Below are 57671 nucleotides of genomic sequence, written 5' to 3'. Positions count from 1 at the left end.
GCGGCGAACTGCGTCCGCTCGAACTCCAGCCCCGTGTCGAGGTCGGCCTCCAGGCCCCGGTCGATGGCCTGCTTGGCGGCGCGCAGCGCGATCGCGGGGCCGCCGACGAACGTCGCCGCCCACTCCCTGGCGGCCTTGTAGACGTCCTCGTCCGGGACGACCCGGTCGAGCAGGCCGATCGCGAGCGCCTCGGCGGCCTCCACGTGCCGCCCGGAGAAGATCAGGTCCTTGGCCCGGGACGGCCCGATCAGCCGGGAGAGCCGCTGCGTGCCGCCCGCGCCGGGGATGATGCCGAGCTGGATCTCCGGCTGCCCCACCTTCGCGCCCTCGCCGGCGACGCGGAAGTCGGCGGTCAGCGCCACCTCCAGCCCGCCGCCGAGCGCGTACCCGGTGATCGCCGCGATGACCGGCTTCGGGATGGCGGCGAGCGCCTTGGCGAAGTCCTGCAGCAGCCGCGAGTGCCCCGCCGACATCTCGGCGTACGACATCGGGGCCATCTCCTTGATGTCGGCGCCCGCCGCGAACACCCGCTCGCCCCCGTACAGCACGACCGCGGAGACGGCGTCGTCCTGGGTGACCTGCCGGGCCGCGTCGATCAGCTCCAGCTGCATCCGCGCGTTCAGGGCGTTCATCTTCGGACGGTCCAGCCTGATCGTCGCGATCCCGTCCTCGACCTCGACCCGTACGAACTCGCCCACGGCGACCCTCCTGCGCTGACTCGGTGGCGGACGTCCCGAGCCTAACCAGCGGCTCTTCCGGGGGGTGTGGGGGGTCGTCCCCCCACAGGAGACCGGGCCGCCGGGCGCCCGCCGCCGTGGCGGCGCCCTCCGGCGGCGGGCCGTTCCTCAGACGGCGGCGGGGGTGGCGGACGGGTCCACGCCGACCGTGATCGCGGCGATCAGGCCGCGCTCGATGCGCCCCCGGTGGACCGGGCGGATGGTCAGCAGGCCCGACCCGGCCTGCCGGTAGATCCCGTCCTCCTCCAGCTTCACCCGCGTGACGGTGTTGTTCTTGTACGGCTCGATGGCGGCGACCTTCTCGGCGAGTTCCTCGGCGAAGAAGAACTGCCCAGTGTGGCTGACGTGCCCGCCGGTGTAGGTCTTCTCCTCGGCGTCCACCTTGCCGCCGACGTGCACCTTGACGTGGATGTGCAGGGCCCGCCCCTGGTACCAGCCCGGGTAGATCGTCCGGAGCTCGGCGATCCCGTGCCCGTTGCTGAGCTGGACCCCGCGCAGGAACGTCAGGTCGTTGACCGGGTCGGCGTGCCCGCCGCCGCCACCGGGCGGCGGGCCGGTGGGCGTCCCGGTCGGCGTGCCCGTCGGCGCGTCCGTGGGGGTCCCGGACGGCGGCCCGCCCGGCAGCGTGTTGCCCTCGTAGCCGGAGTACACGCCGCCCGCGTCGCAGTGCCAGATGTCCACGGCGGCGCGCTTGACCGGACGGCAGCCGGCGGTCGTGTCGACGACGGTGACGCGCAGGATCATCGGGATGCCGGGACGGTCCTCGGTGACGTCCCGGCGGACCATCTCGTAGTCCAGGTAGTACGGGCCCTCGGTCGTCTCCGGCGACAGCACGCAGGCGGGGGTGGTCACGTTCGACACGGGCGTGCCGGTCTTGGTCTCCGAGCCGTCCGCCAGCGCGACACCGCCGGCGACCACGCCGACCGCGCCGAGCCCTGCGCCGCCCATCGCGGTGAGCGCCGCGCGGCGGCTCACCCCGCCTTCTCCGTTCGCTGCCATCGGGAGCCTCCTCATCACGTGGACAGTGCGATGGAGGGAGCCTGCAGGCGCCGCGTTAGAGGGGAATTTGACCACTATGAGAATTGTCTGAGTGACCGCTGTCAGAAATGTGACCGGTGATGATGTCCGAGGCTGCTGGTAGCTTCGGGGACCATGCTCGTCGCCCACGCCACCTGGCATGGCGGTGCGCTCTGCCTCTGGGCCGAACGCACCGGCCCGTACGAGCCTTCTCCCGACACTCACCCCTTCGCGACCTGCGACTTCACCGGGACGTCCTACGAGCCGCTCGTCCGCACCGCGTTCCGCGTCGAGCTGACGATGTCGCTGCCGACCCTCGGCGACCACCCGCTGCCCTCGGCCGAGCTGGGTCCCGAGCCGGTGCGGGACGAGCCCGAGCTGCGTCCGTGGCGCGTCCCGGCGCTCGTCCTCGAACCGTTCCCGGCGATGGCGCTGCTCCAGGCCGCCGAGGACGGCGCGGACGTGATCCCGGGCACCGACCTGCGCTTCCTGTGCATGCTCGCGGACGAGGCGGTGCACCTCGCGGAGCGCGGCCACGTCCTGCCCGCGCTGCTGCGCGAGGACGGCGACCTCGTGGCCCGCTGGCGCCCGGTGATCGACGACCCGGCGCGGTTCCGCGCGCTGGCCCGCGCGATGCCCGCCGCCTGCCGCGCCGCCGACGGCGGGCGCCCCGCCGCCGAGGTCCTGCGCGAGGCGCTGTCGGGCCTGGCCGACACCGCCGTCCGGGGCGTGGTGCCGCACCCGCTGCTGGTGTCGCGGCGCAAGGAGCCCGACCGGCTGCCGCTCGCCGAACGCTGGGTGATGGCGCTGACCGGCCCGTCCCCCTACGTCGCCCGCGAACCCCGCGACGACCCCGACGACCTGATCGCCGAGCTGGACGCCTGGGCCGCGGCCGCGCGCCGCCCGTCGGGCCCCCTCCGCGTCTGCTTCCGCCTCGCCGAACCGGGTGCCGAGGGCTTCGAGGACGAGGAGGAGCCGAAGGACGGCGACTCCTGGCGCGTCGAGTTCGCCCTCCAGGGCACCGACGACCCGAGCCTCTACGTCCCGGCCGCGATGGTCTGGGCAGGGGAGGCGACCTCGATCCCGGACGCCGAGGAGACCCTGCTCGCGGGCCTGGGCCGCGCCCTGCGTCTCTTCCCCGGCATGGCGCCCGCCCTGGACGGCCCCGCGCCGGACGAACTCCCCCTCGACACCGCGGGCGCGTTCCGCTTCCTCCGCCAGGCGGCCCCGATGCTCGCCGCCGCGGGCTTCGGCGTCCTGCTGCCCCAGTGGGCGGGCAAGGCGAAGCTCGGCATGAGGCTGACGACCCGCGACGAGGATCCAGAGGCGTCCTCCGGGTCGGCCGCTCCGTCGGGCTTCGACCTGAAGGCCATGGTCGACTTCCGCTGGGACCTGGCCATCGGCGACGAGAGCATCGACGAGGCCGAACTGGAGGAACTCGCCCGCCTCAAGACGCCGCTCGTCCGCCTGCGCGGCCAGTGGGTCGAACTGGACGAGGAACAGCTCGAAGCGGCCCTCGACTTCCTCCGCCACCCGCGACGAGGACGCATGACCGCCGCCGAGGCGATCCGCGCGATCGTCCACGCGGGCGACGACACCCTCCCCCTCACCGGCGTCGACGCGGCCGGCCCCCTCGGCGACCTGTTGTCAGGCGAAGCCGACCGCCGCCTCACCCCCATGCGCACGCCGGACGAACTGGACGCGGAACTCCGCCCCTACCAGGAACGCGGCCTCGCCTGGCTGACGTTCATGAACGACCTCGGCCTCGGCGCGCTCCTCGCGGACGACATGGGACTGGGCAAGACCATTTCGGTTTTGTCGCTACTTGTCCATGAAAGGGAGGATGGCGGCCGTCCCGCCCCGACGCTGGCGATCCTGCCGATGTCGCTGGTGGGGAACTGGCAGCGGGAGGCGGCGCGGTTCACGCCGAAGCTGCGCGTGTACGTCCACCACGGGACGGGACGCCACCGCGGCGACGAGCTGGTCGCGGCCGTCGCCGGGGCCGACCTGGTGCTGACCACCTACGGGACGGCGACGCGGGACGCGGAGATGCTCGCGCCGATCGAGTGGGGGCGGGTCGTCTGCGACGAGGCGCAGGCGCTCAAGAACAGCGGGACGCGGCAGGCCAGGGCGGTGCGGAGCATCCCGGCGCGGAGCCGGATCGCGCTCACGGGCACGCCGGTGGAGAACCACCTGACCGAACTGTGGTCGATCATGGAGTTCGCGAACCCGGGGCTGCTCGGGCCGCGCAGCGCGTTCCGGCAGCGGTTCGCCATCCCGATCGAGCGCGAGGGCGACGAGCAGGCCGCGCTGGCGCTGAAGCGGGCGACGCAGCCGTTCATCCTGCGCCGTCTCAAGACCGACACGTCGATCATCTCGGACCTGCCGGAGAAGCAGGAGATCAAGGTCTACTGCAACCTCACCACCGAGCAGGCGTCGCTCTACCGGGCGACCGTGGACGACATGCTCCAGCAGATCGCCGAGGCGGACGAGACGAAGCGGCGCGGGCTCGTCCTGGCGACGATGGCCAAGCTCAAGCAGGTCTGCAACCATCCGGCGCAGCTGCTCAAGGACGGCTCACGCCTCCCTGGCCGTTCGGGCAAGCTCGAACGGCTGGAGGAGATCTGCGCCGAGGTCCTGGAGCAGGGCGAGAAGGCGCTGGTCTTCACCCAGTACGCCGAGTTCGGCTCGATGCTCCAGCCCTATCTGGCGGCCCGTCTCGAACGTCCCGTTCTCTGGTTGCACGGCGGAACGTCCAAACAGGCACGGGACGACCTCGTCCAGCTGTTCCAGAACGACACCGAACCGTCGATCTTCCTCCTGTCCCTCAAGGCCGCCGGTACGGGACTGACGCTGACCGCCGCCAACCATGTCGTGCACGTCGACCGCTGGTGGAACCCGGCCGTCGAAGACCAGGCGACCGACCGCGCGTTCCGCATCGGGCAGACGAAGAACGTGCAGGTCCGCAAGTTCATCTGCGTCGGGACGATGGAGGAGCGCGTCGACGAGATGATCGAACGCAAGAAGGCCCTCGCCGAGTCGATCGTCGGCACCGGCGAGGACTGGCTGACCGGGCTTTCGGTGGCCGAGCTCCGCGATGTACTGCGCCTGTCGCCTGAGGCGGTGAGCGATTGATGGGCGAGGGCGTCAAGGCTCGCAACAGGCGCGGCTCGATCGGCACCGAATGGTGGTCGCGGCGTTTCATCGACCTGGTCGAGTCGTTCGCCGACACGGGCAGACTCCAGCGCGGCCGTACCTACGCGCGCAAGGGCAACGTGTTCGATCTGAAGGTCGAGCCGTACGAGGTGACCGCGCGGGTGCACGGCTCGGCGCCCGAGCCGTACGAGGTGGCGATCGGCATCGACGCGATCGACGCGGACGACTGGCGCGCCGTCGAGAAGGAGCTGGCGTCACGCGCGGTGTTCCGCGCCCGCCTGCTGGCCGGCGAGATGCCCCCGGAGATCGAGTGGGTGTTCGCCGAGCTGGGCCTGGCGCTGTTCCCGGGCTCGGCGTCCGACCTGCACCTGATGTGCGACTGCCCCGACTGGGGCGACCCGTGCAAGCACGCCGCCGCCGTCCTCTACCTGCTGGCCGAGGCGTTCGACGACGACCCGTTCCTCATCCTCCAGTGGAACGGGCGGGGCAGAGACCAGCTCCTGGCCGCCCTGCGGCGCGCCACCGAGACCGAACCGGACCCCTTCGCGATGGAGGACGAGCCGCTCGCGGCCGCCGGCTTCTGGACGCCCCCGTCCGGCCTGGCCCGGCTCCGTGAACGTCCTCCGGCCCCGCCCGTTCCGCCCGGCTTCGTCCTCCAGGTGGCGACACCTCCGCCGATCAGGATCCGCCGCCGCCCCCTCACCGACGTGCTGGCGCCCGTCTATGAATCCCTCGCCGCGGGCGACGACGACTAGAGGGGCAGGTGGGCGCGCACTTTGAAGCCGCCGTCCGGGTCGGGGGCGGCGTCCAGGGTGCCGCCGAGGGCCTCCGCACGGTCGCGCATGCCGCGGATGCCGGTGCCGTCCGCCGAGGGTGCGGCGGAGGCGGGTGTCCCGTCGTCCTCCACGCTGACGGTCACGTCGTTGTCGCCGTAGCGGATGCGGACGAGCGCCGAGGTCGCGTTGGAGTGGCGGGTGACGTTCGTGAGGGCCTCCTGGGCGATGCGGTACGCGGCGAGGTCGGCGTCGGCGGGCAGAGGGCGCGGCTCGCCCTCGATCTCGGTGCGGATCTTCAGGCCGGCGGCGGCGATGCCCTTGGCCAGCTCGTCCAGCCGGGCGAGGCCGGGGGCGGGCGTGACCGGCGCGGCCTCGTCGACCTGCCGCAGGACGCCGAGGGTGGCGCGCATCTCCCGCAGCGTGTCCTTGCTGGCCTGCTTGATCGCGGTGAGGGCGTCCTCGGCGCGTTCCGGCTCGCGGCGCAGGCCGTGCAGCGCCGCGGTGGCCTGCACGTTGATCAGCGAGATGTTGTGGCCGAGGACGTCGTGCAGCTCGCGGGCGATGCGCAGCCGCTCCTCGATCGCGCGGCGGCGGGCCTCGGCCTCCCGCCCGCGTTCGGCGACCCGCGCCCGTTCCTCGGCCTCGCGCAGGTACGCGCGGCGGTTGCGGACGACGCCGCCGATCGCGATGACCGCGACGAACCACCCGATGAGCAGGAAGCCGGCGGCGTCCGCGAGGTGGTTGACGTCGTCACGGCGGTCGGCGGCCAGGGTCGCGGCCGCCGAGATCCCGGCGAGGACGACGGCCGCCGTGAGGTATCCCTCGGCCGCCGCCGTGTAGAGCGCGATGACGAACGTGATCACGGCCGGGCCGTCCGGCTCGGTGACCGGGTAGTAGACGGTGCAGGCGAGGAGCGTGACGGCGCCCACCACGACGGGATGGCCGCGGCGGAAGTACAGCGCCCCGCACGTGACCGCCAGAAGCGCCCAGCTGTAGGCGGGCATCCGCGAGGGCGGGCCCGTGTGCGTCGACACGAGCGCCATAGCGGCGAGGACGGCGAACGATCCGCCGGCCAGGAGCGCGTCGGCCGTGCGGCCGCCGGGCGGCCACGGGACCGGCCGCTCGCGTCGGGCTGCTAGTCGCACATGTCCATCCTGCCAGGATCCGTTTTCTTGCACGTCTGCGATGAGATGTAGTACAACTGCTATCAACAGTTACAGAGATACGGCGGACGATCCAAGTATCCATACAGAGGAGGTGCGGCCGATGGGGACGCGAGCCATGCGAAGGGCCGGGCGGTGATCCGCAAGAGCGGCCCGGCGTCCGCCGACAAGGAGACCGTCTACAACCGGATCCCGGTGCTGCGGGCCGAACGCGGCGTCTCGCGCCGCGACCTGGCGGCCGCGCTGAACGTGCACTACCAGACGGTCGGCTATCTGGAACGGGGCGAGTACAGCCCCAGCCTCCATCTCGCCCTGCGCATCGCCGAGTACTTCGAGGTGCCGGTCGAGGTCGTCTTCTCCCTGAAACCGTTCCCCAGAATCGGAGACGCGTCATGACGGAAAGCCCCATCGGAAGGCTGGAGCGCTCGCGCCGCAAGCGGGAACAGCGGCTGGCGGCCCTGGACGACGAGCTGGAGCAGCGGATGCCCGCCCGCTACGCCCGGCAGCGGCCCCGCCGCATGCTGGCGGGAGCGGGCGCGGTCACGCTCGGCCTGTTCTGGGTGGACGCCGCCGTGTCCTGGGTGCTGGCCCCGAGCGACACCGCGATGATCACCAACTTCGTGATCCTGGGCGTCCTGGTGGTGGTCGGGCTCCCCCTCGCCGGTCAGCTGATCGCCGTGACCCGGGGACTGACCTCCAAGCGGGAGCGGGAGCTGGACGAGCGGCAGATCACCGCGCGGCTCCGCGCGTTCGCGACCGCCCACCGGGCCACGACGTTCGTGCTGGTCGCCGTGGTGGTGGTGACGAGCATCGCCGACCGCGACGGACGCGAATCACAGATCCCCGGCGCCGCGCTCTTCCTCATCCTGTTCGCCCTGCTCGCGACGCACGTCTTCCTGCCCCTCATCGTGGCGGCCTGGCAGACGACCGACCCGCCCGCCGAAGAGGAGCGGGACGGCGACGCCTAGCGCAGGTCGCCGTTCGTCATGCCGTGCGGCGCGGGAGGCAGCGCGACGAGGCCCATCTCGGGCCGTCCCGACAGCAGCGGGTGGCTCGGCACCACCCGGACGCTGTAGCCGAACGCGCCGCTCCGGGCGAGCGGCACCTCGCCGGTGTACCTGTACCGCCCGTCCTCGGCCGGCGCGCCCTCGTCCAGTTCCAGGTAGGACGGGCCGACCAGCGCGTCGGTGTCGTCCACCCGGCCGTAGGCGACCTCCACGGCGACGTCCTCCGGATCGAGCCCGCCGAGGCCGACGACGACACGGACCGTCAGCCGCGTGCCGACCTGGGGGCTCTCCTCCCCGTTGGACTCGACATGGTCGACGGCGACCCGCGGCCACGCCGTACGGACCCGCCGTTTCCACGCCGCCAGGTCCCGGGCGCCCGCGAACTTGTCGGCGACCATGGACCGCTCGGCCGCGGCCGCCGGCGCGTAGAGGTCCTCGACGTAGTCGCGCAGCATCCGGCTCGCGAGGACCTTCGGGCCGAGCGTGGCGATGGTGTGCTTCACCATCTCCAGCCAGCGGCGCGGCAGCCCGGCCGAGTCCCGGTCGTAGAAGGTGACGGAAACGTGGTCCTCGATCAGCTCGTACAGCGCGGCGGCCTCCAGTTCGTCCCGCCGGTCGGGGCTCGCGAGGCCGTCGGCGGACGGGATGGCCCAGCCGTTCTGGCCGTCGTACCACTCGTCCCACCAGCCGTCGCGGATGGACAGGTTCAGCCCGCCGTTCAGCGCGGCCTTCATCCCGGACGTGCCGCACGCCTCCAGCGGGCGCAGCGGGTTGTTCATCCACACGTCGCAGCCCTGCACCATGAGCTGCCCGAGCGCCATGTCGTAGTCGGGCAGGAACACGATCCGGTGCCGGACGTCCTCGGACCCGGCGAACCGCACGATGTCCTGGATGAGACGCTTGCCGCCCTCGTCCGCCGGATGCGCCTTGCCCGCGATGACGATCTGCACGGGACGGTCCGGGTCCAGCAGGATCGCGCGGAGCCGGTCCGGGTCGGCCATCATCAGCGTCAGCCGCTTGTAGGACGGGACGCGCCGCGCGAACCCGATCGTCAGGACGTCGGGGTCGAGGGCGTCGTCGACCCAGGAGATCTCGGCCTCGCTGGCGCCGCGCTGCCGCCACGACTCGCGGAGCCGGCGCCGCGCGTCCAGCACGAGCCGGCGCCGCAGCAGGCCCCGCATCCGCCAGATCTCCGGCTCGGAGACGTTCCGGACGTCCTCCCAGCCGCGCCCGGACTCCATGACGGACGGCAGCTCCCGGGCGGTGAACTCCAGCACCTCGCGCGCCACCCAGGTGCCGGCGTGCACGCCGTTGGTGATCGACCCGATGGGGACGTCGGAGGTGTCGAACCCGCCCCACAGCCCGCCGAACATCTCCCGGCTGACCTCGCCGTGCAGCTCGCTGACGCCGTTGACGCGCTGCGCGAGCCGCATGCCCATCACGGCCATGTTGAACACGGTGCGGTCGCCGTCCGGGTAGTCCTCGGCGCCGAGCGCGAGGATCCGGTCGACGGGGACCTGCTCCTCCTCGTTCGCGCCGCCGAAGTACCGGCTGATCAGGTCGCGGGGGAACCGGTCGATGCCGGCCGGGACGGGGGTGTGGGTGGTGAACACCGTGCCCGCACGCGTCGCCTCCAGGGCCTCGTCGAACGTCAGGCCGTCCTCCGACACCAGCTCGCGGATGCGTTCCAGGCCGAGGAACCCGGCGTGGCCCTCGTTCGTGTGGAACACCTCGGGCTCCGGATGCCCGGTGATGCGGCAGTACGCGCGGATCGCCCGGACGCCGCCGATGCCGAGCAGCATCTCCTGGAGCAGCCGGTGATCGCCGCCGCCGCCGTAGAGCCGGTCGGTGACGTCCTGCGCGGACTGGTCGTTGTCCTCGACGTCGGAGTCGAGCAGCAGCTGCGGGACGCGCCCGACGCGCGCGATCCACACCTGCGCGTGCAGGTCGCTCCGCTGCGTTCCGCCCCCGTGGCCGCGCCCCGTCACCTCCGGGGGGAGGCCGATGGTGACCCGGACCGGCGTCCCGTCCCGTTCGCGGAGCAGGGTCAGCGGCAGGCCGTTCGGGTCGATCGGCGGGTAGCGCTCCAGCTGCCAGCCGTCCGGCGACAGCGACTGGGAGAAGTAGCCGTGCCGGTACAGCAGCCCGACCCCGAGGATCGGGACGCCGAGGTCGCTCGCGGTCTTCAGATGGTCGCCCGCGAGGATGCCGAGGCCGCCGGAGTACTGCGGCAGCGCGGCGGTGATCCCGTACTCGGGTGAGAAGTAGGCGATGCAGGCCGGGGCATCCTCGCTGGCGAAGCGCTTCTGGTACCAGCGGGGAGCGGTCAGGTACTCGCGGAGGTCCTCGGCGGTGTCCTGGAGGCGGCGCAGGAACCGCCGGTCCTCCGCCAGGCGCGCCAGCCGCTCCGGCGCGACCTCGCCGAGCAGCCGCACCGGATCATGGTGAACGGCCTTCCAGAGCGCCGGGTCCACGGCGCGGAACAGGTCGAGCGTCTCGTGGTGCCAGGACCAGCGCAGGTTGAGGACGAGTTCCTCAAGCTGCTTGAGCGGCTCGGGAAGGACGGTGCGGACCGTGAAACGTCGGATTGCCTTCACGCAACGTCACGCTATGCGGTATCCGGCCGTGGGCGCGACGGCGGGGACCACACCGTCACCTCGCGGACTGATCGTCCGCACGCCGGCGGAAGCGCGCGAACCCCGTCCCCGTAAGGGCTGGCGTCGCCTCACCGCCGCCCGCCCCCGAATCCGGACCGGACGCCGCGGCCGAGCGTTTGCCCAAACTCGACCATCCCAAGACCGGCTCCCCGCGGCCGGAGCCTGTGAGTTCACGCCCGCACCCGCACGGGGGGTGACCGGGGCGCGGCGCAAAGTTATCGAAAACTACGGGACGGTAGGCGCCGGTTCCCGGGCATGGGACGTTTTGGAAGTCTCGAACGGGTAGGGGTGGCACATGCACGTCGAGTCCGGAACGTCAAGTACGACCGGCATTCCGAGGCTTGGTCGCATTCCGATCGTGGACGTGGCGCCGGTGGTGGGGTGTGGCCGGTGGCCGGCGAAGGCGGTGGTGGGCGAGACCGTCGAGGTGTCGGCGACGGTGTTCCGTGAGGGGCACGAGATGCTGGGTGCGGCGGTGGTGCTGCGGACGCCGGACGGGGAGGAGCTGCCGCCGCGGCCGATGGCCGAGGTGGGTGTGGGGCTGGACCGGTGGTCGGCCCGGGTGACGCCGACGGAGATGGGGTCGTGGTCGTTCCGGGTGGAGGCGTGGGGCGATCCGATCGCGCACTGGTGGCACGACGCGCAGATCAAGGTCCCCGCCGGGCAGGACGTCGAACTCATGCTCACCGAAGGTTCGCTGCTGTTCGCGCGCGCGGCCGAGGCCGTCCCGAGCAAGGACCGTCCGACCTTGGAGCGACTGGCGAAACGGCTCGGGGACGAGACCGTGCCGGTCGTCGACCGGATGGAGGCCGTGGCCGACCCCGACGTCGAGGACGCGCTGGGGCGTCATCCGTTGCGGGATCTGCTGACCGTGAGCGACTGGTACCCGCTGGTGGTGCACCGGCAACGCGCCCTGTACGGCGCCTGGTACGAATTCTTCCCCCGCTCCGAAGGCGCCGCCTTCGACCCCATCGGCCGCCGCGGCCCGACCTCGGGCACCTTCCGCACCGCGATGAAACGCCTCCCCGCCATCGCCGACATGGGCTTCGACGTCATCTACCTGCCCCCCATCCACCCCATCGGCACCACCCACCGCAAAGGCCCCAACAACACCCTGGACGCCGGCCCCTACGACCCCGGCTCCCCCTGGGCCATCGGCTCACAACACGGCGGCCATGACGCGATCCACCCCGACCTGGGCACCCTGACCGACTTCGACGCCTTCGTCGCCTACGCCGCCGACCACGGACTAGAAGTCGCCCTGGACCTGGCCCTGCAATGCTCCCCCGACCACCCCTGGGTCACCCAGCACCCCGAATGGTTCACCACCCGCGCCGACGGCACCATCGCCCACGCCGAGAACCCGCCCAAGAAATACCAGGACATCTACCCCCTCAACTTCGACCACGACCCCCACGGCCTGGCCACCGAAATCCACCGCGTCATCCGGCACTGGACGAACCACGGCGTACGGATCTTCCGCGTCGACAACCCCCACACCAAACCCGTCGCGTTCTGGGAACGGCTCCTGGCCGACATCAACACCACCGACCCCGACGTGATCTTCCTCGCCGAAGCCTTCACCCGACCCGCCATGATGCACACCCTGGCCAAAATCGGATTCCACCAGTCCTACACCTACTTCACCTGGCGCAACGCCGCCGACGAACTCCGCGAATACTTCACCGAACTCACCGGCCCGGCCGCGACGTACATGCGCCCCAACGCCTTCACCAACACCCCCGACATCCTCAACGAATACCTCCAGCACGGCGGCCGCCCCGCCTTCGAAATCCGCGCCGTGCTCGCCGCACTGCTCTCCCCCACCTGGGGCATCTACACCGGCTACGAACTATGCGAGAACACCCCCGTCCGCCCCGGCAGCGAGGAATACCGCGACTCAGAGAAATACCAGTACCGGCCCCGCGACTGGGAAGCCGCCGACCGCACCGGCACCACCATCGCCCCCCTCATCACCAGGCTCAACACCCTCCGCAATGCGCATCCGGCGTTGCAGCAACTCCGCAACCTGCACTTCCACCACATCGACCAACCCGAACTCCTCGCCTTCTCCAAACGCCACCTCGACGACGTCGTACTGACCGTGGTCAACCTCAACCCCCACCAACCCCGCGAAGCCACCCTCCACCTCGACCTGCCCGCCCTCGGCCTCCCCGACGACCCCACCCACCCATTCACCATCACCGACGAACTCGACGCCACCACCTACACCTGGACCAAATCCAACTACGTCTACCTCGATCCCCAGATCCGACCCGCACACGTATTGACGTTCGGGAGCAGCGAGAGTTGAGCGGACCTCACGAGCCAGAGATTCCGGCCGTGCCGCCGGATGCCGCACCGGGCCTGGTGCCCCGGGACGAACCCATCCCCGAGATCCCGCCCGACGCCATGCCGGCCTCGTCCGAGCCCGTCCCGGACGCGTTCAGCCCGGAGACGCCGCGCGACCCGCACTGGTTCAAGACGGCGGTGTTCTACGAGGTGTCGGTACGCGGGTTCGCCGACTCCAACAACGACGGCTACGGCGACCTGCGCGGCCTGATCTCCCGCCTGGACCACCTGCAATGGCTCGGCATCGACTGCCTATGGCTACTGCCCATCTACCAATCACCCCTGCGCGACGGCGGCTACGACATCGCCGAATACACCAAAATCCTCCCCGACTTCGGCGAACTCGGCGACTTCGTCGAACTCATCGAACAAGCCCACGCCCGCGGCATCCGCGTCATCGCCGACCTGGTCATGAACCACACCTCCGACCAGCACCCCTGGTTCCAAGCCTCCCGCACCGACCCCCACGGCCCCTTCGGCGACTTCTACATGTGGGCCGACGACGACACCGGCTACCCCGACGCCCGCATCATCTTCATCGACACCGAATCCTCCAACTGGACCTACGACCCCATCCGCGGCCAGTACTACTGGCACCGCTTCTTCACCCACCAACCCGACCTCAACTACGACAACCCCGCCGTCCAAGACGCCATGCTGGAAAACCTCCGCTTCTGGCTCGACCTGGGCATCGACGGATTCCGCCTGGACGCCGTCCCCTACCTGTACGCCCGCGAAGGCACCAACTGCGAAAACCTCCCCGAAACCCACGCCTACCTCAAACGCGTCCGCGCCGAAGTCGACCGCCTCTACCCCGACCGCGTCCTGCTCGCAGAAGCCAACCAATGGCCCGCCGACGTCGTCGAATACTTCGGCGACCCCGCCGCCGGCGGCGACGAATGCCACATGGCCTTCCACTTCCCCGTCATGCCCCGCATCTTCATGGCCGTCCGCCGCGAACAGCGCTACCCCATCTCCGAAATCATGGCCCAAACCCCCAAAATCCCCGAATCCTGCCAATGGGGCATCTTCCTCCGCAACCACGACGAACTCACCCTGGAAATGGTCACCGACGAAGAACGCGACTACATGTACACCGAATACGCCAAAGACCCCCGCATGAAAGCCAACATCGGCATCCGCCGCCGCCTGGCCCCCCTCCTGGACAACGACCGCAACCAACTCGAACTCTTCACCGCCCTCCTGCTCTCCCTCCCCGGCTCACCCGTCCTGTACTACGGCGACGAAATCGGCATGGGCGACAACATCTGGCTCGGCGACCGCGACGCCGTCCGCACCCCCATGCAATGGACCCCCGACCGCAACGCCGGCTTCTCCCACTGCGACCCCGCCCGCCTCTACCTCCCCGTCATCATGGACCCCATCTACGGCTACCAAGCCGTCAACGTCGAAGCACAAGCCAACAACCCCGGATCCCTGCTCCACTGGACCCGCAAAATGATCGAAATCCGCCAACGCCACCCCGTCTTCGGCGTCGGCTCCTACGTCGAACTATCCGCCTCCAACCCCTCCGTCCTCGCCTTCACCCGCGAGATCAACGGCGGGGACACCAACCAGTGGGGCGGCATGGACAGCGTCCTCTGCGTGAACAACCTGTCCCGCTTCCCGCAGCCGGTCGAACTGGACCTGCGGCGCTTCCGGGGTTCGGCCCCGATCGAGTGCATGGGCGGCGTCCAGTTCCCGGCCATCGGCGAGCTGCCCTACCTGCTGACCCTGCCCGGGCACGGCTTCTACTGGTTCCTGCTGCCGCCGCCGCCCGAGCCGACCGAGCCGGGAGAAGGAGTGATGTAGCCGTGACGTCGTCCGGCCCGCCGTCTGACACCTCGCTCGTCCGGCTCCTCGCCGGCTGGCTGCCCCGGCAGCGGTGGTTCGGCGGCAAGGACGGCCCCATCGACGACCTGTCCATCGGCACCGCCACGGCTTTGATCCCCGGCGACCCCGGCCTGCACCACCTCGTCCTCGACGTCCGCCAGAACCGCACCACCGACCACTACCAGCTCCTCCTCGGCACCCGCCGCGACCTGCCCGAGCAGCTGGGACCGGCCGCGATCGGACTGCTGAACGGGTGGGAACACGGCATCACCGGATACGTCTACGACGCCGTCCACGACCCTGAGCTGACCCGCCCGCTGCTGGCGCTCATGGCAGCCGAGCGGACGGTAGGGCCGCTGATCTTCCGCCGCGCGCCCGGTACGGGCATCCGCACGAATCTGGACGGCGCCCCGAGTCCGGCCGAGCAGAGCAACACCTCGCTGATCTTCGGCGACGCCTACATCTGCAAGCTGTTCCGCCGCCTGTCCCCCGGCGTCAACCCCGACCTGGAGGTCAACCTCGCGCTCTCCCGCGAGGGCTGCGAGCACATCCCCGCCGTGCACGGCTGGATCGAGCAGGAGCCTGACGCGGCCGGAGGCGAGCCGGTCACGCTGGCGCTGCTGTCGGAGTTCCTGCACTCCGCGACGGACGGGTGGCAGCTCGCGCTCACCAGCGTCCGGGACTGGTTCGCGCAGCCGTGCCCACCGGGCTCGCCGACCGCGTTCACCGCGCACGACGCCGCGGCCGTCGGCGGCGACTTCGCCGCGGAGGCCGAGCGGCTCGGCGCGGCGACGGCCGCGGTGCACCGCGACCTCGCCGACGCGTTCGGCGTGACCCGCGCGCCGCCCGAGCTGCTGCGGGAGATCGTCTTCGCGATGAACGAGCAGCTCGACCAGGTCAGCGCCGCCGTCCCGCAGCTGCGCCCGCACGCGCACGCGATCCGCGAGGTGTTCGACGAGGTCGCGGCGGAGGCGGCCCCGCTGCCGTTCCAGCGCGTCCACGGCGACTACCACCTCGGCCAGGTGCTGCGCACCGACCACGGCTGGGTGCTGCTGGACTTCGAGGGCGAGCCGGCCCGCACGCCCGCCGAGCGCCGGGCGCCCGCCCATCCGCTGCGGGACGTCGCCGGGATGCTCCGCTCCTTCGAGTACGCGGCGCGGTTCCTGCTGGCGGGAGAGAGTGACCTGCCTCCCGGCACGGCGGACGTGCTGGAGCTGCGCGCCCAGGCGTGGGCGGAACGGAACCGGGCCGCGTTCTGCGCCGGCTACGCGGCCGCGGGCGGGCCCGACCCGGCCGTGCACGCGGCGCTGATGCGGGCGTTCGAGTTCGACAAGGCGGTCTACGAGATCCGGTACGAGGCGCGGAACCGGCCGTCCTGGCTGCCCGTCCCGCTGCGGTCGCTGGCCCGGCTCGCCGGCTGACCGGCCGGCCGGGCCGCGGGTCGGGGTCGGGGTCGGGGTCGGTCACAGGTCGATGGAGTAGTCGAGGACGATCCGGTCGGCGGGGAGCACGATGTCGCGGCAGACCTCCATGACGCCGGCGTGCGACAGCATCCGGCGGGTGATGGCGAGCACCGGCACCCCGCCGGTCATGTGCAGCGTCTCGGCCTCCTCCGGGGTCGGCATGCGGGAGCGGACCGCCTCCTCGACGCGGATCGGCGGGTGGCCGAGGTAGGCGAGCTGCGCGAGCGTGCCGCCGGGCCAGGGCTCGCGCTCGGGGTCGGCGACGGGCGTGTCGCCGACCAGGTCCCACGGCAGGTAGTTGACGGAGATCTGCTGCGGCTCGTCGCGCGCGTGGAAGACGAACCGGCGGCGCAGCAGCTCGGTGCCGGCCGGCAGTTCGAACAGCGCGCCCAGCTCGTCGTCCGCCCGCACGCGGGTGAACTTCTTGTCGAGCCGGTACTCCGCCCAGGTGATCTTCTGGTCGCGGGTGAACGTCGTCTCGGGGACCGCCATGGGCCTGGTCACCGCGCGGTACCGGTCCATCGCAACGCGCCGCGCCGGCGGGACGACCCGGACGAGCGTGCCGCCGCCGCGGCGGGTCTCGACCAGCCCCTCCCCGCGCAGCAGCGCGATGGCCTGCCGTATGACGATCTCCGAGACGCCGTGGGCGTCGCACAGCTCCGCGATGGTCGGCAGCCGCGTCCCCTGCGGAAGGCTGCCGTCCCGGATCCCCTCGCGCAGCGTGTCGGCGATGCGCAGGTAGGCGGGACGGTCCGGCACCGGCGTCACCTCCCCTCCGCTCGTCCGCCGGTCCACCGCGTTCGAATGGGACTCGACGCGGCGTTCGATCCTGGCTCTTCCTCCTTGTCATCCATACCTTCCGCGCGCTATCCGCGGGGGCACGGTCCGCTTACGGACAGCTTGACACCTCTAGGACCGAGTAAGACTTTTGTATACAGAAGACCGGCCTCGGGGAAGGGACGACCTTGATGGGCGACTTCGAGGATCTGAAGGCGGCCATCGAGGGGGACTTTCCGGGCTGGCAGGTGTGGCGCAGCGACGCGGGCCGCTGGTACGCGACCCGCAGCGGCGACCTCAGCGACGCCCAGCTACAGGCGGGATGTGCGATGACCGTGGCAGCGGACGATCCGGACGGGCTCCGCCGGCTGCTGCTCGACCAGGCCCGCGGGGAGCGCGGGGACCGGTGAGAGGACCACATGGGGAACGGCGCGGCCCGGTCCGCGAGCGGGGGCGGACCGGGCCGGGGCGTTCCGGTACGGCAGGTACCTGTGTCGCTGAGGTGACACAGGAGTGGAGCCCAGGGGGGCGGGGTCGATGTCACCCCTGGGGCGAGGTAGACGTGGCCGCACGGTCGGCGCATTCGGCGCGACCCCACGACGAAGAGTCGTGCCGCCCGTGCGGCCGCAACCCGTGAACGTCAAGCTCGTGGAAACAGGTCGCCTCGCCATGTGAGACCGCCGGTTCTCGGGGCACCCTCATTGAGTAAAAGGCTCAGTGACGGGAGGCCATGAGGTCATGGCACGCGTGACGCGCGCGGAGATCGACCGCCTCGTCGGAGGAGACCACCACGATCCGCACGGCGTCCTCGGGGCGCATCCCGGCAAGGACGGTGTGACGGTGCGCGCGCTGCGCCCGCTCGCCGAGAAGGTCGAGGTCGTCCTGCCGAACGGCGACCGGCACCCGCTCCGGCACTTCCACCAGGGCCTGTTCACCGGGACGCTGCCGGACGGGTCGTCCCTCGCCGGAGACGACGCGGAGACGGCGCCGCTCGCCGTCCCCGACTACCGGCTCGCCGTCACCTACGGGGACGGCATCGAGACGATCCAGGACGACCCCTACCGGCATCTGCCGACGCTCGGCGAACTCGACCTGCATCTGATCGGCGAGGGACGGCACGAGGAGCTGTGGCGCGCGCTCGGCGCCCGTGTCCGCTCGTACGCGTCCGCGTTCGGCACCGTGACCGGGACGGGCTTCGCGGTGTGGGCGCCGACGGCGCGCGGCGTGCGCGTGGTCGGCGACTTCAACCACTGGGACGGCCGCGCGTACCCGATGCGGTCGCTCGGCTCCACCGGTATCTGGGAGCTGTTCGTCCCCGGCGTCGGCGACGGCATGTGCTACAAGTACGAGATCCTCGGCGCGGACGGCGTGTGGCGCGCCAAGGCCGACCCCATGGCGCAGTCCACCGAACGTCCGCCCGCGACGGCTTCCCGCGTCTTCACGTCGTCCTACGAATGGGCCGACGGCAACTGGATGGACGGCCGCAAGGAGCACGACTGGCTGCACGAGCCCATGAGCGTGTACGAGGTGCACCTCGGGTCGTGGCGCCCTGGGCTCAGCTATCGGGAACTGGCCGAGGAACTGACCCAATACGTGCACGACATGGGTTTCACGCACGTGGAGCTGCTGCCGGTCACCGAGCACCCGTACGGCCCTTCCTGGGGCTACCAGGTGACCTCTTACTACGCACCCACCGCACGGTTCGGCGACCCGGACGACTTCCGCCACCTCATCGACCGCCTCCACCAGGCGGGCATCGGCGTCATCATGGACTGGGTGCCGGCCCACTTCCCCAAGGACGAATGGGCGCTGGCCAGGTTCGACGGCACCGCGCTCTACGAGCACGACGATCCGGCGCGCGGCGAGCACCCCGACTGGGGAACGCTGGTGTTCAACTTCGGCCGCGCTGAGGTACGCAACTTCCTGGTGGCGAACGCGTCCTTCTGGCTGGAGGAGTTCCACATCGACGGGCTGCGCGTGGACGCGGTCGCCTCCATGCTCTACCTGGACTACTCGCGCAACGAGGGCGAGTGGACGCCCAACATCTACGGCGGACGCGAGAACCTTGAGGCCATCTCCTTCCTCCAGGAGATGAACGCGACGGTCTACAAGCGCAACCCGGGCATCATGACGATCGCCGAGGAGTCGACGGCGTGGCCCGGTGTGTCCCGTCCGACCCACCTCGGCGGGCTCGGGTTCGGATTCAAGTGGAACATGGGCTGGATGCACGACACGCTCGAATACCTGCGCCACGAGCCCGTGTTCCGGCACTACCACCACAACGAGATCACGTTCTCGCTGGTGTACGCGTTCTCGGAGAACTACGTCCTGCCGCTGTCGCACGACGAGGTCGTCCACGGCAAGGGGTCGCTGCTGAGCAAGATGCCGGGCGACGCCTGGCAGCAGTTCGCCGGGCTGCGCACCCTGCTCGCGTACATGTGGTCGCATCCCGGCAAGCAGTTGCTGTTCATGGGGCAGGAGTTCGGGCAGGGCGCCGAATGGGCGGAGGAGCGCCCGCTCGACTGGTGGCTGCTCGACAACGCCGCCGAGGGCGCCCACCACGTGGGGCTGCAGAAGCTCGTCCGCGAACTGAACCGCACCTACCAGGCCGAGTCCGCACTGTGGACGCGCGACAGCGACCATGAGGGGTTCCGCTGGATCGACGGCAACGACGCGGGCGGCAACACGCTCTCCTATCTGCGCTACGGGACGCCCCAGGCCGGTGGTGAGCCGCCGGTCGTCGCGTGCGTCATCAATTTCGCCGGCAGCCCGCACGAGGACTACCGGCTGGGCCTGCCCCGCGCGGGAGGCTGGCGCGAGCTCGTGAACACCGACGCCTACGAGTACGGCGGCAGCGGCGTCGGCAACCTGGGCCGTGTCGAGGCGACCGCCGAGCCGTGCCACGGGCTTCCCGCGTCCACGGTGATGCGGGTCCCGCCGCTCGGCGCGGTGTGGCTCGTGCCTGAATAGTCTGTCGGGATGAGTGTGTCCCAGCGTCTGCACGTCGTCCCAGGCCAGTTCACGGTGGAGCATCTGCCGCACGCGACGTTCCCGGAGGACGACGAGTGGGTCGCCCTCGTCCGCGCCCCCGAGGGCCTCACCGTGGTCCGGGACGCGTCACCGTTCGCCGAGACGGAACGCTGGGCCGGCTTCTACGGCGACACGAGCCACGGCCTGGACGCCCCGGGCATGCTCGCCGCGATCGTCGGTCCGCTCGCCGCCGCCGAGGTGCCCGTGTTCGTGGCCTCGACCTACCACGCAGACCTGGTCCTCGTCCCGGAACACCGCCTGAAGGAGGCGACGGCGGCGCTGCGCGACGCCGGTCACCGAGTAGAGGCCTAGTCAGTTCTAGAGGCGTTCGAGGAGCCAGCGCGGGCCGGTGACGGCGGCGCCGGCGGCCTGGCAGCGGGCGCGCAGTTCCCGGTCGGCCGTGACCACCAGATGCGCGGCGCCGGGCCCGGCCCGCTGCACGAGATCGACGATCTGGTCGTCTCCGCTGCCGGGCGCGGCCACGACCGTCACGCCGTCGGACGGCTCGTCGGCGACGCTTCTCGCCGCGCCCTCGACGACCAGCACGACCTGCGGGAAGCAGCGGTTGAACGGGAAGAGCCCGCTCGGCAGGCCCTCCACGCCCCCGTTCAGCTTCTTCAGGTCGTCACGGAGCCTCGCGTTCGCGCCCGCCCTGTCCTTCCACCAGCCGTCGGCGCGGGCGCCCACGACATTCGCCGCGTCCACGATGAGGACGAGCCCCTTCATCGCGTCCTGCAGGCGAGGCCAGGAACGCGCGAACGGCTCGAAGAGCTTGCGGTCGGTGACCTCTTCCACGCGGACCCATTCCGCTTTCCGCGTCTCCCGCGACGCGGGCCCCACCCGCGCGCGCTCGGGCAGAGAGCCCATCACGGACGTGAACGACCAGCCGCCGTGGTCCTCGACGCTCGTCCCGTGGACGTTCACCGTTCCCGTGTCGAGCGTGCACTCCTCGGCCGTCTCCCGGAGCGCACCGGTGACGGCGTCCTCGTGGCTGTGCAGGGCGCCGCCGAACATCCCCCACGTCCCGCCGCCGATCCCCCACCACGCGCGCTGCTGGAGCAGGATCCACACCTGGCCCTCGGCGTCGTGGTGGTAGGCCAGCAGGCCCGCCGCGCCGAACCGCCCCCAGTGCGTGTGCCCCTGCCCGCAGTCGGCCCAGCCGTCGCCGTCTCCCATGCGTCCGACGATAGCGCCGGGCGCCCGTGACGAACGGCACAGTGCCCGGCCCGCCGCCCGCCGAATACCATTCGGAGATCACCATGACCAGGGAGAGCGAGTTGAGCGTCGAAGCGAGCCCGGAGACCTGGCCGGAGGCCGCCGACCTGTGGAACACGCTGTCCGGCGCCGATTTCATCCAGGCGATGGCGGACCGGCGGCTCCCGGAGATCTCCGACATCAGCGACTACATCGGGCAGGTCGTGACGTCCGCCGAACCGGGCCGGGTGGAGATCGCGTGGACGCCGGACGAGAAGCTCTGCAACCCCGGCGGCACGGTCCACGGCGGCTTCATCGCGATGATCCTCGACAACGCGGTCTGCATGGGGGCGAGCAGCACGTGCGAGCGCTTCATGCCGATGCTCACGCTCAACCTCAACGTCGACTACCTGCGCGGTGTCAGGGCCGGCGAGACCTACACCGTCACCGGGACGTGCGTGCACGCCGGCGGAACCCGCATGGTCTCCAACGCCGTCATCACCGACGGGCGCGGCCGTCCGGTGGCCCAGGCGTCCGCCAGCGTGATCCCCAACAAGGCGTTCGCCAGGTAATACCAGAGGGCGGGCCGGCGGCGCGGGTACCCCTCGCGGCCGAGCGCATAAGGTGGGGCCATGGTGGATCCCGGCACAGTCGTGAACGTGATCAAACAGGCCCGTGAGCGGCGGACGGCCCCGCTGATCCTCGAACTGGACCTCACCGAGGGCATCGTGGAGACCGCGCCGGCCGACCCGATCTCGGCGATCCTGTCCATGCGCCGGACGAGCCTGCGGGACGTCCTGGACGGGCTGCGCCGTGCCCGCTCCGACGAGCGGGTCCGCGCCCTCGTCGTGAAGGTCACCGGCGGCATCGGGCTGGCGCTCGCCCAGGAGCTGCGCGAGGCCGTCCAGGCGCTGCGGGACGCGGGCAAGCTCACCGTCGCGTGGGCGGAGACGTTCGGCGAGAGCGGCCGCGGCACCGTCCCGTTCTACCTGGCCACCGGCTTCGACAAGGTCTACCTGCAGCCCACCGGGGAGGTCGGCCTCACCGGCGTCGCGCTCGAAGAGCCGTTCTTCGCGGGCGCGCTGGAGAAGGCGGGGGTCCGGCCGCGGTTCGCCAAGCGGTACGAGTACAAGACCATGGCGAACACGTTCATGGAGAAGACCTACACGCCGGAGCACGAGGAGTCGTCGCAGCGCCTCGTCGCCTCGCTCGGCGAGCAGATCACCGCGGGGATCGCCGCCGCGCGCGGGCTGCCGGAGGACAAGGTCCGCGAGCTCACCGACCGCGGCCCGCTCCTGGCCGGCGAGGCCCTGGAGGAGAACCTGGTCGACCATCTCGGCTACCGGGACGAGGTGTACGCCTTCCTGCGCGGGGAGTTCGGCGAGGAGGCGCAGCTGCGCTACGTGTCCCGCTACAACCGGGCCCACGGCCTCGCGAGCCGCCTCCCGCAGCCCGGCAAGCAGGACGTCGTCGCGTTCATCAACGGGCAGGGCCCGATCCGGCTCGGCCGCAGCGGGCGCGGCGGCCCGCTCCCGAACTCGGGTCCCGCGATGGGCTCGGACACGGTCGGCGCCGCGTTCCGCGCCGCCGTTAAGGACGACCGCGTCAAGGCGATCGTGTTCCGCGTCAACAGCCCGGGCGGCTCCGCCGTCGCGTCCGACACGATCTGGCGCGAGGTCGTCCTCGCCCGCCGCGCCGGCAAGCCGGTGATCGTCTCCATGGGCAACCTGGCCGCGTCCGGCGGCTACTACGTCTCGATGGCGGCGGACACGATCGTCGCGCAGCCCGGCACCATCACCGGCTCGATCGGCGTCGTCGTCGGCAAGGCCGTGGTGAACGACCTGCTGGACCGCGTCGGCATCGGGCTCGGTTCCGTCGCCGACGGCGACCACGCCCGCATGTACAGCGCCACCAAGGACTTCAGCGACACCGAGTGGGAGCGCGTCAACGCGTCCCTCGACAAGATCTACGACGACTTCACCGCGAAGGTCGCCGAGGGCCGCGACCTGTCCCGCGAACGCGTCCACGAGCTGGCCCGGGGCCGGGTCTGGACGGGCGCGGACGCCAGGGACCGCGGCCTCGTGGACGAGCTCGGCGGCATCGACATGGCGATCGAGATCGCCCGCAAGAAGGCGGGCCTCGCCGCCGACGCCCCCGTCCGCGCCTACCCGCACACCTCGCCGTTCGAGCGGCTGCGGCCGCCGGAGTCCAGCGAGGACCGGACCGCCGCGTCCGCCCGCTTCGACGCGTGGGGCTCCCTCTCCGGCCTCGCCGCCCGGCTCGGCCTGCCCTCCGCCGGCCCGCTCACCCTGCCCGGGACCTGGGAGATCCGCTGAGCGCCGACTTCGTCGAGGCGGTCGCGGGCTTCGCCACCGGCGTGGTCGTGGTGACGGTCCGCGACGGCCGCGACGACCTCGGCACGACGGTCACCTCGTTCATGTCGGTGTCGCTGGAACCCCCGATGGTCGTGGCGAGCGTGGCGACGTCGTCCTATCTCACCGAGGTGCTGACCCGGCGGGACCGCTGGGCCGCGACGATCCTCTCCGTCCGCCAGCGCGCCCTGGCGGGCCGCTTCGCCGCCGAAGGCCGGCCGGGCGCCCGCATCCTCCTGGCCGCCGAACCGCATCACCGCGGGCCCCACTCGGACGCCCTCATCCCCGAAACGGGCATCACCGCCCTGGAATGCGAAACCCGCCAGACTATTGAAGCGGGTGACCACACCCTCTTCACCGCCGAGGTCCTGTCAACGGACTACATCGCCCGCGAACAGGAACCCCTGATCAGGGTCAATCGCCGCTATCTTGTGGCGCCCGCCTGACCGTCACACCCGGCGGCCGTGCTTCCAGACGGCGTGTGTCTGGGGGACGCCCGGCCGGTAGGCCAGGTGGATGTGGGACGGGGCGTCCAGGACGTGTACGTCGGCGCGGGCGCCAGGGGTCAGTTGGCCCACGTCGGTGCGGCGCAGGGCGCGAGCGCCTCCCGCCGTGGCGGACCAGACCGCTTCGGCCGGGGTCATGTGCATGTCGCGGACGGCCACTGCGATGCAGAAGGCCATGCTCGAGCTGTAGCAGGAGCCCGGGTTGCAGTCGGTGGCGAGGGCGACGGTGGCTCCGGCGTCGAGAAGCTGGCGGGCGTCGGGGTAGGGCTGGCGGGTTGAGAACTCGACGCCGGGCAGGAGCGTCGCGACCGTCTGGGACGAAGCCAGTGCGTCCACGTCGGCGTCGCTGAGGAAGGTGCAGTGGTCGGCGGACGCGGCGTCCAGTTCGACGGCGAGTTGCACCGCGGGGCCTTGGGTGAGCTGGTTCGCGTGGAGGCGGGGGGCGAGGCCCGCCTTCCTGCCGGCCTGGAGCACCTCGCGGGCCTGGTCGGCGTCGAACGCGCCCTGCTCGCAGAAGACGTCCACCCAGCGGGCGTGGGGCGCGCACGCGGCGAGCATGTCGGTGGCGGCGAGGCGCGCGTAGCCGGCCGCGTCGCCCTGGTACTCGGCGGGGACGACGTGCGCGCCCAGGTAGGTGACCTCGTCCGCGAGCTCGGCGGCGATGCGAACGGCGCGTTCCTCCTGGTCGACCGTGAGGCCGTAGCCGGACTTGCATTCGACCGTGGTGATGCCCTGGCGGGCCATCTCGCCGATGAGGCGGCGCAGGTTGGCGCGCAGCTCGTCGTCGGACGCGGCGCGGGTGCGTTCGACGGTGGTCCGGATGCCGCCGGCGGCGTACTTGCGGCCGCTCATCCGTGCGGCGAACTCCTCGGCGCGCTCGCCGGCGAAGACGAGGTGGGCGTGGGAGTCCACGAAGCCGGGGAGGACGGCCCGGCCGGCGGCGTCGAACGACTCGTCGGCGGCGGGCGCGTCCCGGGAGGGGCCCGTCCAGGCGACCGTGCCGTCCTCGATCACCAGGGCGGCGTCGCGGACGACGGCCAGGCCGTCGCCGGCGGCGGGATCGTTGGTGACGAGTTCCCCGATGTTCGTGATGACCGTGCTGGTACCGGCGCTCATCCGGGCAGGATCTCACGCGGCGACGCGCAGCCAGACGTCGGCGGCGCCGGTGTCCCGGGCCAGCCGCAGCCGCCAGCAGCCGGGCTCGTCGAGACGGTAGCCCGATCCCCACTCCTCGCCGGGCCGCTTGAAGCTGCTGCCGCCGTGCTTCTCCGGCCCCCAGACGGCGGCGTGCTCGCGGCCGCCGGGGTCGGACGCGGTGAGCCGCAGGGGCCCCGACCCCGTCACCCGCCACACGATCTTGAGATCCTGGCCGGCGCGGAGCGGCGGGTACCGCTTTCCCGGCATCATCAGCCCCCACGCCCGGATGCCGTGCGCGGTACCGCGGACCTCTGGCATGCCGTCGGCGAAGTCGGCGGCGCCGTAGGGGGCGACCGGTGACGCCGGACGGCATCCCGGCGCCCCGTCCGGCCCGGCGGGCCCGATGGTTCCGGTGGGCCCGGCGGCCGGTGGACGGGTGGACGGTGCCGCGTCGTCCCGCCCACCGGCCGAGCATCCGGTGACGGCCAGCAGAACGCCGGACGCCGCCGCGACGAGGGTCAGCGCCGACGCGCCTCCGCCTCCAGGATCGGGCTCGTGCCGCGCCGCAGCGCCCGCAGGTTCACGACGCCGCGCTCCTCGGAGAACACCTCGACGACCCTGCGGGTGTGGCTGGACGTGCCGGCGTGCTCCATCCGCACTCCCGGCCCGACGCGCAGCGAGGTGCACTTGAAGTGGATGGCGTAGACGTTCTGCGGCTCGCCGCCGACAACGGCGTCGCACACCATCACCTTCTTCGTGCCGTCGTCCATGTCCTGCACGACCGCGAAGCCGTGGTCGGTCGGCAGGTAGTAGTCCGAACTCATGTGACCGTCCTTTCCTGGTGCGTGTGTGGTCAGAGGGGGCGGACGGGCGAGACGCCCTCGCAGTCGATCCCGAACATCACCTGCCTCCAGTCGCCGGCGAACGCGTAGACCCCGCCGGACGTCGCGACGCCGAGCCTTGACGGGACCCTCGTCGCGTCCACGTGGCGGCGCACCCGTCCCATCGAATGGACGCCGTCCATGTCCTGCCAGAGCGAGACGTTGAGCAGCGTCCGGGTGCGCCAGCCGACCATCAGGGACGTCCCGAGGAACCCGGTGGCGTCCCGCCGCACGTCCCGCGCCAGGCGCTTGTGCAGGACGAGCAGGACGAGCAGCGCCCACAGGCCGGGGCACTCGAACCTCGTCACCACGATCACGCCGTCCTTCACAGCGCCTGGACGGCCGTCACGGCGGCCAGCGTCACCAGGGCCGTCCCGGACAGGGCGCGCACCGATCTCAGCCACAGCCGTTCCCTTCTCGTGCCCATGTCGATCAGCGCCGGGCTGAAGCGCAGGCTCGCCAGCACGACGCCGAGGTTGGACAGCAGCGCCAGGCCGACCATGACCGGCGCGGCCGCCCACGGGTCCAGCAGGACCACCGCCGCGATCCCGGCCCAGACCAGCGACGCCGCCTTCTGCGTCGTCACGAGCAGGCCGAGGTCGAATCCCCAGACCACGCCGAGGAACCCGGGCGTCAGCCGGTGCACGAGCACCTGCGGGACCTGCCGCCACACGTGCGGCGTGCGGCCGGCGAGGTCGGCGATCCCGAATCCGAGGGCCACCGCCGCCAGTGCCAGCGCGCGCGGCGTCTCCGGCAGCGCCGCGTGCAGCCCGCGTCCCGCCACGTACAGCAGCAGCGCCACGAGCAGCCCCGACAGCACCCCGCCCGCGGCGAGGCCGGCCAGGAATCGCGCGCCGTCCGCCGGACGGCGGCGCATCATGGGGCCGGAGACTCCGGCCATCGACCGCCCTCAAGGGCTCAGGACGTGCAGGACCGCGCCGATCCCGCCGATGACCACCCAGGTGACCATTGAGGGTGCCGTCAGTTGTAGCGGCACTCGAACGCCGAGTGCTGCTTGCCGCTGTAGTACGCCTCGCAGCAGGAGCAGTGCAGGGTGCCGCTCATGGAGCAGCCCCAGAGGTAGTCCATGTTGTTCCGGCACGTGGTCATGGACACGTTGGGGCACACGGCGAGGTTGCAGCAGTTCTTCTTGCACAGGGCATAGGCGGGCTCGGACCGGCCGAACACCGCCGACGCCGCGGTCAGCCCGCCCGCGCCCAGGGCGCCGAGGAATCCGCGCCGGGCGAACCTCCCCGTGGCCTTCCCGACCCGTTCCGTCCGTGTCGTCATGACACTCCCTTCGGTTGGTTGACCTTCGTCCTGACGGCCTCGACGTCCTGGAAGACGAGGGCGGATTCGAGCCGCCCGCCCCGCATGACCAGCGCGGTCGGGCTCATCCGGACGTTGAACTCGCCCGCGACCCAGTCGCCGCCCTCGTCGACGTAGTGCGTGAGGCGCTGCAGCCCGTACTGCCGGACGAACCGCTCGCCGCGCGCCTGTTCGGCGGTCGAGACGACGACGGCCATGTCGGTGCCGGCGCCGCGGTCCAGCTCGTCCGACAGCTGCTGGGCGACGTCCTTGCAGGTCGAGCAGGCGGTGCTGAGGACGAGGAGGGTCTGCGCGGCGTCGAGATCGGCGGCCCGCCCGGCGAGTTCGGCCGGCCAGCGGCCGGGCTCCGCCCCGAGCCGGGCGTCCTCCAGCGGCCAGACCTCGGGGTCGCGGGCGGCGGCGGTCTCCCGTTCGGTCGGCAGCCGGGAGGTCAGCTCGCCGAGCATCGCGAAGAGCAGCACGACCGCGCCGGCAAGGATCAGCAGCACGGCGCCGAAGAAGATCTCCATCTGGGTGTTCCTCCGTCTATCGCGAGGCCGGCAGGGGACGGGTGAGGTCCTTGACGAGGCCGCGGTGCGCCCACAGGCACAGCAGCAGCGCACCGCAGGCCAGCCCGGTGCCGACCTGGAAGAAGTACGTCCCGGCCGGGTCGGCGGCTCCGGCGGCCCGGTTCACCGCCGGGACGGCCATGAGCAGCGCCCCGGCCAGCACGTTGACCCAGCCGAGAGGACGGCCCGCCGCCGCCCCGAGGCAGCCGCACGCGGTGCCGCCGCCGCGCACCATGCCCATGACTCCGGCCAGGGCGAAGCTGACACCGAGGACGCCCGCCGCCCAGGCCCCGGCCTGGCGGGCAGGGGCCGCCGTCAGCGACAGCGCGGCGAGGAGCTCCGCCGCGGCGAACACGCGGACATGGCGGCCGGTGAAGCCTTTTCCAGACGTCCGGAACAACGCGTTCAATGCCCGGCCGAGCTGCGCCGGGGAAACGGTCTTGGCGACGCCCGCGACGAACAGGACGGAGGCGGCCGCGGAATTGACGACGACGAGGACAGAATCATTCACAGCCATGACGTGGCCGACCTCGGGGAAGAGAATCGATACGTGATCTTTGTAACCCAGCTTGATCATTCAGTCAATACAGTATTGCTGCAGACGCAAATTGAGTCGTAATACTCAATCGGGCGGGCCGGGCTGCTCAATCGGCGGCCGATTGCTCACACGGTTCGGGGCCGGCGCCCAGGTCCAGCCGCCGCAGCTCCGCGCGGGTCCGGACGCCGAGCTTGGGATACGCGCGGTAGAGGTGGTTCCCGACGGTCCGCGGACTGAGAAAGAGCCGGGCGGCGATCTCGCGGTTGCTCGCGCCGGCCGCGGCCAGCCGCACGATCTGCAGTTCCTGATGGGTGAGGCGGCCGGCCCCCACAAGTGGCGGCGCCTCGACCTGACGGGAACCTGCCTGCCGGGCACCGGTGGCGCCCAGTTCCTCATTCGCCCGGTCCACCCAGACGCGGGCACCCAGTTTCTCGAACAGTTCCAGGGCCAGCGTCAAATGCGTCCGCGCCTCCGCTCTGCGGCGCACTCGCCGTAACCACTCGCCATAGAGGAGTTCCGTCCGCGCCCGCTCGAAATGGTTTCCGTCCTTCCGGCGGAGCAGTTCCGCGGCGTTCGCGAAATGACGCTCGGCTCTCTCGTCGGCGGCCAGCTGGGCGCGGGAGCGCTCGGCGATCGCCCGGACGAGCGGGGACGCGCCCCGCGCCGCCCGCCGTTCGAGCAGCGCGAGGGGAGGTTCGGCGCGGTCCGGACGTCCGCAGCGCACCGCGGCCTCGATCCGGTCCGCCGCCTGCCGGACGACGCTCGTGACCGGACCTCCCTCCGGCACGTCCCCGGGAACGTCCTCCAGCCGGCCGAGGGCGTCCGCGTGCCGCCCGAGTCCGAGGTCGAGGAGGGCGAGGGCCCAGGTTCCGAGGGAGACGGTCGGGACGATCCCCTCCGCCCGGGCGTGCTCCAGTCCCGCCGCGACCAGGGCGGTGCACCGCCTCTCGTCGCCCTCGGCGGCGGCGAGCCAGCCGAGCAGGCAGCTCAGGTGGGCGGACCGGTACCGCGCGCCGGCGTCGTCCGCCAGCCGCAGCCCCTCCGCGGCCGTCTCCCGCGCCTCGCGGTGCAGGCCCTGGTCGATCTCCGCGTGGGCGAGCGTCTGAAGCGCGTAGGGCAGCCGTCCGGGCACGTCACCGCAGTCACGGGCGAACCGCGAGACCACCTCGGGGGCGCCGTCCGCGAACGCGGCGAAGAACGCGGCGAGGCGATGGTCCAGCTCGTCCGGTAACGCGTGCCGCAGCTCGGCGAGGGCCTCCGGGCCGGCCGTGTCCGGGCCGGCCACCGACGGCAGCCGCGCCAGCGGTGAGCCGGCGGGCAGCGGGACGGCCCGCAGCGCGCCGGCAGCCTCCCGCATCAGCGCCCGATCGCCGGCGTGCCAGGCGAAGCGGACGGCCTCGGCGAGCATCAGCGACGCCTCCGCCGGGTCGCGCCCGCCGATCGGCGCGGCGCCGTCGACCAGCGTGCGGGCGGCGCGGCGCGGCGACCCGCACTCGAACTCCGCCGCCGCGCCCGCCTGGGCGAGCTCGGCCCGGGTCAGCGGGCCGGCCGCGAGCGGCGCGGCCCGCGCGACCAGTTCCGCCGCCCCGCCGAACAGGCCAGCCTCGCCGGCCGCGCGGGCGGCGGCCGCGAGCCGGTGCGCGCGGGTCGGTTCGTCGGCGGTCAGCTCGGCGGCCCGGGCGTAGCAGACGTAGGCGCGCCGGTCGCCCGACCACTCCCCGGCACGTTCCAGTTCCGCGGCGGCGTCCTCGCGGTGCCCGACGGTGGCGGCGGCCAGGTGCCAGGCACGCAGCTCGGGATGCTCGTCCCCCGCGCAGGCGGCGACCGCGCGGTGGACGGCGCGCCGCTCGGACGTCGTGGCCCGGTGGTAGACGGCCGCCCGGACCAGCGGGTGCGCGAAGCCGATGGCCGTCCCGGTCGCGTCCAGCAGCCCGGCGCGTTCGGCGGGCGCCAGGTCGGCGTCGGTCGCGCCGAGCCGAGCCGCCGCGGCCGTGATGCGGGCGGCGTCGCGGGTGTCGTCGGCGGCGGCGACGAGCAGCAGGGTGCGGGTTGCGGGCGGTAACGCGTCCAGCTGCGCGCACGCCTCCGCCTGGACCGCTCCCCCGATGGGCGCGACGCCGTCGTGGAAGGTGAACGGGTTGATGCGTCCCGCCCGCTGGGCCGGGGACAGCGAGGCCGCGAGAAGGCGCAACGCCAGCGGGTTCCCGTCCGCCTCGGCGAGGACACGGCTCCGCGCGGGCGGGGGCAGCTCCGTCCGCAGGAGCGCGGCGGCGTCGTCGGGGCGGAGGCGGCGCGGCCTGATCTCGGCCAGGCCGGCCGACCCGAGCGTCTCCCCGTCGCGGGCCGCCGCAAGCAGCGCGATCGGCTCGGCGGCGAACCTGCGCGCCGCGTACACCAGTGCGTCCGCCGACGCGGCGTCCAGCCACTGTGCGTCGTCCACCAGGCACACCACGGGACGCTCGGCCGCGGCCCGGCGCAGCAGGGACAGGACGGCCCGGCGCACGGTGAAGACGTCCTCCCGGCCGACCGCCTGGGCCTCGGTCACCGCGCGGAGGCGGTCGGCGTCCGGGCCGCGGGTGCCGCGCATCGGCCGCAGCATCAGCTCCAGGGCCGCGAACGGCTGCTCGGCCTCGGACGGGCAGCCGGCGCAGCGCAGGACGAGCGCTCCGTCCGCCGCGGCCGCCGCGTGGTCGAGCAGCGCGGTCTTCCCCATGCCTGTCTCGCCCCGGATGACGGCGGCCCCGCCGGACCCGGCCCGCGCCCCGGCGATCATCCGTTCGATCTCTGCGCATTCAGCGGTTCTGCCGTACAACATCGGCGCCCCACACGCGTTCGGCTGCGGCATCCAAGATCAGCAATCGCATGATCGCATGGCGGGACCGCGCCGCCGCACGGCGCCGCCGCGTCCGGGTCCGGTCAGTCCGGATCCGGACGCGTCACGGCGGTGACGGCCTCGGCCAGCGCGGCGGGCACGTCGTCGACCAGCAGGTGCCGGCCGTCGTGGACGACCGGCCGGCCGGACACGACGACGTGCCGGACGTCGGCGGCGGTGGCCGCGAAGACGGCCGCCTCCGCCGCGTGATCGGGAAGGGCGCCCGCCGTGCGGACCGAGTCGAGGGCGACGGTGACCAGGTCGGCGTACGCGCCGGGCTCCAGGCGTCCCGCCTCCGGCCAGCCGAGCGCGTAGTGGCCGTCGCAGGTGGCGGCGGCCAGCAGCTCCCCGGCCGTCCAGTGGCCGCGGGCCCGGGTGCGCAGCCGTTCGTCGAGCTCGACCGCGCGGGCCTCTTCGAACAGGTCGATGACGGCGTGCTGGTCGGAGCCGAGGCAGATCGGGGACCCGGCGTCCGCCAGAGCGCGCGCGGGGCCGATGCCGTCGGCGAGGTCGCGTTCGGTCGTCGGGCACATGCACACGCCGGTCATGGTCGTGCCGAGCAGGCCGATGTCCTCGTCGGTGAGGTGCGTCGCGTGGACGGCGGTCGTGAGCGCGCCGAGCGCCCCGCACTCGGCGAGCAGGCGGGTGGGCGTCATGCCGTAGGCGTCCAGGCACTCCCGGTTCTCGGCGGGCTGCTCGGACAGGTGGACGTGCAGCGGCGCACGGCGCTCCTTCGCCCAGGCGGCGACGGCGCGCAGCTGCTCGCGCGGCACCGCCCGGACGGAGTGGATCGCGGCGCCCACCCGGGCGTGCAGCCGTCCCGCCTTGTCCGTCTCCTCGTGCAGCGAGTCGACGCGGCGCACCCAGTTCCCGGCGGTGCCGTCGCCGAAGCGGAGCTGCGGGCCGGTGAGCGGGCGGCCGATGCCGCCGGTGAGGTAGCAGGTGTCGAGGAGGGTGATCCGGATGCCCGCGTCGGACGCGGCGGCGATCAGCGCCTCGCCCATCGCGTTCGGATCGCCGTAGGGGGCGCCGCCCGGCCGGTGGTGCAGGTAGTGGAACTCGCCGACGCAGCTGATCCCGGCGAGGGCCATCTCGGCGAAGACGGCGGTGGCGAGGGCGCGGTAGGAGTCCGGGTCGAGCCGGTCGGCGACCTGGTACATCTGCTCGCGCCACGTCCAGAAGCTCCCGCCGCGTTTCTCTCCCGGCCGCCCCTCGGGCGCCTGGACGCGGGAGCGGAGGGCGCGGTGGAACGCGTGGGAGTGCCCGTTGGCGAGGCCCGGCAGGGTCAGGCCGGGCAGGCGCTGGGCGTGCGGCGCGGAGGGGACGCCGGGCTCGACGCTGGTGATCCGCTCGCCGTCGGCCTCGATGAGCACGTCGGCCGCCATGCCGTCGCCGAGCCAGGCAAACTGTGCATGCCACTGCATATCGGAATTCCTACCCGTGCGTCAGGTCGTCCAGTACCGCCGTCAGGGCCTCGACTCCCGCCAGGCAGTCCGCGGGTTCGGCGAACTCGGCGGGCGCGTGCGAGACCCCGGTCGGGTTCCGGACGAACAGCATCGCGGTCGGCAGCCGGGCCGACAGGACGCCCGCGTCGTGGCCGGCACCGGTCGGCAGGACGGGGACACCGCCGAGCGCCGCGCCGACGCGGTCGCGCAGCGCCAGGTTGAAGGCCACGATCTCGCTGTAGGACTCTTCGGCGAGATCGACGCTCACCCGGTGCGGGCGCGCCGCGACGCGGGCGGCCTCGTCGATCTCCGTCACGGTCCGCCGCACGGCGTCGTCGGCCGGGCCGCGCGCGTCCAGCCACGCGGTGACGGCCGACGGGATCGCGTTCACCCCGCCCGGCACGACCCTGACCTTGCCGACCGTCGCGACGGTCCCGTTGCGTTCGGCGGCCGCGCGCGCGGCGATGACCATGTGCGCGAACGGCAGCATCGGGTCGCGGCGGTCCGGCAGGGCGGTCGTCCCGGCATGGTCGCCCTCGCCCGCGAAGTCCAACCGCCACCGGCCGTGCGGGACGATCGCGCTCGCCACGCCGACCGGCTCCTGGAGCGCCCTCCCCTGCTCGACGTGGAGCTCGACGTAGCAGCCGATCCGTCCGAGGAGATCGTCGTCCGGCCCGATGGCCTCCGGGTCGAACCCGGCGTTGTGCATGACCTCGGCGAACGTGTGCCCGTCGCCGTCGGTGAGGTCGCGGGCCCGGGCCGGGTCGATCGCCCCCGACAGCAGGCGCGAGCCGAGGCACGCCACCCCGAACCTCGCGCCCTCCTCCTCGGCGAACGCGCCGATCCCGATCGGGCGGGCGGGCGCGACACCGCGCTCCCTGAGCGCGTCGACGGCCGCGAACGCGGACACGATGCCGAGCGGCCCGTCGAACGCGCCCCCGCCGGGGACGGAGTCGAGGTGACTCCCGGTCAGGACGGCGCCGTCCCTGGCTCCGTCCGCCGGGAACCACCAGGCGAACATGTTGCCGTTGGCGTCGTGCTCGACCGTGAGGTCGCGGCGGCGCGCCTCGTCCAGGAACCAGGCGCGGCACTCCAGCTCGGGCGGCGTCCAGGCGAACCGGTGGTAGGCGCCGGTCGCCTCGTCCCGCCCGACCGGCAGCAGCGCCGCCCACATCTCCTCAAAGCTCATGGCCCTTCCTCCGTGGAGGGGCGACCCCCCGCACCCCCCGGTTCGCTGCCGCTCATGGCTGCATGGGGATCCGCACCCCGCGCTCGGCGGCGACCTCGGCGGCGCGGTCGTAGCCGGCGTCGACGTGCCGCATGACGCCGGTGCCGGGGTCGTTGGTCAGGACGCGCTGGAGCTTCTCGCCGGCGAGGGCCGTCCCGTCGGCGACGCAGACCTGGCCGGCGTGGATGGAGCGGCCGATGCCGACCCCGCCGCCATGGTGGACGGACACCCAGGTCGCGCCGGACGAGGTGTTGAGCATGGCGTTCAGCAGCGGCCAGTCGGCGATCGCGTCCGACCCGTCCCGCATGCCCTCGGTCTCCCGGTACGGGCTGGCGACCGAGCCGCAGTCGAGGTGGTCGCGGCCGAGCACGATCGGCGCGCTGATCTCGCCGCGCGCGACCAGGTCGTTGAACAGAGCGCCCGCCTTGTCGCGCTCGCCGTAGCCGAGCCAGCAGATCCGGGACGGCAGCCCCTGGAAGTGCACCTTCTCCCTCGCCATCCTGATCCAGCGGGTCAGCGGCTCGTTGTCCGGGAACAGGTCGAGGATCGCCTGGTCGGTGCGCGCGATGTCCTTCGGGTCGCCCGAGAGCGCCGCCCACCGGAAGGGGCCCTTGCCCTCGCAGAACAGCGGCCTGATGTAGGCGGGCACGAACCCGGGGAACGCGAACGCCCGTGTGCAGCCCGCGAGCTCCGCCTCCCCGCGGATCGAGTTGCCGTAGTCGAAGACCTCGGCGCCCGCGTCCTGGAACCCGACCATCGCCTCGACGTGCGCGGCCATCGACGTGCGGGCCTTGGCGGTGAACCCGTCCGGGTCCTTGTCGCGCTCGGCGGCCATGTCCTCGAACGCGACGCCGCGCGGCAGGTAGGCGAGCGGGTCGTGCGCGCTCGTCTGGTCGGTGACGATGTCGATCGGCGCGCCGCGCCGCAGCAGTTCGGGGACGATGTCGGCCGCGTTCCCGAGCACGGCGATCGAGAGCGGCCGCCGCTCGGCCTTCGCCTCCTCGGCCAGGCGCAGCGCCTCGTCCAGGGAGTCCGCCCGGACGTCGCAGTACCGGTGCGCGACGCGCCGCTCGATCCGGGACGGGTCGCACTCGACGCAGATCGCGACGCCGCCGTTCATCGTGACGGCGAGCGGCTGCGCGCCGCCCATCCCGCCGAGCCCGGCGGTCAGCGTGATCGTCCCGGCGAGGGTTCCGCCGAACCGCTTCTCGGCGACCGCCGCGAACGTCTCGTACGTGCCCTGGAGGATGCCCTGGGTGCCGATGTAGATCCACGACCCGGCGGTCATCTGCCCGAACATCGTCAGGCCGAGCGACTCCAGCCGGCGGAACTCCTCCCACGTCGCCCACTGCGGGACGAGGTTGGAGTTGGCGATCAGCACGCGCGGCGCCCACTCGTGCGTCCGGAAGATGCCGACCGGCTTGCCGGACTGGACGAGCAGCGTCTCGTCCCCCTCAAGGTCGGACAGCGACCGGAGGATGCCGTCGAAGGCGTCCCAGTTCCGGGCGGCCTTCCCGGAGCCGCCGTACACGACCAGCTCGTCCGGGTGCTCGGCGACCTCGGGATCGAGGTTGTTCTGGATCATGCGCAGGGCGGCCTCCTGCGGCCACCCCTTGGCGGCGGTCAGCGAGGTGCCGCGGGGCGCGCGGACGGGACGGGGACCTGACATCTCGATGCTCCTTCAGGACGGCGGCGGTCTCATACCCACAATTGGACCGCGCTTCCGGGCGGCGCCCCAGCCCCCGGGACCGCACTCTGTCTCAGATACGAGACAATGCGCCGCCCCGGACCGCGCTCGGTCAACCACAGGTGAAGCGCCGCCCCGGGCCGCTTCACCCTGGGCATCACGATGATCAAGGACGGCGGGTCGCGCGTCCGCCGTCCGGCCCCCTCGCGACGATGACCGGGCCGCCGGCCGCCACCGCCGGCGCACGCTCCTCCGCTCCCCTCCGCAAACCGGTCTGGACTTGAGGGAAGAATGCGCACTCCCAACGCGGGGGCCGCCGTCCTTGTCGCCGCGGCTCTGCTCGTCGTCTCGCTCGCGTCGCCTACCGGCGCGAGGGACGCGGGACCGCCGCTGGGCAAGACGAACTTCGCCATCGCCCTCGGCGGGCTCGACGCGGCATCCAGGACGAACTGGGTCCGGCTCGGCATGTACACCTTCGCCGCGGACGGAAGCGTCTCGGAGAAGCACTGGTCCTGGAGTCAGGCGGTCCGCGCCACCCGCGCCTCCACCGGGAACCCCGCCCTGGACTGCGCGGGACGGGCCTGCACCGTGCTCACCGCGGCAGGCTGGCAGTCGTCGTCGGCGGCACGGACGCTGACCGGCACATACGGCGTCCGCGGCGACGAACTGCACATCGCCTGGGACGGAGGCCACGCGGAGGACTGGAAGCTGACCTCCCTGGCGGGCGGGGACCTGGCCGGCGCCGAACTCGCCGCCAACGATCTCGGCGCCACGCACGGCTTCGGCAGCGGCAGCAACGCCCCGTGGAGCGCCCGCGTTCCCGCGAGCACCATCGCCGCCGCGGACCACGGCACGTTCGTCCATCGCTACTACCTGTGGAAGGCGGGGCGCATCGACCACGGTGACGGATCACCGTTCTGGGTCACGCACTGGAACCTCTGCGCCGGCCGCCGATGCCTCGGAGCCCAGACGCACACCGTCGACGACCCCGTGCACACCGCCTACTACGTCTCTCCGGCCGACACATCGTCCGGCCACCGGCGCGACACCCTGTGGCACTGGCACACCGATCTGGCCGACGCGCGCCACGAGCTCTGCTACACCGGCAACTCGCACGTCAAACCCATGATCCAGATCGTGGACGACAAGGGCCGGTTCCACGGCTGGGTGGGCGTCGAAGCGTCCCTCAACCAGACCACGGCCACCGGAGCCGGCGGCGACCACATCGGCGTCTTCCGGATCCTGGGCCGAGGCGGCCTTCAGGAGAGCGGGCCGGTGACGGCCTCGGCGGCGGCGACCAGTGAGCCGTCCCGGACCAGCGCGGTCGCGGCGGCGATCTCGGGAGCGAGGTAGCGGTCCGGCCCGGGCGGCGGGACGGCCTCGCGGAGCCTGGCGACCACGGCGGCGGTGGCCGGGCCGGGACGCAGCGGGGTGCGCAGGTCCAGGGCCCGGGCGGCGGTGAGGATCTCGATGGCGATCACCTGCGCCAGCCCGTCCACGGCCCGGCGCAGCTTGCGGGCCGAGTTCCACCCCATCGAGACGTGGTCCTCCTGCATCGCCGAGCTGGGAATGGAGTCGGCGCTCGCGGGCACCGCCAGCCGCTTCAGCTCGGACACGATCGAGGCCTGCGTGTACTGGGCGATCATGTGCCCGGAGTCCACGCCGGGGTCGTCGGCGAGGAAGGCCGGCAGGCCCCCCGACCGTCCCCGGTCGAGCATCCGGTCGGTGCGGCGCTCCGACATGGACGCGACGTCCGCCGCGGGCACCGCCAGGAAGTCGAGGACGTAGGCGACGGGCGCCCCGTGGAAGTTGCCGTTGGACTCGACCCGGCCGTCGGGGAGGACGACGGGGTTGTCGACGGCGGACGCCAGTTCCCGTCCGGCCACCAGTTCGGCGTGTCCGAGCGTGTCGCGGGCGGCGCCGTTCACCTGCGGCGCGCAGCGCAGCGAGTAGGCGTCCTGGACCCGGGTGCAGTCGGGTCCGCGATGCGACTCCATGATCTCCGAGTCGCCCAGCAGCGCCCGGAGGTTGGCCGCGGACGCGGCCTGCCCCGGATGCGGGCGGAGCGCCTGCAGGTCGGCGGCGAAGACCCGGTCGGTGCCGAGCAGCGCCTCGACGCTCATCGCGGCGGCGACATCGGCCGCGGTGAGCAGCCTCCGCAGGTCGTTGACGGCGAGGACGAGCATGCCGAGCATCCCGTCCGTCCCGTTCAGGAGGGCGAGGCCTTCCTTGGCACCGAGCGTGACCGGCGGGATCCCGGCGTCCCGCAGCGCGTCCGCCGCCGGCTTCAACGCGCCGCCGGCGTCCCTGACCGATCCCTCGCCGATCAGCGCGAGGGCCACGTGCGCCAGCGGCGCCAGGTCCCCGGAGCATCCGAGGCTCCCGTACTCGAAGACCTGGGGCGTGATCCCGGCGTTGAGCAGGCCGGCCAGCGTCCGGGCGGTCACCGGCTGGACTCCGGTGCGTCCCGTCGCGAGCGTCCGCAGCCGGAGCAGCATCAGCGCCCGGACGACCTCCCGCTCGACCTCGGGCCCCGATCCCGCCGCGTGCGACCGGACGATGTTGAGCTGCAGCTGCGCCCGCAGCTCGGGGGCGATGTGCCGGGTGGCGAGCGCGCCGAAGCCCGTCGAGACCCCGTACACCGGGGTCGGGCGGGCCGACAGTTCCTCGATGTGGGCCCGCGCCTCGCCGATCAGCTTCAGCGCCTCGTCCGACAGCGAGACCTTCGCCCCGTCCCTGGCCACCGCGACGACCTGCTCGAAGGCCAGCGGTTCCGGTCCGACCTCAACGACCGCCATACCAAATCCCATACCCACCATTGGAACGCGCCCGAGGGCCCGGGCCCAGCCCCGGACGGCATGCTCTGTCTCACATACGAGACAATCGGAGCATGAGCCAGGTCCCCGCCGCCCGCCGCGCCCTGGCCGTACTGCGCCTCCTGGCGGGCGCGCCCGGCCCGTTGCCCGCCTCGGCGATCGCGCGCGCCCTGGAACTCCCCCGCTCCAGCACGTACCACCTCCTGACGGCGATGGCCGAGGACGGCTTCGTCACCTACATCCCGGAGGAAGGCCGCTGGGGCCTCGGCGTGGCGGCCTTCGAAACAGGCTCCGCCTACCTCCGCCACGAACCTCTGGAACGCCTGGCCCGCCCGCTGCTCCGCCGCCTGGTCGACCGCGTCGGCGAGACGGCCCAACTGGGCATCCTGCACGGCGCCGAAACGCTCTACCTGCTGAAGGAGCAGCCGCCCCGGCATGCCACCCTGGTCACCGACGTGGGCGTCCGCATGCCCGCCCAGCTGACCGCGAGCGGCCGCTCGATGCTGGCCCACCTGCCTCCCGCCCAGGTGCGCGCCCTGTTCCCCGGACGTTTCGTCGACCGCACGGGCCTTGGCCCGGCCTCGCTGCGCGACCTGCGCCGCGTCCTGTCCGACGACGCCCGCCGGGGCTGGTCGATGGAGGACGGCCACATCACCGAGGGCTTCGCCAGCATCGCCGCCTGCGCCTTCGACCACACCGGCCACCCCACCGCCGCCATCACCGTCACCTTCCGCCGCGACGACCACGAGGAAGGCACGTGGCCGACCATCGCGGACCAGGTGCGCACCACGGCCGCCTCCCTGACGACCCGCCTGACGGGCCGTCCCCCGGTGACCTGAACGGCTACCCGGCCGCCGCGGCCACCTGGGCGGGATGTGTGACCTGCGGATTGTGCCCCGCCCCTGGGACGACCGTGACGGGCACGCCGACGGGGTCGCCGACGAGCGGATCGAACTCGCCCGCGACGATGTGCACCGGCACCGGGCAGTCGTCCACGAGCGCCCGTAGCTCGTCGCGCTCCGTCCGGCGTTGGGCCTTGCCCAGCCATCGGGCCGTCCGCCATGCGACACCGGGCCGCCGCAGATCGGCGACCAAGTCGTCCATCGCTTGGTCTCGGGAGCCGAGGAGCGCTCGGCCGAGCCGCCGAGCCGAGGCCGTCCGGAGCATGGGGGCGAGGAACGCCGGAGTGCGCATGTGCCATCGGGGCCGCCGCTGCAGGAAGTAGGGCGAGACGAGGACCAGTCCGGCGACCCGTTCGGGGTGGGCGTGCGCATAGCGCAGTACGGGCGCCGTACCTGCCGAGTGCCCGACGAGCACCGGCCGCGAGTCGACGGGAGCCATCAGATCGGCGAGCCACTCGGTGGCGTCGCCGGCGGAACGGGCGGACCGGCCGAGGCCGGGCATGTCCGCCACCAGCGCGGGCGCGTCCAGTTCGGCCACGACGTCCCGCCAGGTCTCGGCGTTGAACGGCAGTCCGTGAAGCAGCACGTAGCTCGGAGAGCGGCGGTTCCCTGCGAGGTAGGTCCGGGTGTTCCCGACCAGGTGGAACCCGCCCGGCAGGGTCGGCCGTGACGCGCCGAACCGTTCCGCGACGAGCCGGTCGGCCCAGCGGCGGAGTGCGTCCTCCACGGGTGGATGCTTCAGCCCCAGGGTGTCGGCAGAGGCCGTGTCATAACGGTCTTCGGACAGGAAGGTCAGCGTCTCGGGCTCGACACCGGTGACCGCGCGCGGCAGCCGCCGCACCAGGCCGACCGGCAGGATGGCACGGGGTGCGCGCAGACCGAGATGCCGCGCGACCAGGCCGATCATCTCCGGTAGCTCCGGGGTGGCGTCGTCCAGAACCCAGTGGGCCTCGTACGCCCCCTCGTCGTGATCGGGCACGGCGGCCATGAACCGGGCGAGGTGATCGATCGTGACCACGGGAACGAACGTGCGGCGCGTCCCGGCGAGCGCGGGCAGCCGCCCCGCCCAGAGGTTCTTCACCATCTCGGCCGGCCCGATGTACTGCCCGGCCTCACCGGTGACCGAGTGGCCGATCACACCGGCCGGATTGACGACGGTGAGCGGGACCCCCGCCTCCGCGGCGGCGGTCCGCACCGCCGCGTCCCCTTCGCGCTTGGACGCCTCGTAGACGCCGTACTTCCGGTAGAGCACGTTCGATTCGGCCTCGGGCAGGGGGTAGGTGAGCGCGCCGTCCGCTCCGACTCGATATCCCGAAACGTGGACGAGCCGCCGCAGCCGCGGAAGCCCGCCCGCCCAGTGCAGGACGTTCAGCGCACCATCGACGTTCGCCCGCCGGGCCTCCTCACGCTCCAACCCGAACCGGTACAGCGCGGCGGCGTTGAACACGTCCCGCACGTCCTCCAGCCGCTCGCGGTCGGACGCGCTCAGCGCGAGATCGGGTCGGGTGATGTCGGCGTCGACGACGGTGAGCCTCGTGTCGTCGACGTCATGCTCACGCAGCCAGGACCGCAGCTCACCACCGCGCACGCCCCCTCCACGGACGGTCACCGCGACCGCCTGCCCGCGCGTGAGCAACTCGGCCACCAGCCACCGTCCGATGAACCCCGTCGCCCCGACCACCAGGCAGTCGGGCCGGTCACGCACGGCCATCTCGTTCTCCAGGTCATCCATGGAGAAAAAATAGACCGGTCTACCTATTTTGTCGAGAGGCGTCCGGGCGGGCGCGGCGTGCACCGCACCCGCCTGCCGACGTCAGTCGTGCGGTGTGATCTCGGCTTCGGGGACGGCGCCGGCCTGTGGAGCGGCGTCCTTCCGGGGCGTTCTGAACAAGAGGCAGCACAGGGCGGCGAGGACGAGGACCGCCGCGGACGCCAGCAGGGTGATGTGCATGGCGTCGGCGAAACCGGCGGCGAACGCCTCCTTGCCGAGGCGTTCGAACAGGGCGGTGTTCGCGGGCGTCAGGCCGTCCGGTGGTGCGGGCGGACTGAACCGCTGCGCGCCGGCGGCGGTGTTCTCGATGAACTCGGTGCGCAGATCCGCCGGTAGCCGAGACGCCCGCCCGACCGCCTCATCGTGAAGAGCCGAGCTGAGGCGGGTGGACAGAACGGCGCCGAGGACGGCCGTGCCGAGGACTCCGCCGATCTGCCGGGTGGTGCCGGAGACCCCGGACGCGGCGCCGGCGAGCCGGGGATCGACGCCGTCCATCGTGGCCTGCTGCAGGGGCGCGAAGGTCGCGCCGCTGGCGACGCCGATGATGATCAGGCCGGGCAGCAGGTGCCCGGCACCGCTGTCCGGACCCGCCATCAGGGCGAGGACCAGGAGACCGGCGGCGAGCAGCGTCATGCCCGCCATGAGGACGAACCTTCCGCCGATCTTGTCGGACAGCCGTCCGGCATAGGCCGAGCCGATCGCGGTGAGGACGGCGCCGGGCAGCATGACCAGCCCGGTCTGCAGGGGCGAGTATCCACGCGCCATCTGCAGATAGAGGACGAGCACGAACGCGATGCCGATCATGCCCAGCTGGAAGACGAAGCCGACCCAGTTGCCGACCGCGAAGGCGCGTCCGGCGAACAGGCTCAGCGGCATCAGCGGTTCGCCGCGCTGCGCGTGCTGCCAGACGACGAACAGTCCCAGCAGCACGAAGCCCGCGACGATGACCGAGGCGATGCTGATCGGCCCGGCGATCGTCCCCCAGCCGTAGCGCTCCCCCTCGATGAGTCCGAAGACGATGCCGGCCACTCCCGCGGTGGCGAGGGCCACACCGGTCAGGTCGAGCCGGTGGGTGCGGCCGGTGCGCATGGCCGGGACGTAGCGCAGGGTCAGCACCGCGGTGACCACGCCGACGGGAACGTTGATGAAGAAGATCCAGCGCCAGCCGAGGTGGGCGAGCACGAAACCACCCGCGATCGGGCCCACGATCGGCGCGAATCCGACGATCGCCCCGAAGACCCCGAAGGCCCGGCCGCGCAGCCGCGGCGGGAAGATCGTCAGGATCGAGGAGATCACCTGGGGGAACAGGAGCGCTCCGCCCAGTCCCTGGAGCACCCGCGCGGCGAGCAGCCGGCCCGGAGAGCCGGCGAGGCCGCACAGCGCCGAGGCGACGGTGAAGAGGGAGATGCCGATCAGGTAGAGGCGCCGGTATCCGAAGATGTCGCCGAGGCGTCCCGTGCTGATCAGCAGCACGGAGAAGACGAGCAGGTAGGCGTCCACGACCCAGAGCACCTGGTCGTACGACGCGCCGAGGCCGTGGATGAGCGCCGGTACGGCGATGTTGACGATGGTTCCGTCCAGCAGCGACATGAAGAAGCCGATGCTGAGGATGCCGAGGACCGGCCACGGCCGTTGCGTGACCGGTGGCTCGGCGGATGAGACGTGCGGCATTCCGGGGACCTCTCCGGTGCGCGCCGACCGGCCTGAGAACCGGGCACGCCGTACGCACGCCCAAGAGCCCACAACCCGGTCGCGCGGCACGCGACTCTGCCCGCCCGCAGCGTGAACGCGGCATGGGACAGGCAGTGGTGTGCGACTCCCACCTTCCCCCGGGCCATCGGGACCCGTGGAAGCTGGTTGGCGAGGCATGAGCCCAACGGTGAGAGGTCGGAGCGGAGCCTAACACGAGGCCCGTCGGCCCTACGTCCAGACCGTCACCGCACGACGAGGGCGATCTTTCCCGTGGTGCGGCCGGTCTCCCCGTGGGTGTGGGCCTTGGCGGCTTCGGCGAGCGGGTAGGTCGCGTCGATGTGGGCGCGGAGCCTGCCCTCCTGGGCGAGTTCGGCGATGGCGCGCATGCCCGCGTGGTCGGCCTCGACGAGCATGCCTTCCAGCCGAACGCCCAGTTCGGCGGCCTTCTTCGTGTCGGCGTCGCTGTCGTGCGGCAGGATCGAGACCAGCGTGCCGCCCTTGCGCAGGACGTCCAGGGAGCGGGTGCGGACGTCGCCGGAGAGGGCGTCCAAGACCACGTCGACGTCTCCGGCCGCTTCGGTGAAGTCCGTGGTCCGGTAGTCGATCAGCTCGTCGGCGCCCAGCTCGCGTAGCAGTTCGTGCTTTCCGGCGCTGGCCGTGCCGATGACATGCGCGCCGCGCGCCTTGGCGATCTGCACGGCCAGGTGGCCGACTCCACCGGCGGCGGCATGGATCAGGACCCGCCGGCCCTGCCGGATGTCGGCGGTGTCCACCAGTGCCTGGTACGCGGTGAGCGCGGCGAGGGGCAGCGCGGCGGCCTGCACATGGTCGATGTTGGACGGCTTGCGGGCGAAGGACCGGGCGGTGGCCTTGGCGTACTCGGCGTACGCGCCCGCGCCGTGCGGGTAGGGCAGCATGCCGAACACCTCGTCGCCCGGCTTGAACAGGGTGACCCCGCGGCCGACCTCCTCCACGACCCCGGAGACGTCCCAGCCGAGGACCGGGACGGGTTCGCGCAGCCATGGAAGGCCCGCGCGGTGCTTCCAGTCGGTCGGGTTGACCCCCGCCGCATGGACGCGGACGACGATCTCGCTCATGCCGGGCACGGGCCGCGGCCGTTCGACCTCCTTCAGCACCTCCGGGTCGCCGAAGACGTCCTGGCTGACGGCGCGCATGGCGGCGCCGTTCCCGCTGTTCTCATTCATGCTCTCAGCCTCTTGGGGACGCACGATCCCAGCAATGGCATGATGGTCATTATTCGATGGGATCCTGCCATCGACCGACCGCTCTCCGATGGAGTCGTGCCATGGCATCCGCGCACCGCGTGGCCGTCCTCGCCCTGGACGGGGTGTATCCGTTCGAGCTCGGCATACCGAGCCGGATCTTCGGTGCGACCGATGGCCTGTACGAGGTCCTGACCTGCACCGTCGACGGCCGGCCGGTGCGCACGACCGCCGACTTCGCCATCACCGTCGACCACGGCCCCGAGGCGCTGCGCACCGCCGACACCGTGGTGATCGCGTCGTTCGGCCCGTCCCCCGGCGTGGCCGAGCTCGTCACGCCCGGGCTGCCGGAACCGATCGCGGCGGCGCTCGCGCTGATCAGGCCCGGCACCCGGCTCGTGTCCATCTGCACCGGCGCGTTCGTGCTCGCCGCCGCCGGTCTGCTGGACGGCCGCCCGGCCACCACGCACTGGCAGACGGCCGAGCGGTTCCGGAGCCTCTTCCCGAAGGTCGACCTGGACCCGGACGTGCTGTTCGTCGACGACGGCGACATCCTCACCTCGGCCGGCGCCGCCTCCGGCATCGACGTGTGCCTGCACCTGGTGCGCAAGGACCACGGCAGCAAGGTCGCCAACCGGGCGGCACGCCGGTGCGTGGTGCCGCCGTGGCGGGAGGGCGGCCAGGCCCAGTACATCGAGCAACCGGTCCCCAGGACGGCGCGGGACGGCACGGCGGCCACCCGGCAGTGGGCGCTCGAACGCCTGCATGAACCACTCGTCCTGGCGGATCTCGCGCAGCACGCGCGGATGAGCCTGCGCACCTTCGCCCGCCGCTTCAACGACGAGGTCGGCATGAGCCCGGGCCGCTGGATCGTCCAGCAGCGCGTGGCCCGCGCCCGCCACCTCCTCGAATCCAGCGAGCTCCCGGTCGACGAGATCGCCGGCCAGGTGGGCTTCGCCACGGGCACGTCCCTGCGCCAGCACCTCCATGCGGCGATCGGGGTGTCACCGCTGGCCTACCGGCGGACGTTCCGGACGGAACAGCAGAGCTCACGCGGGTGAGCCGGCGCTTACGAGATGTTGAAGTTGGGGCGCAGCACCGCTGTGGCGGTTGTTCGGACTTCTGATTCCACGAGGGGTCCCTGGTTTCCTCCGATCGTGCTGAGCCTGCCCTGGCCGAGGTTGCGGACCACGATGTTGATGTGGGCGTTGTCTCCGTAGATGGCCAGGTCCCCCGGTCGTGCCTCGCTGACAGGCACGGTCCGGCCCGCGGCCCGCCACTGCCAGACGCCCGACCACCGGTGGGCCGGTGTCCCGGTCGGGCTGTTCCAGTACGCCTTCGTAGCGCCGGCTTTGTCGACCACCCAGCTCACGAAGTCGGCGCACCAGGGTTCCTTGTTGTACTGGTTGTACTGGTTGAGGTTGTTGTCGCGGCCGCCTCTGTCCCCTGTCCCGATCAGCGATTTGGCCACACTGATGACTCTGGCGGCGGACCCGTCACCGCCCTGGAGCACCGGCGACCCCCCGGTGAGCGGTGTGCCTGACGGGCTCTTGCCGGCACTGTTGAACGGAGGAATGACGCCGCCGAAGAACCAGGCGTATTCGACGGCGACCTGCTGCAGGGGGAGGGTCACACCGTCGGAGGTGCCGAGCCGCGACCAGGCGTCGCTGTCCTGGGAGCCGACCGGCACGGTGATCTCCTTCAGCGGGCGTGGCGCCAGCCGCGGGATCACCAGGCTGTCCCGGCCGGACACCGGGTCGGTCCGTTGATTGGCCTTCTCCTTGGCCTTGTAGAAGTCGGCCAGGCCAGTGAGGTTGGCAGCACCGCTGGGGCCGGCCAGGTCCGCGGCGATCCGGGAGAGTGTTGCGTTGTATCCGGCCGACCAGGAGCCGACCACGCAGGCCTTGTCGTGGACCGGATCAGTGATGCCGTTGGCCGCCTCCAGGGCTTCCAGTCTCGGCTCCCAGGTCGTGTGCAGGGCCTGGGTGTCCGGCGGGCCCTGCAACGTGGCGAAGTCCGTGGCGTGCGGTGCCATCGTCTCCAGGAACCGCCTCATCACCGCGGTGCACGCGTCCGAGGCGGTGTAGTCCTCCTGCGCGGGCCCGACTTCGGAGAAGAGCCCGAGGTCGTTGCCCATGGCGACGCTGATCTTCTGCCAGCCGCCGACCATCGGCTGGAAGACGCCGAGGTCGTGCGGGCGCTCCCGGGGCGGGACCTTCTCGACGGACAGCACCAGATTGGCGGCGCCGGCGATGTTCTTTTCCACATCGCACCGGTTCTTGACGCCGGCGTCCTCTGCCTCCTTCTTGGTCATCGGGAAGACGCCTTCGCGATCGTCTTTGGAGTCGTCGCACTTGTCGGTCTTCCATTTGCCTGCCCCATAGCTGACCGACAGGGCCTCGTTGACGAGGATCCCGGTGGCGGTGGCCCGGTCGCTCTCGACGGTGTAGCCGAACTGGCCCTTCTGGTCGTAGGAGCCACCGCTGACCAGATAAAGGTCCTGGAGGCGGGTGGCCTCGCAGCGCCAGATCGAAATGATCTTGAAGCTGACGGGCCACGGTTTGCTGGGATCGTCCGGTGGGGGGACCGCGCACGGAGCGCCGGGGTCGGGGCTGCGGTCCATGAAGATCCCGGAGGTCTCGATGACCTTGCTCCAGTACTTGCGGGCGTCGGCCTGGTCCTTGGCGTCGCCGTCGGCCTTCCACTTGGGGCTCTTCGGGTCGCTGTGCACCTTCTCCGCCGCCTTGACGAGCTCGAAGGCAACGAAGTAGGAGGACTGGCAGGGGTTCTGCGGATCGAGGCCGTGCATCCGCATCTGGCCCGACGCCGCGGGGGTGAGCAGGTACGGCCCGGAGCCCTGGTCGTCCTTGCCGCCGATGTCGGGGTCCGGGTCGGCGACGTCGCAACCGCCCGCATACAGGCCCGTGCTCCCTGCCCCTGACGAACTGGCGTCCGCGCGGAACGCCGGGCGCCGACTACGGGACCGGCGGGGCGGGACGCGGAACGACGCGGGCTGCACGGCGCCCGGACTGCCGCCACCCGGACTGCCGCCACCCGGGTTTCCGCCGGCCGGGTGGTCCCTTGCCGCGGCCCGCATCTTCGACATCACGCCGTCCGCATATTTCCAGGCCGTCGGATTGAAGCTGCATGCCGCCGGGCACTGGTGCCATCTCTCCGGCGAATCTCCCCAGCTGCCGGTGAAGTGCTCGACCGCGACCTTCTGCCAATTGTGGAACCTGTTCCAGTTGGCGAGGACGTCCCTTTTGGCCCGGCGGTCCTGCACGCTCGGCGGGGCTTGGCATGCCCTCCGGTAGCCCGCATAGTTGTTCCAGGTACTCGTTATGTACTGGTAGGCGCCGCAGGCGCTGCTCTGGCTCGTCCCGGCATTCCTGGTGTAGTTGCCGCCCGATTCCTGCATGCGCAGTGCCCACAGGAACCAGCCGAGCTGGTGGCTGAGATCGCCCTCCGGCGGCGCGACGTGATCGCTGCCGGTGCCGGGCACCGTGGCTGCCGAGCCGGGCCCGGTGACCCCCTGGACGGGTCCCGGGCCGGCGCCGACGGTGTTGCTGACGTCGGTGTTCGTGCCGCCGCCGTCGCCGGGGCCGCCCCCGCCGGGAACCTCCTTCGCCGTGCGCCCTGGATCACGGTCGACGTTGTCGTACGGGCTGTAGCGGGCGAAGTCGGTCTGCGCCTTGGCCAGACCCGCCAGAATGGTCCAAGGCACTTCGGAGTAGTCCTGCGCACTGCCCGACGTCTGCTCCGACGCCTGCTTCAGAATCCGCTGCCAGTTCCCGGGGAAGTACTCGGCGACTTTCTGGTCCGAGGCCGTCCCCGGCTGCGACTCCGGGTCGTCGTCATCGACGTTGACGCCCAGAATCATTGCGGCGATCAGCACGATGCACAGGAACGGGATGAGGATCGGCAGGGCGACGGCCAGCGCCATCTTGAGCTTCCCGCGCTCGTTCTCTTTGCCTGACCCCGAACCGCTGGCCTTGTCCTTCTTCTTGTCGCCTTTGGTGTACCTGGCCTGGAAACCCTCCCAGAACGAGTCCGGCGCGAACCGCCCGACGGGAGACCCCTTGAGCCTCCGCATCACGAACCAGCGGCCGAACCTGTTGCTCATGACCTTGTCGAAGACTCCGGGCGCGTACCGGTCGAGGTAGCGGCCAAGAGCGAAGTTGGCACCCTGGCCCGCGCCATGAGCGATCTTCTCGCCTCGGGTATCGCCTTCCGGCATCGACAGGCCGTACCTGCCGGCGACTTCCTCGGCGGCGTTCTTGGCGGCATTTATGGCGGCGTTCTTGGCGGCATCGGTCGCCATTTTCTTGATTCCGCCCGAGGAATTCTCGCCGTTCTCGGGCGCCTGCTCCGGAGTATCGGGGCCGGTGGCTCCGCTCGCCGCCGCACTGGCCGCCCGCTGCCCGGTGAGCGGGTTGACCGTGGACGGGAGCTTGACCGTCCCCCCGCGCAGCGCGGCCTCGCCGTAGGGGACCTGGCCTCGTCCGTCCACACCGCGGTCGTCTCGCGACTGCTGGGCGAGGATGTCGGCGATATGAGGCGGTCGCCGGGCCGCCGCGGCTATGCGAGGGTCCGACTCAGGGTCGGATTCCCTGAGCGGGGACGGTGCAGAGCCCTCCGGTGACCCCCGGTCGTCCTCCGGCTCGGGTTCGCCCGCCGGGGCAGACGCCTCCCCGGGATTCCCATCCAGCTCGTCCACCCTGCGCCTCGTTCCGAACCTCTCTGGCAGACGGCGAGTCTCAAGTGCTGGAGTCCCGATTGGAAGACCTTTCCACCACGGTGGAAAAGTGACTTCCACACCCCGCGATTTCAGGCACCACGGCACGGCTTACCAGGGAAAAGGCGATGCTGAGGATTCATTTCACAGGCGAGGACCTGCGGCGGATCGAACTCGCTCCGGGCCCGGACGCTCTCTGGGAGGTGCTGCTCAGCCTGCACAGGCTGCGCCGGCCCGAAGGACACACGGTGTTCGGAGCCTGGAAGCGCGACGTCCGCCCACGGGTCCCCGCCTCCGCGCACATGCTGACCGATCTGGCTCCCCCGACCGGCTATTCCGCCGACTTCCTCACCCCGGCCAACCAGACCGGAACCCTTGAGGACGCGCTCGAAGCCCTGCGGCGCACCCCACGCTCCCGGCTGCGAGCCGATGTCATCGAGCTGGGCACTCGCCACCCTGGTCGCCCCATACCAGGCTGGACCCGCCTGCTAGCCGACGGGCGGGACAACGCGCTCGACCGCGTGGCGACCGCCGCCGCCGATTACTTCACCTCATGCCTGCAACACTGCTGGCCGCGCGTCCGGGCACAGGTCGACGGCGACCTCGCGAAGCGCCGCAAAGCCCTCGCCGAGGGCGGCTGGCCAGGCGTCCTGGCAGGCCTGCATCCCTCGGCCCGCTGGAGTTTCCCTGTCCTGGAACTGGATTACCCTGCCCACCATGACATCGTCCTGGACGGGCGTGGTCTGATCCTCCAGCCGGCCTTCTTCTGCTGGGGTGCCCCGGTCACCATGCTGGACCCGGCGCTGCCGCCCGTGCTGACCTATCCCATCCCGCACCGGTACGAGCAGGCCGCCCCGCACGAGGCATCACGCGGCCAGGCCCTGGCCGCACTCCTGGGCCGCACACGCTCCCAAGTACTCCAGGTCATCGCGGTGGGCGCCTGCAGCACCGGCCAACTCGCCGACCGCGCAGACCTCCCCCTGCCCACCGCCAGCCAGCAAACCGCCGTCCTACGCGACGCAGGCCTCATCACCAGCGAGCGCCGCGGACGCAACGTTTTCCACACCATCACCGCGCTCGGAGAAGCCCTCGTCCACGGCGAGATGTCCGAGCCCACCACCCGACCGCTGTAGCCGACACGGGTGAGGGCCCGGCGTCGCCGGGCCCTGTGGGAGTCGGGATTTACTTCAAAGGTTCCGTGGGCCTTTTACTGAAACGACGGAACGTGAGGCTGATGCGGCACCCGGCGGCACTGGTGCGGGGGACACCGTGGGTCCAGGTGCGCTGGGTCGTCTGCGTCATCAGCAGCAATGATCCGTGCTCAAGCGCGAGTTCCGTGTGCCGGCTCCGGTCGATGCTGCGGAACACCAGAGGGCGGGTCGCGCCGAGGGAGACGATCGCGATCGTATTGGACGGAGCCAGGCCCTCGTAGGAATCCTGGTGGAAGCCCATGGTGTTGTCGCCGGTCTCGTAGCGGTTGGCCAGGCAGTTGTTGAAAGGGTGGCCGGCGAACTCGCCGACACGTGCCGCGATCGCCGTGATCCGCGGTGGCATCTCCATGGCTTCGTAGTGCTGGCCGGAGTAGTTGTACGGTACGCCGAAACTGGCGGTTCGGCGCGCACGCATACGGTCGTCCCAGGCCACCTCGGTGAGGAGGAAGGTCAGATCAGTATCGGCATCGGGCAGCGCGTCTGCGAAATAGCGGACGTCGAGGGGCGGTGCGGTCATCGTTTCTCCGTCGCGAAGGTGGGCTCGACCAGCTGTTCGGTGTGAGCTCACGTTGTCGCTCGCGACGATGGGACGACATGGCCCGCGATTCTAGAAGTCTCCCGCACCCGAAAGCCAGCGAATAACCGCCGTTCAGTGCGTGTTTGAGAAGGATCCCGTTATAGGTGTGCGAGGGGGCGGCGGGCTTTGCGGACGGCGGGCCGTCCGGCATGCGCAGCCGATGTGCACCACGTACCGCGTCCGCGATGTCACTACGCGGGTACGGGCGGCGCGTTGCCGATCGGCGCCGACCAGCGACGGTCCTCTGAGAACGACCGCCGAAAAGAGCGGTCCGCAAAAAAGACTCGGAGGATCCAACGTGCCTACCAAACGACGCGGGGCCATCGCGCTGCTCCTGGCGCTGCTGGCACTGCTCGCAAGCGGCTGCGGTCTCGGAAGGACCGAGAGCCGGCCGCCGACCTACGCCGAGGTCTGCGCGCAGGACGCGAAGATGCTGGCGAACCTGCCCGGCACCGAAGCCCTGACGCGGGCCCTGGAATCCTTGAAGGACTCGGAAGACGTCTACGCCGTCATCTGGGTCGACGTCCATCGCCTCCAGGCACCCGGCTGCCCCGGCAGTCCCGAAGCCGATCCCCAGTTCATGGCGATCGAGAAGTACATGCTGACCACCGCGATCGACAAGGTCGAGCCGGCAGTCTTGAGCAGCACCATCTACCGGCCGGTCGCTTCCGGATTCGCGGCCGTGGTCCGTCTCTCCAGCTCCAAGGACATGGCGCCGGAGAGCTTCCAGCGGCTGATGGAAACGGTCGACGGGGATCTCACGAAGACCGGCATCGGCGGGAACGGCCCGCTGACCGACACCTCGGTGTCCGGCTACCTGTTCGTCGGAGCACGGGACTACGGTCACTGGCCCGACCGGGCCTCGCGGCTCGGTCTTCGCTGATGAACTCCTCCCGGCGTCACTGACGGCGCCGGGACCCCAGCCGAGGGCGGGACGGATCACAACGATCCGCCCCGCCCTCCTTGTCGTACGGCCCGCCGTCCGCCAAGCCCGAGGCCCCCTCGAACACCTAGAACTTAGATCTCGGCATGAGGCCGCGCCGGGAAGGTGGCGCGGATGGTGCGGCCTTTCGAAGAGCCCGTGCAGGACCAGGTGACGGCGAGGGCGTCGACGGCGAGGAGGCCCCGGCCGCCTTCCGCCAGCTCGGCGAGGCTCCGGACGCGAGGCTCGTCAGAGCCACCCTGATCGGTGACGTAGAGGATGACACCGGCCACGTCCATGCTGATATCGACGGTGAACCGGCCGCCTTCCTCGCCCGAGCGGGTGTGCTGGATGGCGTTGACGGCCAGTTCGTCCAGGACGAGGAGGACATCGTCCAGGGCCGGGAAGGCGGCCAGCAGGTGAGCGGCGAACGACCGGACGAACCGGATCTGGTCCGGCCTGCCCCGGAACTCGCGCCGCCAGTACATCGGGGACTCGTGTTCGGCGGGGACGGGAACGGCGAGCAGCATTGATCACCTCTCGGTGCGCTGTGTCATCGGCCGTTCCATCTTCAGTAACCGCGCCGCTCCGTTGCGAGGAACGGCCAGGTCGACGGACCCCTGAACGCCTCGGCACGCGTCCACCGGGAACGTTCGGCCCGTTTACGTAAACGAATCGAACTGTTCGGGCAGGCGCGTGTTCGTTTCCCAAACGCCACCGAGACGAACAGCCGAGCTCGTTCGCCATGTTCGAACGGCGTGGCTATCGATGACACGCTCAGAGATCGCGTGATAACACAGAGTGGATGCGCTGGCTCCCCCGTGTCAGCGGCCCCCGACCGCCGGTCCGACCCTGGAGGTTCCCGGTGACCAGCCCGTTCGTCCGCCGACGCCGCCTCGCCACCGAGCTGCGGACCCTCCGCGAGCAGAACGGCATGACCGCCGACGAGCTGGCGCAGCGCATCTACCGCTCCCGCATGACTGTCTCGAAACTGGAGAACGCCCGCTGCCGCCCCGACATCGGCGACATCGTGAAGATCATGAAGATCCTCGGCGTCACCGGCGAGAAGTTCGACGACATCTTCAAGATCGCCTGCGACGCCGCCGACCGCGGCTGGTGGGACTCCTACGGCGACGCCATGGGCGCCAGGCAACGCATGTACGCCGACATCGAGTCGGGTGCCGCCACTATCCGTGGCTACAACCAGATGTCGATTCCCGGTCTCGTGCAGGCCCCTGGCTTTATGCATGCGCTCGTCGAAATGGACCTCGCCGAAGGATCTGAACTGAGCTACGTGCCTCAGCGCAGCCTAGAGGCACGGCTGCAGCGGCAGCAGCGAGTCTTCCGGCGGGGAGGACCAATCGGGGAGATCATTCTGGACGAGTTCGTGCTGAAGCGCTTGCCTGTCCCCCCACATGCCATGGCAGCACAACTGCGCCACATGGTGGAGATACTCACCCGCGAGCCGCGCTTCACCATCCTGATCCTGCCCCTTGAAGCGCGCCTCGCACCAGGCCGCCTGCCGCCATCCGGCTTCATGCTCTACACATTCCCGGACCCAACCGACCCTGTGCTGGTCGTGGTAGAGAACGCCAACACCTGCCTCGTTCACACCGAGCCCCATGAGGTGGCAGAGTATGAGCGGTACTTCGACCGACTCCGGAAAGCTACTTTGCCCGCGCTGGAGAGCATTTCTCTATTGGCGGACACGGCCGACCGATTGAGTGAACAGGCAGGCGAAACATGACCCCCCGCTACAGCAGTTGGCGCAAGTCCAGCCACAGCAACCCGGATTCCGAATGCGTCGAGGTCGGACGTGGTTCGCTCGGCACCATCGGCGTCCGGGACACCAAGCAGGGCGGCACCGGCCCCATCCTCGACTTCACACTCCGTGAGTGGGCCGTGTTCATTCAGACCGTCCGCTCTGGCGATCTCTAGCGAGCAGCCTCAGGTCGCGCCTGTCGTGGCGCTCGCAGGATGCTTCTCGGCGTCGGCTCCGACTGCGGTCCCGGTCACCGCAGGTCGGCGTTGCCCCGTGCGGTCCACACCGCCAGTGCCGCGCCCAGAGCGGCGGCGCCGCCGATCCACAGCACGCTCGGCAGGCCGAGCGAGTCGAGGATGACGCCGCCGACCAGCGCGCCCAGGCCGATCGACAGGTTGAACACCGCCACCCACAGCGCGGAGGCCGCCTCCACCGCGTGCGGTGCCGCCTTGATCATCCAGGTCTGCAGTCCGACCGATACTCCACCGAAGGCCAGGCCCCACACGATCAGCAGCGCGATGCCGCCGATCGCGCCTCGGCCCAGCAGCAGGAACAGGGGCATCGCGACGGCCAGGGTCAGGGTGATCACCTGCACAGTGCGGTGCGTCCGGCGGGCCAGTGCCGCACCTGCGGCGAAGTTGCCGACCATGCCCGCGATGCCGAACCCGAACAGCAGCGGCCCGACCATCCGCGCGTCGATCCCGGTCAGCCGCTGCAGGGCGGGGCTGACGAAGGTGTAGGCCACGAAATGACCGGTCACCAGGAGGAAGGTGGCCAGGATGCCGACCCGTACGCCGGGGTTTCGCAGCTGCCGGGCCAGCAGCCGCGGGCTCATCACCTGGGAGGCGGCCAGCGGCGGCAGCACCGTCAGCAGTGCGGCCAGCGCGACCAGCGCCAGCGCGCTGAGCGTCGTGAACGCGATCCGCCACCCGGTCAGCCCGCCGATCACCGTGCCGATCGGCACACCGAACACGTTCGCCGCGCCGACCCCGCCGAAGATGATCGCGGTTGCGCGCGGCACGTGCGTCTCGTCCACCAGCCGGACCGCCAGCCCGCCGGCGACCGCCCAGAACCCGCCGATCGCCACCCCGACCAGTACTCGGGACGACACCAGCATGGCGAAGTTCGGCGCCAGTGCGGAGGCCAGGTTGGCGAGCGTCATCAATCCCATCAGGCCGAGGAGCAGCAGCCGCCGGTCCAGCCCGCCCACCAGTGCCGGGACCACCGGGGCGGCGATCGCCGCGACGAGGCTGGGCACGGTCACCATCAGTCCGGCGGTGCCTTCGGACACCCGCAGCGCCGAACCCACGTCGGTGAGCAGTCCGATGGGCAGTTGTTCGGCGGTGACCAGCAGGAACGTGCCCAGCGCCACGGCCGCCACCGCCGCCCGGCGGCGTGGTTCCGGCTCCTGCCGGACGGCCCGGGCGGCCTGCTCGGTGGTCGTCACGTCCGCCTCCTTGAGTCCGATTTGGGAGCGATCGCTCCCATACGATGCCGGACTCTAATACGGGAGCGATCGCTCCACAAATCGGTTAGGGTCGGCGCATGGCACGACCTCGGCAGTTCGACGAGCGGGAGGCGGTAGCCCAGGCGACCGGCCTGTTCTGGCGTCGCGGCTACAACGCCACCTCGGTCCGCGACCTGGGCGCCGAACTCCGCCTCACGCCCAGCAGCCTCTACCGGACGTTCGAGGACAAGCACACGCTGTTCCTGCGCGCCCTCGACCACTACTGCGCCACCGAGTCCGCCCAAGCCAAGGAACGGCTGGAGACCGGCGGTCAGCCGGTCCGCGATGCCCTACGGGACTGGCTGCTGTGGCTGGTGGGCTGCACCGCCGACGCCGAGCCCGGCTCAGGCTGCCTGGTGGTGAACACCGCCACCGAACTGGGCACCACGGACACCGAGGTCAGCGCGCGGACCGAGGCGGCCTTCGAGGTCACCCGGTCGGCACTGCGGTCGCTGCTGGATGAGGGGCGTCGCCACGGCGAACTGCCCACCGACCTCGATCTCGACGCCGCCGTGGAACTGCTGTTCACCACAGTGCTCGGACTGCGCGTTCGGGAACGCGCAGGACATGATCCGCAACGGCTGGCCGCCGCGATCGACTTCGCCATCCGCGGGCTGGGCCCCGCACCGACAGAGCCGGTTCGGCGGCCGCGTTCTACGGCGCAGCCTCGCGCATCACGCGGTAGCGGAGGTAGACGACGCCTGAGCTGAAGGTGCGGGTCTCGACGAGTTCGAGATCCACCTGGCGCTCGTGTTGGGGGAAGAACGGAATGCCACCGCCGACCATCACCGGGTAGACCCTGGTCCGGTACTCGTCGATCAGACCCAGCGCGGCCGCCTCGTGGGCGAGTGTCGCGCCGCCGATCGCGATGTCACCCTCTCCCGGTTCGGCCCGCAACCGCTCGATCTCCTCCGCCAGGCCGCCGGAGGCCAGGCGGGCAGTTCCCTGCACCGCCGACAGCGTGGTGGAGAACACCACCTTGGGGAGCGGGTTCCAGAGCCCGGCCCACTCCAGCTTCGAGTCGTCGAGCGATGGATCCTGGTCGGCGGTCTCCCAGTACAGCATCGTCTCGTACAGCCGTCGTCCCAGCAGGTGGACGTCGACTCCTCGTATCTCGTCGATCCAGGAGCGAAAGACTTCCTCGCTGGGCGCCCCCCAGTCGAGGCCGCCGTCCGGGCCGGCGATGTAGCCGTCAAGTGAGACGTTCATCGAATAGGTCACGTTGCGCACCAGAAGTCCTCCTCGGTAACGGGTTCGACAGGACGACCGCCGGACGCCGCAGAACTCATCGCGGCTCGCGGGATCTCCTCAGATCTCCCCGCCCCACGCGAAATCATCTAACACCGCCGGGTTCGGGCGGGCTGGGCCGTTTCGGGGGGATGGTGGGGTTGGCCCCAGGGGTGCTGTGCGGGCATCCCGAGGGCGTTCCGGGGTGATCACCGCAGTGCGCCAAGGCCTGGGTGGCTCCTAGTTTCACTGCCATGACCGAGAATGACGCGAAATGGGGCCTCGGCGTCCGCAGGACGGTCGCGTTGGTCGCGGCGGGGGCCGCGATCGGGGGAACGGCCGCCGTCCCCGCGCGGGCCACGGGGACGCAGGGCTGCGGTGACCGCGCGGCGACCCGGCAGGTGCTGGATCGCATCACCGGCGTTCACGGGCTGACCGGGGCGGCGGTGCGGGTGGACGATCCGCGGTGCGGGACGTGGACGGCGGCGACCGGGCTCGCCGACCGGCGGACCGGGCGGCCCATGGGAGCCGGCCTGCGGGGCCGGATCGGCAGCATCACCAAGACGTTCACCGCGACGACGGTGCTCGCGCTCGCGGGTGAGGGGCGGATCTCGCTGGACGCGCCGGTCAGCCGGTACCTGCCCGGCCTGATCGGCCGGAACGGCTACGACGGTCGGAAGATCACGGTGCGGAGCCTTCTGCGGCACACCAGCGGGCTTCCCGACCACATGGACACCTTCGAGTCCACCGAGGAGTTCCGGTTCCGCCACTTCGAACCCGAGGAACTGGTCGAGCGGGCCCTGTCCCTGCCGGCGCCGCAGTCGGACTGGGAGTACTCCACCACCAACTACGTCGTCGCGGGACTCATCATCGAGAAGGTGACCGGGCACCGCGCGGAGGACGAGATCCGGCGCCGGATCATCGCCCCGCTGCGGCTGCGTGACACCTACTGGCCCGGCGACGAGGTCCGGATCAGAGGCCCGCACCCGCGCGGTTACGTCCGGCGGGAAGACGGCGGAACCGTCCAGTGGGCCGACTACACGGAGATGAACACCACGGTGGCCTGGACCGGAGGCGCGCTGATCTCCAGCCCCCGGGACGTGAGCATGTTCCTCGGCGCGCTGCTGGGCGGGCGCCTGCTGCCGCCGAGGCTGCTGGCGGAGATGAAGCAGACCGTCGCGCTGGACCCTGACCGTGTCTGGGACGGCGCGCGGTACGGGCTCGGGCTGATCGGGACACCGCTGCGCTGCGGCGGAACCTGGTGGGGGCATGCCGGTGACATCGACGGCTTCACCGCGATCGCGGGCGTCGCGCCGTCCGGGCGCCGCGTGTCCGTCGCCTTCAACGAGAACCCCTCGACCAAGGAGGCGTTCGACGACGAACTGAACCTCGTCCAGACCGCCCTGTGCGATACGCGATGAACGGAGCGATCATGAACAGGACCCGAAGGGCGGCGGTGCTGGTGGCCGGTGCCGCGGCCGCCGTGGCGGGGGCGGTGTCGCCGTCATCGGCCGCCGCTCCGGCCGAGGCCGCGACGGGCGATCTCAGCCGGTTCTACCAGCAGCGTCTCGACTGGAAGGCGTGCACGCTGGGCCCGGGCGACGAGGTCGGCAAGGAGCTG

General features: G+C 71.5%; 50 protein-coding genes (2 of these 50 running past the window's edge). 23 read left to right on the top strand and 27 right to left on the bottom strand.

From position 1 onward, the window contains the following. Both ACQPZP_RS12180 and ACQPZP_RS12175 read right to left on the bottom strand, forming a co-directional pair. Positions 1–698, bottom strand: partial view of an enoyl-CoA hydratase/isomerase family protein gene (locus tag ACQPZP_RS12180; protein ID WP_433477735.1) — the 5' portion only. Its footprint begins 85 nt before the window's first position; only the first 698 of its 783 coding nucleotides appear in the window; it begins with the start codon at positions 696–698; the stop codon falls past the left edge of the window. 147 nt (positions 699–845) lie between these two features. Next, positions 846–1736, bottom strand: a complete 891-nt coding sequence (locus ACQPZP_RS12175; protein ID WP_433477734.1) for an intradiol ring-cleavage dioxygenase — start codon at positions 1734–1736, stop codon at positions 846–848. A 153-nt stretch (positions 1737–1889) separates the two neighbouring features. Between ACQPZP_RS12175 and ACQPZP_RS12170 the strand changes: the two genes are divergently transcribed. Together ACQPZP_RS12170 and ACQPZP_RS12165 are read left to right on the top strand one after the other, a co-directional pair. Further along, positions 1890–4889 (top strand): DEAD/DEAH box helicase, encoded by a 3000-nt coding sequence (locus ACQPZP_RS12170; RefSeq protein WP_433477733.1) that lies wholly within the window; start codon positions 1890–1892, stop codon positions 4887–4889. Then, entirely contained in the window at positions 4889–5665 is a 777-nt protein-coding gene (locus ACQPZP_RS12165) for an SWIM zinc finger family protein (protein ID WP_433477732.1), read from the top strand. Before ACQPZP_RS12170 ends, ACQPZP_RS12165 begins: the two co-directional genes overlap by 1 nt. Here the strand turns inward: ACQPZP_RS12165 and ACQPZP_RS12160 are convergent. Beyond that, positions 5662–6831, bottom strand: a complete 1170-nt coding sequence (locus ACQPZP_RS12160; RefSeq protein ID WP_433477731.1) for a sensor histidine kinase — start codon at positions 6829–6831, stop codon at positions 5662–5664. The two genes, ACQPZP_RS12165 and ACQPZP_RS12160, sit on opposite strands and share 4 nt — an antisense overlap. A gap of 156 nt (positions 6832–6987) precedes the next feature. Between ACQPZP_RS12160 and ACQPZP_RS12155 the strand changes: the two genes are divergently transcribed. Together ACQPZP_RS12155 and ACQPZP_RS12150 are read left to right on the top strand one after the other, a co-directional pair. Further along, a complete protein-coding gene (locus ACQPZP_RS12155; protein ID WP_433479596.1) occupies positions 6988–7245 on the top strand; it encodes a helix-turn-helix transcriptional regulator in 258 nt (85 codons plus the stop codon). Continuing rightward, positions 7242–7817 (top strand): hypothetical protein, encoded by a 576-nt coding sequence (locus ACQPZP_RS12150; protein ID WP_433477730.1) that lies wholly within the window; start codon positions 7242–7244, stop codon positions 7815–7817. The genes ACQPZP_RS12155 and ACQPZP_RS12150 overlap by 4 nt, the downstream gene beginning before the upstream one ends. Here ACQPZP_RS12150 and glgP read toward each other — a convergent pair. Continuing rightward, positions 7814–10453, bottom strand: coding sequence for an alpha-glucan family phosphorylase (glgP, locus tag ACQPZP_RS12145; RefSeq protein ID WP_433477729.1), 2640 nt, complete (start codon positions 10451–10453; stop codon positions 7814–7816). The two genes, ACQPZP_RS12150 and glgP, sit on opposite strands and share 4 nt — an antisense overlap. Before the next feature lie 355 nt (positions 10454–10808). Here glgP and ACQPZP_RS12140 point away from each other — a divergent pair, with 355 nt between their 5' ends. From ACQPZP_RS12140 to ACQPZP_RS12130, 3 genes are all read left to right on the top strand, one after another. Beyond that, positions 10809–12827, top strand: coding sequence for an alpha-1,4-glucan--maltose-1-phosphate maltosyltransferase (locus ACQPZP_RS12140; RefSeq protein ID WP_433477728.1), 2019 nt, complete (start codon positions 10809–10811; stop codon positions 12825–12827). 98 nt (positions 12828–12925) lie between these two features. Continuing rightward, positions 12926–14677, top strand: coding sequence for a maltose alpha-D-glucosyltransferase (treS, locus tag ACQPZP_RS12135; protein WP_433479595.1), 1752 nt, complete (start codon positions 12926–12928; stop codon positions 14675–14677). Positions 14678–14679: 2 nt separating this feature from the next. Further along, entirely contained in the window at positions 14680–16119 is a 1440-nt protein-coding gene (locus tag ACQPZP_RS12130; protein WP_433477727.1) for a maltokinase N-terminal cap-like domain-containing protein, read from the top strand. Positions 16120–16161: 42 nt separating this feature from the next. On the opposite strand, the gene ACQPZP_RS12125 is transcribed toward ACQPZP_RS12130, so the two are convergent. Then, positions 16162–16929 carry a GntR family transcriptional regulator gene (locus ACQPZP_RS12125; protein ID WP_433477726.1) on the bottom strand — a complete coding sequence of 256 codons (768 nt, stop codon included), beginning with the start codon at positions 16927–16929 and terminating at the stop codon, positions 16162–16164. Positions 16930–17129: 200 nt separating this feature from the next. On the opposite strand from ACQPZP_RS12125, the gene ACQPZP_RS12120 reads away from it, so the two are divergent. From ACQPZP_RS12120 to ACQPZP_RS12110, 3 genes are all read left to right on the top strand, one after another. Further along, positions 17130–17348, top strand: coding sequence for a hypothetical protein (locus ACQPZP_RS12120; protein WP_433467859.1), 219 nt, complete (start codon positions 17130–17132; stop codon positions 17346–17348). Positions 17349–17676: 328 nt separating this feature from the next. After that, complete coding sequence (gene glgB / locus ACQPZP_RS12115; RefSeq protein WP_433477725.1) at positions 17677–19908, top strand: 1,4-alpha-glucan branching protein GlgB; 2232 nt, start codon at positions 17677–17679, stop codon at positions 19906–19908. Between the two features lie 9 nt (positions 19909–19917). Next, a complete protein-coding gene (locus tag ACQPZP_RS12110) occupies positions 19918–20280 on the top strand; it encodes an ACT domain-containing protein (protein WP_433467857.1) in 363 nt (120 codons plus the stop codon). A gap of 6 nt (positions 20281–20286) precedes the next feature. On the opposite strand, the gene ACQPZP_RS12105 is transcribed toward ACQPZP_RS12110, so the two are convergent. After that, on the bottom strand, positions 20287–21144 hold the full coding sequence (locus ACQPZP_RS12105) for an NUDIX domain-containing protein (RefSeq protein WP_433477724.1): 858 nt from the start codon (positions 21142–21144) through the stop codon (positions 20287–20289). Positions 21145–21227: 83 nt separating this feature from the next. On the opposite strand from ACQPZP_RS12105, the gene ACQPZP_RS12100 reads away from it, so the two are divergent. The 3 genes from ACQPZP_RS12100 to ACQPZP_RS12090 are packed head-to-tail and all read left to right on the top strand — an operon-like array spanning position 21228 to position 23980. Beyond that, positions 21228–21734: a PaaI family thioesterase gene (locus tag ACQPZP_RS12100; RefSeq protein WP_433477723.1), complete on the top strand. Its 507-nt coding sequence runs from the start codon at positions 21228–21230 to the stop codon at positions 21732–21734. Positions 21735–21794: 60 nt separating this feature from the next. Continuing rightward, entirely contained in the window at positions 21795–23498 is a 1704-nt protein-coding gene (sppA, locus tag ACQPZP_RS12095) for a signal peptide peptidase SppA (protein WP_433477722.1), read from the top strand. Then, the gene (locus ACQPZP_RS12090) at positions 23483–23980 is read left to right on the top strand and encodes a flavin reductase family protein (protein WP_433479594.1); all 498 of its coding nucleotides are present in this window, start codon (positions 23483–23485) and stop codon (positions 23978–23980) included. Before sppA ends, ACQPZP_RS12090 begins: the two co-directional genes overlap by 16 nt. 3 nt (positions 23981–23983) lie before the next feature. On the opposite strand, the gene hutI is transcribed toward ACQPZP_RS12090, so the two are convergent. The 12 genes from hutI to hutU all read right to left on the bottom strand — a co-directional run bounded on the left by hutI (position 23984) and on the right by hutU (position 35687). Then, a complete protein-coding gene (hutI, locus tag ACQPZP_RS12085) occupies positions 23984–25156 on the bottom strand; it encodes an imidazolonepropionase (RefSeq protein ID WP_433477721.1) in 1173 nt (390 codons plus the stop codon). A gap of 12 nt (positions 25157–25168) precedes the next feature. Beyond that, positions 25169–25495, bottom strand: coding sequence for a hypothetical protein (locus tag ACQPZP_RS12080; RefSeq protein WP_433477720.1), 327 nt, complete (start codon positions 25493–25495; stop codon positions 25169–25171). Between the two features lie 200 nt (positions 25496–25695). Continuing rightward, the gene (locus ACQPZP_RS12075; protein WP_433477719.1) at positions 25696–26001 is read right to left on the bottom strand and encodes a hypothetical protein; all 306 of its coding nucleotides are present in this window, start codon (positions 25999–26001) and stop codon (positions 25696–25698) included. 29 nt (positions 26002–26030) lie between these two features. After that, the gene (locus tag ACQPZP_RS12070) at positions 26031–26375 is read right to left on the bottom strand and encodes a hypothetical protein (protein WP_433467849.1); all 345 of its coding nucleotides are present in this window, start codon (positions 26373–26375) and stop codon (positions 26031–26033) included. Between the two features lie 8 nt (positions 26376–26383). Then, positions 26384–26959 carry a hypothetical protein gene (locus ACQPZP_RS12065; protein WP_433477718.1) on the bottom strand — a complete coding sequence of 192 codons (576 nt, stop codon included), beginning with the start codon at positions 26957–26959 and terminating at the stop codon, positions 26384–26386. Between the two features lie 80 nt (positions 26960–27039). Then, complete coding sequence (locus ACQPZP_RS12060) at positions 27040–27348, bottom strand: twin-arginine translocation signal domain-containing protein (protein ID WP_433467847.1); 309 nt, start codon at positions 27346–27348, stop codon at positions 27040–27042. Continuing rightward, the gene (locus ACQPZP_RS12055; RefSeq protein ID WP_433477717.1) at positions 27345–27896 is read right to left on the bottom strand and encodes a hypothetical protein; all 552 of its coding nucleotides are present in this window, start codon (positions 27894–27896) and stop codon (positions 27345–27347) included. The genes ACQPZP_RS12060 and ACQPZP_RS12055 overlap by 4 nt, the downstream gene beginning before the upstream one ends. A 16-nt stretch (positions 27897–27912) precedes the next feature. Then, the gene (locus tag ACQPZP_RS12050) at positions 27913–28446 is read right to left on the bottom strand and encodes a MauE/DoxX family redox-associated membrane protein (RefSeq protein ID WP_433477716.1); all 534 of its coding nucleotides are present in this window, start codon (positions 28444–28446) and stop codon (positions 27913–27915) included. A gap of 133 nt (positions 28447–28579) precedes the next feature. Beyond that, positions 28580–31288 (bottom strand): AAA family ATPase, encoded by a 2709-nt coding sequence (locus ACQPZP_RS12045; protein WP_433477715.1) that lies wholly within the window; start codon positions 31286–31288, stop codon positions 28580–28582. A 101-nt stretch (positions 31289–31389) separates the two neighbouring features. Beyond that, complete coding sequence (locus tag ACQPZP_RS12040) at positions 31390–32769, bottom strand: formimidoylglutamate deiminase (protein ID WP_433477714.1); 1380 nt, start codon at positions 32767–32769, stop codon at positions 31390–31392. 10 nt (positions 32770–32779) lie between these two features. After that, a complete protein-coding gene (locus ACQPZP_RS12035; RefSeq protein ID WP_433477713.1) occupies positions 32780–33979 on the bottom strand; it encodes an allantoate amidohydrolase in 1200 nt (399 codons plus the stop codon). Positions 33980–34031: 52 nt separating this feature from the next. Next, entirely contained in the window at positions 34032–35687 is a 1656-nt protein-coding gene (gene hutU, locus ACQPZP_RS12030) for a urocanate hydratase (RefSeq protein ID WP_433477712.1), read from the bottom strand. A 309-nt stretch (positions 35688–35996) separates the two neighbouring features. Between hutU and ACQPZP_RS12025 the strand changes: the two genes are divergently transcribed. Then, positions 35997–37058, top strand: a complete 1062-nt coding sequence (locus ACQPZP_RS12025; RefSeq protein ID WP_433477711.1) for a hypothetical protein — start codon at positions 35997–35999, stop codon at positions 37056–37058. Here ACQPZP_RS12025 and hutH read toward each other — a convergent pair. Further along, a complete protein-coding gene (hutH, locus tag ACQPZP_RS12020; protein WP_433477710.1) occupies positions 36965–38515 on the bottom strand; it encodes a histidine ammonia-lyase in 1551 nt (516 codons plus the stop codon). The genes ACQPZP_RS12025 and hutH overlap by 94 nt on opposite strands. A gap of 80 nt (positions 38516–38595) precedes the next feature. Between hutH and ACQPZP_RS12015 the strand changes: the two genes are divergently transcribed. After that, positions 38596–39360 carry an IclR family transcriptional regulator gene (locus ACQPZP_RS12015; RefSeq protein WP_433477709.1) on the top strand — a complete coding sequence of 255 codons (765 nt, stop codon included), beginning with the start codon at positions 38596–38598 and terminating at the stop codon, positions 39358–39360. A 4-nt stretch (positions 39361–39364) separates the two neighbouring features. Here the strand turns inward: ACQPZP_RS12015 and ACQPZP_RS12010 are convergent, their stop codons facing one another. The 3 genes from ACQPZP_RS12010 to ACQPZP_RS12000 form a co-directional block, all read right to left on the bottom strand. Beyond that, the gene (locus ACQPZP_RS12010) at positions 39365–41155 is read right to left on the bottom strand and encodes an alpha/beta fold hydrolase (protein WP_433477708.1); all 1791 of its coding nucleotides are present in this window, start codon (positions 41153–41155) and stop codon (positions 39365–39367) included. Between the two features lie 81 nt (positions 41156–41236). Then, on the bottom strand, positions 41237–42865 hold the full coding sequence (locus ACQPZP_RS12005) for a DHA2 family efflux MFS transporter permease subunit (RefSeq protein WP_433477707.1): 1629 nt from the start codon (positions 42863–42865) through the stop codon (positions 41237–41239). Between the two features lie 263 nt (positions 42866–43128). Then, the gene (locus tag ACQPZP_RS12000; protein WP_433479593.1) at positions 43129–44061 is read right to left on the bottom strand and encodes an NADP-dependent oxidoreductase; all 933 of its coding nucleotides are present in this window, start codon (positions 44059–44061) and stop codon (positions 43129–43131) included. Between the two features lie 131 nt (positions 44062–44192). Here ACQPZP_RS12000 and ACQPZP_RS11995 point away from each other — a divergent pair, with 131 nt between their 5' ends. Further along, positions 44193–45170, top strand: a complete 978-nt coding sequence (locus ACQPZP_RS11995; protein WP_433477706.1) for a GlxA family transcriptional regulator — start codon at positions 44193–44195, stop codon at positions 45168–45170. A gap of 8 nt (positions 45171–45178) precedes the next feature. On the opposite strand, the gene ACQPZP_RS11990 is transcribed toward ACQPZP_RS11995, so the two are convergent. Continuing rightward, positions 45179–48826 (bottom strand): CHAP domain-containing protein, encoded by a 3648-nt coding sequence (locus ACQPZP_RS11990; protein WP_433477705.1) that lies wholly within the window; start codon positions 48824–48826, stop codon positions 45179–45181. Between the two features lie 146 nt (positions 48827–48972). Between ACQPZP_RS11990 and ACQPZP_RS11985 the strand changes: the two genes are divergently transcribed. Beyond that, entirely contained in the window at positions 48973–49977 is a 1005-nt protein-coding gene (locus ACQPZP_RS11985; RefSeq protein ID WP_433477704.1) for a transcriptional regulator, read from the top strand. Between the two features lie 49 nt (positions 49978–50026). Here ACQPZP_RS11985 and ACQPZP_RS11980 read toward each other — a convergent pair whose 3' ends face one another. Then, entirely contained in the window at positions 50027–50572 is a 546-nt protein-coding gene (locus ACQPZP_RS11980; protein ID WP_433477703.1) for an alpha-ketoglutarate-dependent dioxygenase AlkB family protein, read from the bottom strand. A 358-nt stretch (positions 50573–50930) separates the two neighbouring features. On the opposite strand from ACQPZP_RS11980, the gene ACQPZP_RS11975 reads away from it, so the two are divergent. After that, positions 50931–51515: a hypothetical protein gene (locus ACQPZP_RS11975; RefSeq protein WP_433477702.1), complete on the top strand. Its 585-nt coding sequence runs from the start codon at positions 50931–50933 to the stop codon at positions 51513–51515. A 134-nt stretch (positions 51516–51649) separates the two neighbouring features. Here ACQPZP_RS11975 and ACQPZP_RS11970 read toward each other — a convergent pair whose 3' ends face one another. Then, a complete protein-coding gene (locus tag ACQPZP_RS11970) occupies positions 51650–52084 on the bottom strand; it encodes an ATP-binding protein (RefSeq protein ID WP_433477701.1) in 435 nt (144 codons plus the stop codon). A 335-nt stretch (positions 52085–52419) separates the two neighbouring features. On the opposite strand from ACQPZP_RS11970, the gene ACQPZP_RS11965 reads away from it, so the two are divergent. Then, positions 52420–53301, top strand: coding sequence for a helix-turn-helix domain-containing protein (locus ACQPZP_RS11965; protein ID WP_433477700.1), 882 nt, complete (start codon positions 52420–52422; stop codon positions 53299–53301). Next, positions 53298–53492, top strand: coding sequence for a DUF397 domain-containing protein (locus tag ACQPZP_RS11960; RefSeq protein ID WP_433477699.1), 195 nt, complete (start codon positions 53298–53300; stop codon positions 53490–53492). Before ACQPZP_RS11965 ends, ACQPZP_RS11960 begins: the two co-directional genes overlap by 4 nt. Positions 53493–53566: 74 nt before the next feature. Here the strand turns inward: ACQPZP_RS11960 and ACQPZP_RS11955 are convergent, their stop codons facing one another. Then, positions 53567–54763, bottom strand: coding sequence for an MFS transporter (locus ACQPZP_RS11955; protein ID WP_433477698.1), 1197 nt, complete (start codon positions 54761–54763; stop codon positions 53567–53569). A gap of 98 nt (positions 54764–54861) precedes the next feature. On the opposite strand from ACQPZP_RS11955, the gene ACQPZP_RS11950 reads away from it, so the two are divergent. Next, positions 54862–55533: a TetR/AcrR family transcriptional regulator gene (locus ACQPZP_RS11950; protein WP_433477697.1), complete on the top strand. Its 672-nt coding sequence runs from the start codon at positions 54862–54864 to the stop codon at positions 55531–55533. Here ACQPZP_RS11950 and ACQPZP_RS11945 read toward each other — a convergent pair. Next, positions 55478–56053: a dihydrofolate reductase family protein gene (locus tag ACQPZP_RS11945; protein WP_433477696.1), complete on the bottom strand. Its 576-nt coding sequence runs from the start codon at positions 56051–56053 to the stop codon at positions 55478–55480. The two genes, ACQPZP_RS11950 and ACQPZP_RS11945, sit on opposite strands and share 56 nt — an antisense overlap. Before the next feature lie 251 nt (positions 56054–56304). Here ACQPZP_RS11945 and ACQPZP_RS11940 point away from each other — a divergent pair, with 251 nt between their 5' ends. Both ACQPZP_RS11940 and ACQPZP_RS11935 read left to right on the top strand, forming a co-directional pair. Next, entirely contained in the window at positions 56305–57471 is a 1167-nt protein-coding gene (locus ACQPZP_RS11940; RefSeq protein ID WP_433477695.1) for a serine hydrolase domain-containing protein, read from the top strand. An 11-nt stretch (positions 57472–57482) separates the two neighbouring features. After that, positions 57483–57671, top strand: the 5' portion of a protein-coding gene (locus ACQPZP_RS11935; RefSeq protein WP_433477694.1) for an alpha/beta hydrolase. The gene runs 1353 nt beyond the window's last position; the window shows 189 of its 1542 coding nt (coding positions 1–189); it begins with the start codon at positions 57483–57485; its stop codon lies beyond the right edge, outside the window.

This window comes from Spirillospora sp. CA-142024, from assembly GCF_050942325.1.
Lineage (GTDB): Bacteria > Actinomycetota > Actinomycetes > Streptosporangiales > Streptosporangiaceae > Spirillospora.
This window is presented reverse-complemented; position numbering and strand designations above follow the sequence as displayed.

Coding starts and splice junctions, on each gene's coding strand:
- ACQPZP_RS12015 (WP_433477709.1), top strand. CDS start 38,596: ATGAGCCAGGTCCCCGCCGCCCGCCGCGCCCTGGCCGTACTGCGCCTC.
- ACQPZP_RS11980 (WP_433477703.1), bottom strand. CDS start 50,572: ATGACCGCACCGCCCCTCGACGTCCGCTATTTCGCAGACGCGCTGCCC.
- ACQPZP_RS11985 (WP_433477704.1), top strand. CDS start 48,973: ATGCTGAGGATTCATTTCACAGGCGAGGACCTGCGGCGGATCGAACTC.
- ACQPZP_RS12000 (WP_433479593.1), bottom strand. CDS start 44,061: ATGCGCGCCGTCAGCCAGGACGTCTTCGGCGACCCGGAGGTGCTGAAG.
- ACQPZP_RS12105 (WP_433477724.1), bottom strand. CDS start 21,144: ATGGGAGACGGCGACGGCTGGGCCGACTGCGGGCAGGGGCACACGCAC.
- ACQPZP_RS12110 (WP_433467857.1), top strand. CDS start 19,918: ATGAGTGTGTCCCAGCGTCTGCACGTCGTCCCAGGCCAGTTCACGGTG.
- ACQPZP_RS11950 (WP_433477697.1), top strand. CDS start 54,862: ATGGCACGACCTCGGCAGTTCGACGAGCGGGAGGCGGTAGCCCAGGCG.
- ACQPZP_RS12065 (WP_433477718.1), bottom strand. CDS start 26,959: ATGGCCGGAGTCTCCGGCCCCATGATGCGCCGCCGTCCGGCGGACGGC.
- ACQPZP_RS11940 (WP_433477695.1), top strand. CDS start 56,305: ATGACCGAGAATGACGCGAAATGGGGCCTCGGCGTCCGCAGGACGGTC.
- hutI (WP_433477721.1), bottom strand. CDS start 25,156: ATGAGCGCCGGTACCAGCACGGTCATCACGAACATCGGGGAACTCGTC.
- ACQPZP_RS12120 (WP_433467859.1), top strand. CDS start 17,130: ATGGGCGACTTCGAGGATCTGAAGGCGGCCATCGAGGGGGACTTTCCG.
- ACQPZP_RS11995 (WP_433477706.1), top strand. CDS start 44,193: ATGGCATCCGCGCACCGCGTGGCCGTCCTCGCCCTGGACGGGGTGTAT.
- ACQPZP_RS12035 (WP_433477713.1), bottom strand. CDS start 33,979: ATGAGCTTTGAGGAGATGTGGGCGGCGCTGCTGCCGGTCGGGCGGGAC.
- ACQPZP_RS12175 (WP_433477734.1), bottom strand. CDS start 1,736: ATGGCAGCGAACGGAGAAGGCGGGGTGAGCCGCCGCGCGGCGCTCACC.
- hutH (WP_433477710.1), bottom strand. CDS start 38,515: ATGGGATTTGGTATGGCGGTCGTTGAGGTCGGACCGGAACCGCTGGCC.
- sppA (WP_433477722.1), top strand. CDS start 21,795: ATGGTGGATCCCGGCACAGTCGTGAACGTGATCAAACAGGCCCGTGAG.
- treS (WP_433479595.1), top strand. CDS start 12,926: ATGCCGGCCTCGTCCGAGCCCGTCCCGGACGCGTTCAGCCCGGAGACG.
- ACQPZP_RS12055 (WP_433477717.1), bottom strand. CDS start 27,896: ATGGAGATCTTCTTCGGCGCCGTGCTGCTGATCCTTGCCGGCGCGGTC.
- ACQPZP_RS12150 (WP_433477730.1), top strand. CDS start 7,242: ATGACGGAAAGCCCCATCGGAAGGCTGGAGCGCTCGCGCCGCAAGCGG.
- ACQPZP_RS12140 (WP_433477728.1), top strand. CDS start 10,809: ATGCACGTCGAGTCCGGAACGTCAAGTACGACCGGCATTCCGAGGCTT.
- ACQPZP_RS12165 (WP_433477732.1), top strand. CDS start 4,889: ATGGGCGAGGGCGTCAAGGCTCGCAACAGGCGCGGCTCGATCGGCACC.
- hutU (WP_433477712.1), bottom strand. CDS start 35,687: ATGTCAGGTCCCCGTCCCGTCCGCGCGCCCCGCGGCACCTCGCTGACC.
- ACQPZP_RS12080 (WP_433477720.1), bottom strand. CDS start 25,495: ATGCCAGAGGTCCGCGGTACCGCGCACGGCATCCGGGCGTGGGGGCTG.
- ACQPZP_RS12040 (WP_433477714.1), bottom strand. CDS start 32,769: ATGCAGTGGCATGCACAGTTTGCCTGGCTCGGCGACGGCATGGCGGCC.
- ACQPZP_RS12075 (WP_433477719.1), bottom strand. CDS start 26,001: ATGAGTTCGGACTACTACCTGCCGACCGACCACGGCTTCGCGGTCGTG.
- ACQPZP_RS12100 (WP_433477723.1), top strand. CDS start 21,228: ATGACCAGGGAGAGCGAGTTGAGCGTCGAAGCGAGCCCGGAGACCTGG.
- ACQPZP_RS12170 (WP_433477733.1), top strand. CDS start 1,890: ATGCTCGTCGCCCACGCCACCTGGCATGGCGGTGCGCTCTGCCTCTGG.
- ACQPZP_RS11970 (WP_433477701.1), bottom strand. CDS start 52,084: ATGCTGCTCGCCGTTCCCGTCCCCGCCGAACACGAGTCCCCGATGTAC.
- glgB (WP_433477725.1), top strand. CDS start 17,677: ATGGCACGCGTGACGCGCGCGGAGATCGACCGCCTCGTCGGAGGAGAC.
- ACQPZP_RS12045 (WP_433477715.1), bottom strand. CDS start 31,288: ATGTTGTACGGCAGAACCGCTGAATGCGCAGAGATCGAACGGATGATC.
- ACQPZP_RS12060 (WP_433467847.1), bottom strand. CDS start 27,348: ATGACGACACGGACGGAACGGGTCGGGAAGGCCACGGGGAGGTTCGCC.
- ACQPZP_RS12010 (WP_433477708.1), bottom strand. CDS start 41,155: ATGGATGACCTGGAGAACGAGATGGCCGTGCGTGACCGGCCCGACTGC.
- ACQPZP_RS12005 (WP_433477707.1), bottom strand. CDS start 42,865: ATGCCGCACGTCTCATCCGCCGAGCCACCGGTCACGCAACGGCCGTGG.
- ACQPZP_RS12025 (WP_433477711.1), top strand. CDS start 35,997: ATGCGCACTCCCAACGCGGGGGCCGCCGTCCTTGTCGCCGCGGCTCTG.
- ACQPZP_RS11960 (WP_433477699.1), top strand. CDS start 53,298: ATGACCCCCCGCTACAGCAGTTGGCGCAAGTCCAGCCACAGCAACCCG.